The sequence below is a fragment of the Streptomyces sp. NPDC023157 genome, from assembly GCF_055560575.1.
Genome location: NZ_JBVHIL010000006.1, coordinates 167,848 through 221,732 on the forward strand (window position 1 = coordinate 167,848; position 53,885 = coordinate 221,732).

At 73.0% G+C, this 53,885-nt stretch carries 56 protein-coding genes and 3 pseudogenes (2 of these 59 only partly in view); 30 read left to right on the forward strand and 29 right to left on the reverse strand.

The features are described from left to right. Positions 1-636, forward strand: a pseudogene (locus ACZ3ZE_RS22735) (chitosanase) (its annotated part extends 60 nt beyond the left edge of the window); the annotation flags it as partial. Between the two features lie 369 nt (positions 637-1,005). Continuing rightward, positions 1,006-1,302: pseudogene (locus tag ACZ3ZE_RS22740) on the forward strand (restriction endonuclease); the annotation flags it as partial. Positions 1,303-1,319: 17 nt separating this feature from the next. Here the strand turns inward: ACZ3ZE_RS22740 and ACZ3ZE_RS22745 are convergent. Then, complete coding sequence (locus ACZ3ZE_RS22745) at positions 1,320-1,874, reverse strand: GNAT family N-acetyltransferase (RefSeq protein ID WP_361172881.1); 555 nt, start codon at positions 1,872-1,874, stop codon at positions 1,320-1,322. A gap of 48 nt (positions 1,875-1,922) precedes the next feature. Between ACZ3ZE_RS22745 and ACZ3ZE_RS22750 the strand changes: the two genes are divergently transcribed. After that, positions 1,923-2,540, forward strand: a complete 618-nt coding sequence (locus ACZ3ZE_RS22750; protein WP_363290669.1) for a TetR/AcrR family transcriptional regulator — start codon at positions 1,923-1,925, stop codon at positions 2,538-2,540. Positions 2,541-2,576: 36 nt separating this feature from the next. On the opposite strand, the gene ACZ3ZE_RS22755 is transcribed toward ACZ3ZE_RS22750, so the two are convergent. Then, on the reverse strand, positions 2,577-3,248 hold the full coding sequence (locus tag ACZ3ZE_RS22755; RefSeq protein WP_467260408.1) for an NAD(P)/FAD-dependent oxidoreductase: 672 nt from the start codon (positions 3,246-3,248) through the stop codon (positions 2,577-2,579). A gap of 259 nt (positions 3,249-3,507) precedes the next feature. On the opposite strand from ACZ3ZE_RS22755, the gene ACZ3ZE_RS22760 reads away from it, so the two are divergent. Further along, entirely contained in the window at positions 3,508-4,356 is an 849-nt protein-coding gene (locus ACZ3ZE_RS22760; protein WP_467260718.1) for a SigB/SigF/SigG family RNA polymerase sigma factor, read from the forward strand. 44 nt (positions 4,357-4,400) lie between these two features. Here ACZ3ZE_RS22760 and ehuA read toward each other — a convergent pair whose 3' ends face one another. The 8 genes from ehuA to ectA all read right to left on the reverse strand — a co-directional run bounded on the left by ehuA (position 4,401) and on the right by ectA (position 11,008). Continuing rightward, positions 4,401-5,189 carry an ectoine/hydroxyectoine ABC transporter ATP-binding protein EhuA gene (gene ehuA / locus ACZ3ZE_RS22765; RefSeq protein ID WP_467260410.1) on the reverse strand — a complete coding sequence of 263 codons (789 nt, stop codon included), beginning with the start codon at positions 5,187-5,189 and terminating at the stop codon, positions 4,401-4,403. Beyond that, positions 5,179-5,814 carry an ectoine/hydroxyectoine ABC transporter permease subunit EhuD gene (ehuD, locus tag ACZ3ZE_RS22770; RefSeq protein ID WP_361172551.1) on the reverse strand — a complete coding sequence of 212 codons (636 nt, stop codon included), beginning with the start codon at positions 5,812-5,814 and terminating at the stop codon, positions 5,179-5,181. The genes ehuA and ehuD overlap by 11 nt, the downstream gene beginning before the upstream one ends. Next, the gene (ehuC, locus tag ACZ3ZE_RS22775) at positions 5,814-6,560 is read right to left on the reverse strand and encodes an ectoine/hydroxyectoine ABC transporter permease subunit EhuC (RefSeq protein ID WP_442304509.1); all 747 of its coding nucleotides are present in this window, start codon (positions 6,558-6,560) and stop codon (positions 5,814-5,816) included. The genes ehuD and ehuC overlap by 1 nt, the downstream gene beginning before the upstream one ends. Positions 6,561-6,573: 13 nt before the next feature. After that, positions 6,574-7,497, reverse strand: coding sequence for an ectoine/hydroxyectoine ABC transporter substrate-binding protein EhuB (gene ehuB / locus ACZ3ZE_RS22780; protein ID WP_361172557.1), 924 nt, complete (start codon positions 7,495-7,497; stop codon positions 6,574-6,576). Positions 7,498-7,571: 74 nt separating this feature from the next. Then, on the reverse strand, positions 7,572-8,471 hold the full coding sequence (gene thpD / locus ACZ3ZE_RS22785) for an ectoine hydroxylase (RefSeq protein ID WP_361172560.1): 900 nt from the start codon (positions 8,469-8,471) through the stop codon (positions 7,572-7,574). Positions 8,472-8,530: 59 nt separating this feature from the next. After that, a complete protein-coding gene (locus tag ACZ3ZE_RS22790) occupies positions 8,531-8,935 on the reverse strand; it encodes an ectoine synthase (RefSeq protein WP_363290664.1) in 405 nt (134 codons plus the stop codon). Positions 8,936-9,024: 89 nt separating this feature from the next. Beyond that, entirely contained in the window at positions 9,025-10,314 is a 1,290-nt protein-coding gene (gene ectB / locus ACZ3ZE_RS22795) for a diaminobutyrate--2-oxoglutarate transaminase (RefSeq protein ID WP_467260413.1), read from the reverse strand. Between the two features lie 166 nt (positions 10,315-10,480). Then, a complete protein-coding gene (gene ectA / locus ACZ3ZE_RS22800; protein ID WP_361172569.1) occupies positions 10,481-11,008 on the reverse strand; it encodes a diaminobutyrate acetyltransferase in 528 nt (175 codons plus the stop codon). A gap of 536 nt (positions 11,009-11,544) precedes the next feature. On the opposite strand from ectA, the gene ACZ3ZE_RS22805 reads away from it, so the two are divergent. After that, complete coding sequence (locus ACZ3ZE_RS22805) at positions 11,545-12,018, forward strand: hypothetical protein (RefSeq protein ID WP_467260415.1); 474 nt, start codon at positions 11,545-11,547, stop codon at positions 12,016-12,018. Between the two features lie 97 nt (positions 12,019-12,115). Here ACZ3ZE_RS22805 and ACZ3ZE_RS22810 read toward each other — a convergent pair whose 3' ends face one another. After that, positions 12,116-12,709, reverse strand: a complete 594-nt coding sequence (locus ACZ3ZE_RS22810) for a CGNR zinc finger domain-containing protein (protein ID WP_467260418.1) — start codon at positions 12,707-12,709, stop codon at positions 12,116-12,118. 66 nt (positions 12,710-12,775) lie between these two features. Here ACZ3ZE_RS22810 and ACZ3ZE_RS22815 point away from each other — a divergent pair, with 66 nt between their 5' ends. After that, complete coding sequence (locus ACZ3ZE_RS22815; RefSeq protein WP_361628709.1) at positions 12,776-14,008, forward strand: MFS transporter; 1,233 nt, start codon at positions 12,776-12,778, stop codon at positions 14,006-14,008. 58 nt (positions 14,009-14,066) lie between these two features. Here ACZ3ZE_RS22815 and ACZ3ZE_RS22820 read toward each other — a convergent pair whose 3' ends face one another. The 5 genes from ACZ3ZE_RS22820 to ACZ3ZE_RS22840 all read right to left on the reverse strand — a co-directional run bounded on the left by ACZ3ZE_RS22820 (position 14,067) and on the right by ACZ3ZE_RS22840 (position 17,059). After that, positions 14,067-14,525, reverse strand: a complete 459-nt coding sequence (locus ACZ3ZE_RS22820) for a GNAT family N-acetyltransferase (protein WP_361172581.1) — start codon at positions 14,523-14,525, stop codon at positions 14,067-14,069. Positions 14,526-14,801: 276 nt separating this feature from the next. Then, the gene (locus ACZ3ZE_RS22825) at positions 14,802-15,218 is read right to left on the reverse strand and encodes an SRPBCC family protein (protein ID WP_361172584.1); all 417 of its coding nucleotides are present in this window, start codon (positions 15,216-15,218) and stop codon (positions 14,802-14,804) included. Further along, the gene (locus tag ACZ3ZE_RS22830) at positions 15,215-15,529 is read right to left on the reverse strand and encodes an ArsR/SmtB family transcription factor (protein WP_361172587.1); all 315 of its coding nucleotides are present in this window, start codon (positions 15,527-15,529) and stop codon (positions 15,215-15,217) included. Before ACZ3ZE_RS22830 ends, ACZ3ZE_RS22825 begins: the two co-directional genes overlap by 4 nt. Before the next feature lie 133 nt (positions 15,530-15,662). Next, entirely contained in the window at positions 15,663-15,854 is a 192-nt protein-coding gene (locus tag ACZ3ZE_RS22835; protein ID WP_361172590.1) for a ferredoxin, read from the reverse strand. A gap of 14 nt (positions 15,855-15,868) precedes the next feature. After that, positions 15,869-17,059, reverse strand: a complete 1,191-nt coding sequence (locus ACZ3ZE_RS22840) for a cytochrome P450 (protein WP_361172593.1) — start codon at positions 17,057-17,059, stop codon at positions 15,869-15,871. A 472-nt stretch (positions 17,060-17,531) separates the two neighbouring features. Here ACZ3ZE_RS22840 and ACZ3ZE_RS22845 point away from each other — a divergent pair, with 472 nt between their 5' ends. Then, entirely contained in the window at positions 17,532-17,909 is a 378-nt protein-coding gene (locus ACZ3ZE_RS22845) for a VOC family protein (protein ID WP_361628718.1), read from the forward strand. 31 nt (positions 17,910-17,940) lie between these two features. Here ACZ3ZE_RS22845 and ACZ3ZE_RS22850 read toward each other — a convergent pair whose 3' ends face one another. Next, a complete protein-coding gene (locus ACZ3ZE_RS22850) occupies positions 17,941-18,489 on the reverse strand; it encodes an HAAS signaling domain-containing protein (protein WP_467260421.1) in 549 nt (182 codons plus the stop codon). A gap of 270 nt (positions 18,490-18,759) precedes the next feature. Between ACZ3ZE_RS22850 and ACZ3ZE_RS22855 the strand changes: the two genes are divergently transcribed. Beyond that, positions 18,760-19,935, forward strand: coding sequence for a hypothetical protein (locus ACZ3ZE_RS22855; protein WP_361172602.1), 1,176 nt, complete (start codon positions 18,760-18,762; stop codon positions 19,933-19,935). Between the two features lie 54 nt (positions 19,936-19,989). Here ACZ3ZE_RS22855 and ACZ3ZE_RS22860 read toward each other — a convergent pair whose 3' ends face one another. After that, on the reverse strand, positions 19,990-20,502 hold the full coding sequence (locus tag ACZ3ZE_RS22860) for an antibiotic biosynthesis monooxygenase (RefSeq protein WP_467260424.1): 513 nt from the start codon (positions 20,500-20,502) through the stop codon (positions 19,990-19,992). Positions 20,503-20,528: 26 nt separating this feature from the next. Between ACZ3ZE_RS22860 and ACZ3ZE_RS22865 the strand changes: the two genes are divergently transcribed. After that, a complete protein-coding gene (locus ACZ3ZE_RS22865) occupies positions 20,529-22,067 on the forward strand; it encodes an alpha/beta hydrolase fold domain-containing protein (RefSeq protein ID WP_467260426.1) in 1,539 nt (512 codons plus the stop codon). Then, positions 22,064-22,978, forward strand: a complete 915-nt coding sequence (locus ACZ3ZE_RS22870) for a M56 family metallopeptidase (RefSeq protein WP_361628727.1) — start codon at positions 22,064-22,066, stop codon at positions 22,976-22,978. The genes ACZ3ZE_RS22865 and ACZ3ZE_RS22870 overlap by 4 nt, the downstream gene beginning before the upstream one ends. 36 nt (positions 22,979-23,014) lie before the next feature. Here ACZ3ZE_RS22870 and ACZ3ZE_RS22875 read toward each other — a convergent pair whose 3' ends face one another. Continuing rightward, entirely contained in the window at positions 23,015-24,052 is a 1,038-nt protein-coding gene (locus ACZ3ZE_RS22875) for a C40 family peptidase (protein ID WP_361172614.1), read from the reverse strand. A gap of 739 nt (positions 24,053-24,791) precedes the next feature. On the opposite strand from ACZ3ZE_RS22875, the gene ACZ3ZE_RS22880 reads away from it, so the two are divergent. Beyond that, a complete protein-coding gene (locus ACZ3ZE_RS22880; protein ID WP_467260428.1) occupies positions 24,792-26,363 on the forward strand; it encodes a multicopper oxidase family protein in 1,572 nt (523 codons plus the stop codon). A 1-nt stretch (position 26,364) separates the two neighbouring features. On the opposite strand, the gene ACZ3ZE_RS22885 is transcribed toward ACZ3ZE_RS22880, so the two are convergent. Continuing rightward, positions 26,365-27,687, reverse strand: coding sequence for an MFS transporter (locus ACZ3ZE_RS22885; RefSeq protein WP_442304709.1), 1,323 nt, complete (start codon positions 27,685-27,687; stop codon positions 26,365-26,367). A 210-nt stretch (positions 27,688-27,897) separates the two neighbouring features. Here ACZ3ZE_RS22885 and ACZ3ZE_RS22890 point away from each other — a divergent pair, with 210 nt between their 5' ends. From ACZ3ZE_RS22890 to ACZ3ZE_RS22915, 6 genes are all read left to right on the forward strand, one after another. Then, on the forward strand, positions 27,898-29,286 hold the full coding sequence (locus ACZ3ZE_RS22890) for an MBL fold metallo-hydrolase (RefSeq protein ID WP_467260431.1): 1,389 nt from the start codon (positions 27,898-27,900) through the stop codon (positions 29,284-29,286). A gap of 153 nt (positions 29,287-29,439) precedes the next feature. Next, entirely contained in the window at positions 29,440-30,045 is a 606-nt protein-coding gene (locus ACZ3ZE_RS22895) for a rhodanese-like domain-containing protein (RefSeq protein ID WP_467260434.1), read from the forward strand. Then, complete coding sequence (locus tag ACZ3ZE_RS22900; protein ID WP_361172629.1) at positions 30,042-30,884, forward strand: sulfite exporter TauE/SafE family protein; 843 nt, start codon at positions 30,042-30,044, stop codon at positions 30,882-30,884. Before ACZ3ZE_RS22895 ends, ACZ3ZE_RS22900 begins: the two co-directional genes overlap by 4 nt. Before the next feature lie 50 nt (positions 30,885-30,934). Then, positions 30,935-31,201, forward strand: a complete 267-nt coding sequence (locus ACZ3ZE_RS22905; protein WP_132916395.1) for a metal-sensitive transcriptional regulator — start codon at positions 30,935-30,937, stop codon at positions 31,199-31,201. A 317-nt stretch (positions 31,202-31,518) separates the two neighbouring features. After that, entirely contained in the window at positions 31,519-32,823 is a 1,305-nt protein-coding gene (locus tag ACZ3ZE_RS22910) for a threonine/serine exporter family protein (protein ID WP_361631039.1), read from the forward strand. Positions 32,824-32,988: 165 nt separating this feature from the next. Further along, positions 32,989-33,435 (forward strand): DUF7144 family membrane protein, encoded by a 447-nt coding sequence (locus ACZ3ZE_RS22915; protein WP_361172636.1) that lies wholly within the window; start codon positions 32,989-32,991, stop codon positions 33,433-33,435. Between the two features lie 90 nt (positions 33,436-33,525). Here ACZ3ZE_RS22915 and ACZ3ZE_RS22920 read toward each other — a convergent pair whose 3' ends face one another. Both ACZ3ZE_RS22920 and ACZ3ZE_RS22925 read right to left on the reverse strand, forming a co-directional pair. Further along, on the reverse strand, positions 33,526-34,164 hold the full coding sequence (locus ACZ3ZE_RS22920) for a response regulator transcription factor (protein ID WP_361631051.1): 639 nt from the start codon (positions 34,162-34,164) through the stop codon (positions 33,526-33,528). Between the two features lie 8 nt (positions 34,165-34,172). Next, positions 34,173-35,411, reverse strand: coding sequence for a sensor histidine kinase (locus ACZ3ZE_RS22925; RefSeq protein WP_361172639.1), 1,239 nt, complete (start codon positions 35,409-35,411; stop codon positions 34,173-34,175). 174 nt (positions 35,412-35,585) lie between these two features. Here ACZ3ZE_RS22925 and ACZ3ZE_RS22930 point away from each other — a divergent pair, with 174 nt between their 5' ends. From ACZ3ZE_RS22930 to ACZ3ZE_RS22940, 3 genes are all read left to right on the forward strand, one after another. Next, a complete protein-coding gene (locus ACZ3ZE_RS22930) occupies positions 35,586-36,194 on the forward strand; it encodes a hypothetical protein (RefSeq protein WP_467260437.1) in 609 nt (202 codons plus the stop codon). An 84-nt stretch (positions 36,195-36,278) separates the two neighbouring features. Beyond that, on the forward strand, positions 36,279-36,863 hold the full coding sequence (gene thpR, locus ACZ3ZE_RS22935) for an RNA 2',3'-cyclic phosphodiesterase (RefSeq protein ID WP_361172645.1): 585 nt from the start codon (positions 36,279-36,281) through the stop codon (positions 36,861-36,863). A gap of 65 nt (positions 36,864-36,928) precedes the next feature. After that, positions 36,929-37,678 (forward strand): class I SAM-dependent methyltransferase, encoded by a 750-nt coding sequence (locus ACZ3ZE_RS22940; protein ID WP_442304714.1) that lies wholly within the window; start codon positions 36,929-36,931, stop codon positions 37,676-37,678. Positions 37,679-37,690: 12 nt separating this feature from the next. Here the strand turns inward: ACZ3ZE_RS22940 and ACZ3ZE_RS22945 are convergent, their stop codons facing one another. Beyond that, positions 37,691-38,716 (reverse strand): GNAT family N-acetyltransferase, encoded by a 1,026-nt coding sequence (locus ACZ3ZE_RS22945; RefSeq protein WP_467260439.1) that lies wholly within the window; start codon positions 38,714-38,716, stop codon positions 37,691-37,693. Between ACZ3ZE_RS22945 and ACZ3ZE_RS22950 the strand changes: the two genes are divergently transcribed. The 3 genes from ACZ3ZE_RS22950 to ACZ3ZE_RS22960 all read left to right on the forward strand — a co-directional run bounded on the left by ACZ3ZE_RS22950 (position 38,694) and on the right by ACZ3ZE_RS22960 (position 41,529). Beyond that, a complete protein-coding gene (locus ACZ3ZE_RS22950) occupies positions 38,694-39,062 on the forward strand; it encodes a hypothetical protein (RefSeq protein WP_361172651.1) in 369 nt (122 codons plus the stop codon). The two genes, ACZ3ZE_RS22945 and ACZ3ZE_RS22950, sit on opposite strands and share 23 nt — an antisense overlap. Positions 39,063-39,315: 253 nt before the next feature. Further along, on the forward strand, positions 39,316-40,476 hold the full coding sequence (locus tag ACZ3ZE_RS22955) for a pentapeptide repeat-containing protein (protein ID WP_467260721.1): 1,161 nt from the start codon (positions 39,316-39,318) through the stop codon (positions 40,474-40,476). 231 nt (positions 40,477-40,707) lie between these two features. Beyond that, on the forward strand, positions 40,708-41,529 hold the full coding sequence (locus tag ACZ3ZE_RS22960; RefSeq protein ID WP_363290650.1) for a crotonase/enoyl-CoA hydratase family protein: 822 nt from the start codon (positions 40,708-40,710) through the stop codon (positions 41,527-41,529). A gap of 27 nt (positions 41,530-41,556) precedes the next feature. Here ACZ3ZE_RS22960 and ACZ3ZE_RS22965 read toward each other — a convergent pair whose 3' ends face one another. Continuing rightward, positions 41,557-42,102: a GNAT family N-acetyltransferase gene (locus ACZ3ZE_RS22965; protein ID WP_361627975.1), complete on the reverse strand. Its 546-nt coding sequence runs from the start codon at positions 42,100-42,102 to the stop codon at positions 41,557-41,559. Between the two features lie 164 nt (positions 42,103-42,266). Between ACZ3ZE_RS22965 and ACZ3ZE_RS22970 the strand changes: the two genes are divergently transcribed. The 3 genes from ACZ3ZE_RS22970 to ACZ3ZE_RS22980 all read left to right on the forward strand — a co-directional run bounded on the left by ACZ3ZE_RS22970 (position 42,267) and on the right by ACZ3ZE_RS22980 (position 44,460). Continuing rightward, complete coding sequence (locus ACZ3ZE_RS22970) at positions 42,267-42,821, forward strand: NUDIX domain-containing protein (protein WP_363290649.1); 555 nt, start codon at positions 42,267-42,269, stop codon at positions 42,819-42,821. Between the two features lie 122 nt (positions 42,822-42,943). Next, a complete protein-coding gene (locus tag ACZ3ZE_RS22975; RefSeq protein ID WP_467260442.1) occupies positions 42,944-43,747 on the forward strand; it encodes a pentapeptide repeat-containing protein in 804 nt (267 codons plus the stop codon). 176 nt (positions 43,748-43,923) lie between these two features. Continuing rightward, a complete protein-coding gene (locus ACZ3ZE_RS22980) occupies positions 43,924-44,460 on the forward strand; it encodes a hypothetical protein (RefSeq protein WP_361172664.1) in 537 nt (178 codons plus the stop codon). Positions 44,461-44,511: 51 nt separating this feature from the next. On the opposite strand, the gene ACZ3ZE_RS22985 is transcribed toward ACZ3ZE_RS22980, so the two are convergent. Next, complete coding sequence (locus ACZ3ZE_RS22985; RefSeq protein ID WP_361172667.1) at positions 44,512-45,180, reverse strand: GbsR/MarR family transcriptional regulator; 669 nt, start codon at positions 45,178-45,180, stop codon at positions 44,512-44,514. Positions 45,181-45,377: 197 nt separating this feature from the next. Between ACZ3ZE_RS22985 and ACZ3ZE_RS22990 the strand changes: the two genes are divergently transcribed. Both ACZ3ZE_RS22990 and ACZ3ZE_RS22995 read left to right on the forward strand, forming a co-directional pair. Beyond that, positions 45,378-46,568 (forward strand): cytochrome P450, encoded by a 1,191-nt coding sequence (locus tag ACZ3ZE_RS22990; protein ID WP_467260445.1) that lies wholly within the window; start codon positions 45,378-45,380, stop codon positions 46,566-46,568. A 316-nt stretch (positions 46,569-46,884) separates the two neighbouring features. Further along, the gene (locus ACZ3ZE_RS22995; RefSeq protein ID WP_467260448.1) at positions 46,885-47,508 is read left to right on the forward strand and encodes a HutD/Ves family protein; all 624 of its coding nucleotides are present in this window, start codon (positions 46,885-46,887) and stop codon (positions 47,506-47,508) included. A 6-nt stretch (positions 47,509-47,514) separates the two neighbouring features. Here the strand turns inward: ACZ3ZE_RS22995 and ACZ3ZE_RS23000 are convergent, their stop codons facing one another. Together ACZ3ZE_RS23000 and ACZ3ZE_RS23005 are read right to left on the reverse strand one after the other, a co-directional pair. Continuing rightward, on the reverse strand, positions 47,515-48,966 hold the full coding sequence (locus ACZ3ZE_RS23000; RefSeq protein WP_361627960.1) for a purine-cytosine permease family protein: 1,452 nt from the start codon (positions 48,964-48,966) through the stop codon (positions 47,515-47,517). Positions 48,967-49,089: 123 nt separating this feature from the next. After that, complete coding sequence (locus ACZ3ZE_RS23005; RefSeq protein WP_361172679.1) at positions 49,090-49,494, reverse strand: ArsR/SmtB family transcription factor; 405 nt, start codon at positions 49,492-49,494, stop codon at positions 49,090-49,092. Positions 49,495-49,561: 67 nt separating this feature from the next. On the opposite strand from ACZ3ZE_RS23005, the pseudogene ACZ3ZE_RS23010 reads away from it, so the two are divergent. Further along, positions 49,562-51,334: pseudogene (locus tag ACZ3ZE_RS23010) on the forward strand (heavy metal translocating P-type ATPase); the annotation flags it as partial. A 104-nt stretch (positions 51,335-51,438) separates the two neighbouring features. Here the strand turns inward: ACZ3ZE_RS23010 and ACZ3ZE_RS23015 are convergent. Both ACZ3ZE_RS23015 and ACZ3ZE_RS23020 read right to left on the reverse strand, forming a co-directional pair. Next, positions 51,439-52,041, reverse strand: a complete 603-nt coding sequence (locus ACZ3ZE_RS23015; RefSeq protein ID WP_467260451.1) for an HAAS signaling domain-containing protein — start codon at positions 52,039-52,041, stop codon at positions 51,439-51,441. Beyond that, positions 52,038-52,412, reverse strand: coding sequence for a PadR family transcriptional regulator (locus ACZ3ZE_RS23020; protein ID WP_361172685.1), 375 nt, complete (start codon positions 52,410-52,412; stop codon positions 52,038-52,040). The genes ACZ3ZE_RS23015 and ACZ3ZE_RS23020 overlap by 4 nt, the downstream gene beginning before the upstream one ends. Before the next feature lie 371 nt (positions 52,413-52,783). Here ACZ3ZE_RS23020 and ACZ3ZE_RS23025 point away from each other — a divergent pair, with 371 nt between their 5' ends. Beyond that, positions 52,784-53,885, forward strand: the 5' portion of a protein-coding gene (locus ACZ3ZE_RS23025) for an AraC family transcriptional regulator ligand-binding domain-containing protein (protein WP_361172688.1). The gene runs 2 nt beyond the window's last position; only the first 1,102 of its 1,104 coding nucleotides appear in the window; its start codon is at positions 52,784-52,786; its stop codon straddles the right edge of the window (only 1 of its three bases is visible, at position 53,885).

The window sequence follows — 53,885 nt, forward strand, 5'->3', positions numbered from 1 at the left end:
TCCTCCCTCGACTGGCGCGCCCAGTTCTCCTACATCGAGGACATCGGCGACGGGCGCGGCTACACCGCCGGCATCATCGGCTTCTGCTCCGGCACCGGCGACATGCTCGACCTGGTCGAGCGCTACACGGCCAAGAAGCCGTCCAACCCGCTCGCCCCCTACCTGAACGCCCTGCGCGCCGTGAACGGGACCGACTCCCACCAGGGGCTCGACCCCGGCTTCCCGAACGCCTGGCGCCAGGCCGCCCAGGACGCGGTGTTCCAGCAGACCCAGGAGGAGGAGCGCGACCGCGTCTACTTCAACCCGGCGGTCTCCCAGGCCAAGCAGGACGGCCTGCGGGCCCTCGGCCAGTTCGCCTACTACGACGCCGCCGTGATGCACGGCGAGGACGGCTTCCGCAGCATCCGCTCGGTCGCCCTCTCCCGCGCCCTCCCGCCCTCCAAGGGCGGCGACGAGCGCGCGTACCTGAACGCCTTCCTCGACGCCCGCGAGGAGGAGATGCGCCGGGAGGAGGCGCACAGCGACACCACCCGGGTCAGCACGGCCCAGCGCCGCTTCCTCAACGAGGGCAACTTCGAACTCAACACGCCGCTCTACTGGAGCGTCTACGGCGAGGCCTTCTCACTCACCAGCTGACGTCCGCTCCACGCGCGTACGGGGCCGCTCCCGCGAGCGGCCCCGTGTGACGAGGGCCGGATCGTGACCACCCGGTCCCGCCCGGGCGGGCGTCGGTCTCGTGCCCGGACCCGGTCCCGTCGGCCCGCCCGGCGCGGCACGGCCGCCCGTCGGCCGAGGAGGGCCGCCGGCTGGGAGCGGGCCGGGCTGTTCCTTCTGCTCCTGGCGGTGGTGTGGACGCTCGTCGCCGGTGCCCTGCGGTGGCTGGCCGCTCATCCCTGGACGCTGATCGTGCTCCTGCTCGCCGCCGCGACGGCCGGTGGGGCTTGGGTGTATCGGAGGAGGGAGACGGCACGGCGGAACAGGGTGCGGGATCAGGGGCTGCGGTTCGTGCTGCCGCAGATCGATGCCCTGCACCACCGGCAGTTCGAGGCACCCGTACGGGATCTCATGCGCCGCGACGGCTGTCCCCGGACGATCCGGGTCGGCGGCGCCGGGGACAACGGCGCCGATGTGAAGGCCACCGACCCCTTCGGCCGGCTGTGGGTCATCCAGTGCAAGCACCGCAGGGCCGGTCTGGCCGGCGCCGCGGTCGGGGCGCCGGACCTGCACGTCCTCAACGGCACCGGGCGCCCCGTCCAGCACGGCGACGTCGTGGTCTTGGTCACCAACGGCCGGTTCACGAGCAAGGCCCTCGCCCGTTCCTACAGCCCCCGACGCGCCCGCCACTCCGGCGCGAGCACCGCCCACACCTGCTTGTCGTGCCGCGTGCCGCCGTACGCCCAGGTTTCGCGGTTCACGCCCTCCAGCGTCATGCCGAGGCGCTTCGCGACCGCCGCGCTGCGGGCGTTGTCGGCGCGGCAGTGCCATTCCGCGCGGTGGGCGCCGCGCTCGACGAGGGCCCAGTCCAGGAGGATCTCGCAGGCCGGGGTGATCAGGCCCTTGCCCTCGGCGGCGGGCTCCAGCCAGCAGCCGACCTCGCACAGCTCCGTCGCGGTCGAGAAGTCGGTGAACATCACGCCGCCGACCAGCGTGCCGTCGAGCCAGATGCCGAACAGGCGCGCGCCGTCCCCGGCCTGGCGCTCGGCGTAGCGGCGCAGGGTGGCCCGCGCGCCCTCGACGTCGGAGGAGAGGAACCCCGCCCCGACCCACGGCCGGATGTGCTCGCGCGCCCGGTCCATGTGGGCGGCGAACTCCTCGGCGTGCCGGAGCTCGAGCGGACGGAGCGTGGCGCCGTCCCGCAGCGGGAGGGAGAACATGGTGACCCCATTCACACAACAAGCGTTACGGTTATGTACCGTAGCAGCATGCCACGCACCAAGGGGGACCATGAAGCCCGCCGACGCGACGTCTCGGAGGCCGTCTGGCGCGTCCTCGCCGCGCACGGGTTCCGGGGCCTGACCATGCGCGCCGTCGCCGCCGAGCTCGGCGCCACCACGGGCCTGCTCACCCACTACTTCCCGGCCAAGCGCGACCTGGTCGTGCACGCCCTCGACCTCCTGGACGAGCGGACCGCCGCCCGCCCCCGGCGCGCCTCCGGCCAGGGTCTGTCCGCCTTGCGGAGCGCCCTGCTCGACATCCTGCCGCTGACCGCCGAGGCCACTGCGAGCAACCGTATCTGGGTCTCCTCCTGGGACACGGCCCTCGCCGACCCGGCCCTCACCGAGGACTACGCCGGGAAGTACGGCCGCAGCCGCGTCCGGCTGGCCGAACGGGTCGCCGCGGCGCAGGACCTCGGCGAACTGCCGCCCGGCGACCCGGGGAGCATCGCCGCGGGCGCCCAGTCCTTCGCCCTCGGCCTGGTGGTGCAGGCGCTGTTCGCCCCCGCGGAGTTCACCCCCGAGCATCAGGTCGAGCTGCTCGACGCCTACCTCGGCGCGCTCGCGGCACCCCGTGACACGACGTCGGCCGCGCCCCTCCCGTAACGGGGAGGGCGCGGCCCGGGGCGTACGCGAACGCGGTCAGCTTCCGCCCGGCGAGGTCGTGAAGGCCGTGGCCAGTACCTTCGCCGCCACAACGGGATGGAACAGCACCGCCGGTGACGCGGTCATGTTGACGACCCGTACGAACCGCGACCACACGGCCGCGTCCCGCACCGCCACCCGGAACAGCCGGCTGTTGTACCAGTGCGCGAACCGGGCGCCCGCCGGCTGCTGACGCGGGTTCCACATCAGGTCCGAGTTGGTCGACAGCGTCCAGGGGGTGAGCAGCATCCGGCCGACCCGCCTTTGGAAGTCGCGCGCGGCCCTGTCGAGCGTCCGGCCCGAGGTGCGCCGCCGGGCCAGCATCCGGCCGAGCAGGTCGGCCTCCATCGCGGCCACGGTGAGCCCCTGCCCGTACACCGGGTTGAAGACGCAGACCGCGTCGCCCATCGCGAGGAGCCGGTCGGGCCAGTCCTTGACCAGGTGGTACGGCCGCCAGCGGTTGTCGACGTTGGTGTAGCGGTACGTGGCTTCCTGGACGCTGGACCGGCCCGAGGCGTCGACCACCAGATCGGCCGCCGGCTCCGCACCCTCGCCCGCGTCCCCGCCCGTACCCCCGGTGTCACCCCCGCGGTACGACACCCCGGGAGCGCCGCAGGGTTCGAGCAGGACGACCTCGTCGAAGAAGTCCGCCAGGACCCGTGCGGCCACCACCCCGCCTAACTCCCGCCGACGACCGCCGCCTTGCCCCGCCGCTGATGCTTCGTCATCGCTCCAGCATGGTCACGGAGCGCCACCCGCCTCTACGGCACGCGCACCCTGGCGACCAGCGCACGGGAGCACTACCGGCGCGCGCGAACGGGGCGTGTGCCCTCGCCGAGTCCGGGTAGGCGCACCCCGAACAAGCACCGGCAGGCGAACGTTCCGCGAGCGACAGGAGGTTGTCCCCGTGCGCACCGAGGTGGCCAAGGTGACGACGACGTACGTGGGGAGCGAGGCGGGTGAGCTGCCCCTGCTGGAGACCCCGCACGAGGTCGCGCCCCAGGACGCTCGTGCCCTGTCGAAGATGTTCCTTCGGGAACTGGCCGTGCGGGAGGAGGGCACGGAGGGGCACCAGTACGCCCGCAACACCCTGATCGAGATGAACACGTCGCTGGTCCGGTACGCCGCCGGGCGGTTCAGGGCCCGCGGTGACGAGATGGAGGACATCGTCCAGGTCGGGACCATCGGCCTGATCAAGGCGATCGACCGTTTCGACCTGACGCGCGAGGTGGAGTTCGCGACCTTCGCCGTGCCGTACATCGTCGGCGAGATCAAGCGTTTCTTCCGTGACACCACCTGGGCGGTGCACGTCCCGCGCCGGCTCCAGGAGGCGCGGGTCGAACTCGCCAAGGCGAACGAGGAGCTCGGCTCGCGGCTCGGCAGGTCACCGCGCGTCTCGGAGCTCGCGGAGACGATGGAGCTGTCGGAGGAGGAGGTGATCGAGGCCCAGATCGCCTCGAACGGCTACCACTCCGCCTCCCTCGACGCCGTGCTCGACGGCGCCGACGCGGATGCGGACGCCTCCCTCGCCGACTTCCTCGGCGAGGAGGACCCGGCCCTGGAACTCTTCGAGGACTTCCACACGCTCGCCCCGCTCATGGAACTCCTCGACGAGCGCGAACGGCTCATCCTGCACCTCCGGTTCGTGGAGGAGCTGACCCAGGCCGAGATCGGCAAGCGGGTCGGCGTCTCCCAGATGCACGTCTCCAGGCTGCTGGCCCGCTCGCTGAACCGCCTGCGCGCGGGCATGCTCGCCGACGGCTCCGGCGAGGGCTGAGCACCCCGGCCGGGACCCGACCGGCCGGGATGCTCAGGGGCGCGTCATCGCACCGTGCGGAGGAACGCCCTCGTCCGGTCGTGCGCGGGCGCGTCGAGGAGTTCGTCGGCGCGCCCCGACTCCACGACCCGTCCCCGGTCGAACATCAGGATCCGGTCCGACACGTCCCGCGCGAACCCCATCTCGTGCGTCACGCACAGCAGGGTGATGTCGCTGCCGTGCGCGACGTCCCGCAGCACGTCGAGCACTTCCGCCACCAGCTCGGGGTCGAGCGCCGACGTCACCTCGTCGAGGAGCAGGATCCCGGGCCGCATCGCGAGCGCGCGGGCGATCGCCACCCGCTGCTGCTGGCCGCCGGAGAGACGGGTGGGCCGCGCGCCGGCCCGGTCGGCGAGACCGACCAGGTCCAGCAGGTCCCGGGCCCGCTTCTCCGCCTCCTCCCTGCTCTCGCCCAGCACGTGCACGGGCGCCTCGACGATGTTCTCCAGCACGGTCATGTGGGGAAAGAGGTTGAACTGCTGGAACACCATGCCGATTCCGCGCCGCCGCTCCGTCAGCCGGCGCTCGCTCGCGGGCACCAGCGGGCCGTCCGGCCCGCCCGGCATGTGGGAGTAGGGCTCGCCGTCCACGTAGATGATTCCGTCGGTCACCCGCTCCAGCGTCATGAGCAGCCGCAGGATCGTCGTCTTGCCCGAGCCGCTCGGCCCGATCAGCGTCACGCGTTCGCCGCGCCCGACCGTCAGGTCGAGCCCGTCGAGCACGGTGTGCTCCCCGTACCGTTTCGTCACCCGGTCGAAGCGGACCGCGTCGGGGACGGATGTCTCAGCGGGCAAGGCGTGCCTCCAGTCGGCGTACCAGCAGGGACGTGGGCCAGCTCGCGAGCAGGAACACCGCGGCGGCCAGGGTGAGGCTCTCCAGATAGGCGAAGTGGGTGCTGCCGAAGGTGTTCGCCTCGTGCACCATCTCGTGCACCGTGATCACCGACAGCAGAGGCGTCTCCTTGAACATGGAGACGGCGTAGTTGCCCAGCGGCGGCAGCACCTTGCGCACCGCCTGCGGCAGCACGACCGCGCGCCACACCCGCCGGCGCGGCAGCGAGAGCGCCGTGCACGCCTCCCACTGGCTCTTCGGTACGGCGTCGATGCCCGTCCGGTACACCTCGGAGAGATACGTCGCGTAGTGGACGCCCAGGACCAGGACGCCGAGCGTGAGCGCGTCCAGGGCGGGCACCAGCACCCAGGCCGCGAAGAGCTGCACCAGCAGCGGTGTCGAGCGGACGAACGCGGCCGCCCCGCTCACCGGCAGGGCCAGCCACCGGGGTCCGGCGCGCTGGACCAGGGCGAGGACGAGCCCGAGGACCGCCGCCACGGCGAACCCGAGCACGGTCGCGGCCAGCGTGACGCCGAAGCCCTTCAGCACGGCGGGCAGTGCGGCCCATGCCGCTTCCCCGTCCCACATCACGCACCCCCGCCCTGCCCGAGCCGGGCCTTCGCGGCCCGCTCCAGCGCGTTCATCAGCAGGCTCAGGACCATCGCCAGAGCCCCGTACACCACGAGGAGCAGCAGGTACGCCGCCGCCGTGTCGCCCGTCGCGGACCGCAGCTGGTCGATCTCGAAGGTCAGATCCGGCACCGTCACCAGGGAGAGCAGCGGCGTCGCCTTGAGCAGCTGGACGAGCAGGTTCTTGAACGGGGCGACCATCAACGCGTGCGCCTGCGGCAGGATGACGCGGCGCAGCCGCAGCCCCGGCCCCATGCCCAGCGCGACGGCCGCCTCGCTCTGCGCGCGGGGCACCGCCGCGATCGCCCCGCGCACCACCTCGGCGCCGTACGCCCCGTAGTTGAGTCCCAGCGCGAGGACGGCGCAGGCCAGGGGCTCCAGGCGGAAGCCGAGGATGGGCAGCGCGAAGAACAGCCAGAACAACTGCACGTACAGCGAGGTGCCGCGGAAGAACTCGACGACGACCCGCGCCCCGCCGCGTACGGGCCACCGGGCGGAGCGCGACAGCAGCCCGAGCGCGTAGGCGAGGACGAGGGCGGCCGCCGCCCCCAGCACCGTCGCCTCCACGGTGACGAGGAGCCCCTCGCCGAGCCGGGGCAGCGCCTGCCGGACCTCCGGTAGGAAGTCCGTGGCGAAGCGCTCGGGGAGGCCGTCGGCCGACGGCTCGCCGAGGCCGGTGGCGAGCCGGGTCGGGAACTCGGTCATGCCGGCCACCCGCTCAGGCCGCGCACAGGTCGGCGGTGCGCAGGGAACGGGGCGGGACCTCGCGCTCGGTGAAGCCGTAGCGGCCGATGAGCTCCACATAGCGGGCCGGGGCACCGGTGATCTTCGCGAGCTCGCGGTCGAAGGCGTCCCGCAGCCCCTTAGCCCCCGGCCGGAACACGGCGCCGCCCGCGCTGAACTGCCGTACGCCGTCGATCTCCGGGAAGAACGGGGCGGCCACCTCCACGGCGGCGTGCCGGTTGGTCCGCGCGAGCCAGCGCAGCGAGATGCCGGTGAGCGCGAAGGCGTCGATCCGGTCCGCGAGCAGCGCGTCCAGACCGTCCTGCTGCTTGGCCAGCGTCTTCACGGCCCCGTCGGGAACGCCCGCCGCCTTGGCGTACGAGGCCTCCACCGCGGCGGACAGCACGCCCACCGTGGCGCCCTTCGCCGCGCAGGACGCGAAGTCGGTCAGCCCCTTGGGGTTGCCCTCGCGGACCAGCAGCGCGGTGGGGGAGACGAACTCCGGCTCCGAGAAGATCACCTTGGCGCACCGCTCGGGAGTGATCGACATGCCCGCGCTGACCACGTCGAACCGGTCGGCGAGCAGCCCGGGTATCAGCGTGCCGAACTCCGTGAGCGTCGGCCGCAGTTCCGGTACGCCCAGCGACGTGAAGATCTCCCGGTGCAGTGTCGGGGCCTCGCCGGCGAGCTCGTCGCCGTCGCGGAACCCGTACGGTGCCTCGCCGGCGAACCCCACCCGGACGAAGCCCCGTTCGCGGAGCCGGGCCAGGAGCTCGGCGTCGTCCTTCGGTGCCCCCGTCCCGGCCTGGGTGCGGCTGCAGCCCGTCACGGCGAGGCCGGCCGCCACGGAGAGTGCGGCGCCGAGCCGTACGGATCTGGTGAGAAAGCCGCGGCGGTCGAGCGGAGCGGGACTGGGCATGACCGTCCTCTTCATCGATGGGGGAGGGTGAGGGGGGAAGCGACGAGGGCGTGAGGGCGCGAGGGCCCGGGGGATCAGCCGACGGGGGTGAGCTCCCGCGCGGCGATGAAGGAGGGTCGCCGGACCGGAGCGGCGAACGGGGCCTCCGGCGCGTTCTCGACGCTGTTGAACACCAGGAACACGTTGCTGCGCGGATACGGGGTGATGTTGTCGCCCGAGCCGTGCAGCGCGTTGCAGTCGAACCAGGTCGCCGATCCGGCCGGGCCGGTGAAGTGACGGATGCCGCAGGCGTCGGCGAAGGTGGTGAGGGCGGCGTGGGACGGCGTCCCGGCGTCCTGCATCCGCAGCGACTGCTTGTAGTTGTCGCGGGGCGTCTCGCCCGCGCAGCCCAGGAAGGTCCGGTGCGAACCCGGCATGATCATGAGGCTGCCGTTGGTGGTGTGGTTCGGGGTGAGCGCGATCGAGACCGAGACGGTCCGCATGCGCGGCAGGCCGTCCTCGGCGTGCCAGGTCTCGAAGTCGGAGTGCCAGTAGAAGCCACTGGCGCCGAAGCCGGGCTTGACGTTGACCCGCGACTGGTGGACGTACACGTCGGAGCCGAGGATCTGGCGGGCGCGCCCCACGACTCGCGGATCGGCGGCCAGCCGGGCGAAGACCGGACTGATCCGGTGCACCTCGAAGACGGAGCGGATCTCCTGCGAGCGGGGTTCGACGACGGCCCGCTCGTCCTGCCGTACCTCCGGGTCGGCGAGGAGCCGGTCCAGCTCGGCGCGGAGGTCCACGACCTCGTCCGGGGCGACGAGTTCGTCGACCGTGGCGAAGCCGTCGCGCTCGAAGTCCTCCAGTTCGCGGGCCCAGAAGGGACCGGGCGTGCCGGGGGAGGACCAGACGACGGGGTCCTTGCGGCCGATCAGCACCTCCTCGGGGCCGCGGGTGGGGTAGAGGTCGACGGGACGGGTGGGTGCGGAGGTCATGAGGGCGGGTGCCTTCCTTTCTCTGCTGTTCTTACGGGGGTGTGGGCCGGCCTGCCGGCTCAGTCCTGGCCGGGCTCGGTGAGGAGCGGGTAGACGCCGTTCGCGTCGTGGTCCTCGCGGCCGGTGACCGGCGGGTTGAAGACGCAGAGGCAGCGGAAGTCCTGCTTGACCTTGAGGGAGTGCCGCTCGTGGCCGTCGAGCAGGTACATGGTTCCGGGCAGGATCGTGTACGTGCGGCCCGTCTCGTGGTCGGTGAGCTCGGCCTCGCCGGCGGTGCAGACCACGGCCTCGACGTGGTTCGCGTACCACATGGAGGTCTCGGTCCCCGCGTACAGCACCGTCTCGTGGAGGGAGAACCCGACGCGCTCGCGGGCGAGGACGATGCGCCGGCTCTCCCAGGTGCCGGACGCGGCCCTCACATGCCGCTCGGTGCCGTCGAGCTCGTCGAAGGTACGGACGATCATCGGTCGCCTTTCGCTGGGGGAGGGGGAGTGGTCGGAGAGGGAGTGTTCGGAGGAGGGAGTGTCCGGAGAGGGGGGAGTGTCCGGAGGGGTCAGACGGTGCGGCGGTCGGCGGCGTGCCGTACGGAACGGGCCAGGATGCCGAGGCCCTCGTCGAGCTCGTCGTCGGTCGCGGTCAGCGGCGGCAGCAGCTTGACCACCTCGCCGCGGGGACCCGAGGTCTCCAGGAGCAGCCCCAGTTCGAAGGCCCGCCGGCACACCGCGTCGGCGCGCGCTCCGTCGGCGAACTCGAGCCCCCACACGAGGCCGCGCCCCCGGGCGGCGAGCGCCGTCCGCCCGTCGTCCCCGCACAGGTCGAGCAGGGCGTGCTCGACGCGACCGGCCCGGGCCAGGGTGCGGTCGCGCAGTCCGGTGTCGCCCCAGTACGCGTCGAGGGCGGCGGTGGCGGTCACGAAGGCGGGGTTGTTGCCGCGGAACGTGCCGTTGTGCTCGCCCGGCTGCCACAGGTCCAGCTCGTCGCGGAAGAGGCAGAGCGCCATGGGCAGGCCGTAGCCGCTGATGGACTTGGAGAGGGTGACGATGTCGGGGGTGATGCCGGCCTCCTCGAAGGAGAAGAAGTCGCCGGTGCGGCCGCAGCCCATCTGGATGTCGTCGACGATCAGCAGCATGTCGCGGCGACGGCACAGGTCGGCCAGCTTGCGCAGCCACTCGGCCCGCGCCACGTTGATCCCGCCCTCGCCCTGCACCGTCTCGACGATCACCGCCGCCGGGTGGTCGAGGCCGGAACCGGGGTCCTCCAGGAGCCGCTCGAACCAGAGGAAGTCCGGCACCTGACCGCCGAGGTAGTGGTCGAACGGCATCTGGGTGGCGTGGTTCAGGGGCACGCCCGCCCCGGCCCGCTTGGCGGCGTTGCCGGTGAGCGCGAGCGAGCCGAGCGACATCCCGTGGAAGGCGTTGGTGAACGCCACGACCCCTTCGCGGCCGGTGACCTTCCGGGCCAGCTTCAGGGCGGCCTCCACGGCGTTCGTGCCGGTGGGCCCGGGGAACATCACCTTGTAGGGGAGGGCGCGGGGTTCCAGGACCGTCGTACGGAAGGTCTCCAGGAAGGCGCGTTTGGCGGTCGTCGACATGTCGAGGGAGTGGGTGACCCCGTCGGCGGCGAGGTAGTCGAGGAGCGCCCGCTTGAGGACCGGGTTGTTGTGGCCGTAGTTCAGCGCGCCGGCCCCGGCGAAGAAGTCCAGGAAGGGCCGCCCGTGCTCGTCGTACAACCGGCTCCCCTGGGCCCGCTCGAAGACCACGGGCCAGGCGCGGCAGTAGCTGCGTACCTCGGATTCGACGGTCTCGAAGACGGACGGGGCGGCGATCTCGGTGAGGGTGGTCACGGTTCTCCCGTAGGTGGGTGGAGCGGAGGGCGTACGGAGGGGTGGGTGCGGCGGGGTGGGTGCGGGCCGCACCGCCCGACGTCATGGCGTCGCGGCGTGAGGGCCCCGGTGCCCCGGGCGTCAGTTCCCCGGGCGTGGGTGGCCCCGGGCGTCGATGCGCCCGGCGTCAGTGCGCCGGCAGGGCGATGCGGTAGAGCACTTCGGGTTCGTGGGTCGCGTCGGCGGGCGGGAATGCGGCAGGCGGGAACAGCACCTCTCGGGTCACGACCGCGCCGTGGCGACGCGCGTACGAACGGAAGAGCCGGTCGGAGGCCACGTTCCCCGGAGTGACGGTCGCCTCGACCAGGCTCAGCCGGTGCTCCGCCGCCACGCGGGCGGACAGGGCGTCGAGCAGTGCTCCGGCTACCCCGGATCCGCGGTGTGAATCGTCGACGGCGACCTGCCAGACGAAGAGGGTGCGCGGTGCCTCCGGCCGCAGGTACCCGGTGACGAAGCCGACCGGCCGCCCGGACGCGTCGCGGGCGACGGCGGTGGTGTCGGCGAAGTCCCGGCACCACAGGAGATAGCTGTAGGGCGAGTTCAGGTCGAGTTCCCCCGTGCCACGGGCGATGCGCCAGAGCTCGGCACCGTCGGCCACCTCGGCACGTCCGATGGAGAGGTCCTTGATCGGGGTTGTCACGTGGGCAGTGGTCATGGGCGCCGAAGCTACCGAGTTGATCAGCGAACTGCCTCGACCGGAGGGGTTGTGCGGGGCGGTTGCGCGTGATAGTTGCGCGACGGGTCCCGGTCGCGCGAATTCGCGTCAAGCGCCCGGCAAAAGCCCCACGAAAGGGATCGAAGTGCCCGTTTATAACGGCTGGGTAACGGCTCTTCGGTGTCCGTGCGGGCCCTGCTCAAGGTGTGGGAACATCCCGCGTTTCGGGTTTGGCGGCGGTGGACCGGGTGAGACGTACGGGTTCGGCGGACGGCCCGTCGTCGCCCGCGGCGCCTCGTCGCACCTCGCCGGCACTCGGCCGACCGGGCCATTCCGGGGCCTTTGACCCGGCCCCGGATGTGAACCTCCGCCGCCTTCGGGGTAAAACCATGACCAACACCCCTCTCATTCGAACGGACACGCGCGCGTTGAGCATGCTTCCCGGATCACGTGTCCCAGGCAGAACCTGGACCATCCGACTCACCGGCAACGCGGACCACTCCGCCACGGTCACCTGTACGACGGAGGGCTGCCGCATGCCCGCGAGGTCCAAGGACGTCGCGGCCCTGCGCGCCTTCGCCCGCGAGCACGCCCGCGCTCACGCCCGTCTCGCCGCCCCGCGCCCGAACGCCGCCTGCGCCTGCGGGGCGAGCGGCTGCCGCCACCACACGGCGCGTGCCACGTGCACGGGGACGACGCTGCTCGTCCTGATCCACAACCCGATCGTCGCCGAGGTCTGGACCCTCGCCGAGATCTGCCAGGCCTGCGCGCCCCACATCACGCACGCCACCGTCCTCGCGGGCGGCCGGACCGTGGCCGCCCAGCCGGGCCCCGCCGCCGCGCGGACCGCCCCCGACGTCCCCGGCGCCCCCGCGGGCCCGCCGCCGGTGGCCGTCGGCTTCTCGTCGCCGGGCGCCGCCGGGGGCGAGACCCCGGACCAGCCCTCGGCCCGCCGCCGCACCGGCCGCGGCAAGCCGCGCGGCAACCGATCGGGCCGCGGCCCGTTCTGACGGGCGCTCCCGCCCGGAGTACCGTCCGGGCCCAGAGCCTGGGCCCGGTCTCCGGGCCCGGGCATGGCGCGGCCGGCGTCGCCGGCCGCCCCTCACCTCATCCCGCCGCGCCCTTGCGAGCCCGGAAGGCCGCGGCCTTGGTGCGGTTCTGGCAGGCGGTCGAGCAGAACTGACGGGCCGCGTTGCGCGAGGTGTCGACGTAGACGCGGTCGCAGCGGCCGGCCCGGCAGACGCCGAGCCGGCCGGCGAGGCTGCCGCCCACCGCCAGCGCGAGCGCCGTGGCGCAGCTCGCGGTGCTGCCCACGGCGAAGGTCTCGTCGGCGCCGTGGAAGTGCAGCTGCCAGGGCTCGCCCTCGCGCCGGTCCAGGTGCGGCCGCGCGCCGCTGAGCCCCAGCAGGCCGTTCACCGTGGTGGCGGCCGTGTCCAGGTCGCCGTCCTGCACGGCCTCGAAGACCGCGCGCATCCGCCCCGCCGCCGCGACCAGGTACTCCGCCTCCGCCACGTCCATGGTGCGCGGGAGCGAGGACGCGGCGCGCGGCACCGCCGCTTCGACGGCGGCCGGCAGGTCGGCTCCGCGCGGTGCCGGGTAGGCGCGACCGTGCGCCTCGCCGTCGGTCAACGTGTTCACGAGCGCCACCGCCTGATCCAGCAGCACCGCCACGTGACTGTCGAACATCACTTGACCAGTCACCCCTTCGATGGTCTGATACGTGACTGACATTACTTGATTCGACGGTTACGCGAGGGGGTGTCGGCGATGCCGAGGGTCGTGTGGTTACTGGTGATCGCGCGGGCGATCAACAAACTGGGGGCCTTCTCCCTGCCGTTCCTGACGGTGCTGATCAGCAGCGACTTCGGTGCGAGCGTCACCACGGCCGGGCTGCTCTCGGCCGCGTTCGGCCTCGCGACGATCCCCTCGCGGCTGGCCGGCGGCCGACTCGCGGGAATCCTCGGGCGCCGCCGCACCATCGTGCTCGGCCTCACCGGCTGCGCCGTCGCGCAGGTGGCGATCGCCGCCGCCGACTCCCTGGTCCAGGTCGCGTTCTTCGCGATCCTCCTCGGGCTCGCCTTCGAACTGTACGAGCCCCCGAGCCAGGCGATGATCGCCGACGCCGTCGGCCCCGCCGACCGGGTCCGCGCGTTCAGCCTGCTCAACGCCGCGCTGGCCGTCGCCGGCACCGGCGCCGGTCTGATCGCCGCGGCCGTGGGTCGCTGGGACCTGCGCTGGCTCTTCGTCGTCGACGCGCTCACATGCCTCGCCTGCGCCCTCGCCCTGCGCCTCGTCCTGCCCGCCGACCACCCGGGCCGCCGCCCGGCCGCCGACGGCGACGCCGAGGACCGTGGCGCGCCCGTCCACCCCTGGCGGGACCGGGCGCTGTGGGCCATGTTCGGATGCGGCACCGTCTTCGCGCTCGTGGCCATGCAGGTCGTGATGGGCCTGCCGCTGACCCTCGCCCGCCGCGGCCTCGAACCCGCCGACGCGGGGCTGCTGTTCACGGCCTCGGCCGTCATCGTCGTGGCCGCCCAGCCCGCCCTGCGGCTGCGCCGGATCGCCGCGCTCTCCGACACCGCGGCCCTGGCCCTCGGCTACGCGCTGATGACGGTGGGCCTGACCGGGTACGCCCTCGCCTCGTCCCTGCCCGCGTTCCTGATCGGCACGGGGCTGTGGAGCCTGGGCGAAGCGTTCGTCCTGGGACGGGTGTTCGGCGTCGTGGCGGCGCTGGCCCCGCCCGGCGGCTCGGACCGCTACCTCGCCGCGTACGGCATCAGCTGGGGCATCGCCACGACCGCCGCCCCGATCACCGCCACCCAGCTCCTCGACCGCTTCGGCGCGACGGCCCTGTGGGCCTGCACGGCGGCCCTGTGTCTCGTCCTCGCCGCCGCGCAACCGCTGCTGGTCGCACCCCTGATCGGACGGCCGCGCCCGGACGGGCCGGAACCGGAGGCCGACCCCGCCGCGCGCCGCCCCAAGCCCGCCCGCGCGGACTGAGAGCGGGGTGCGGGCCGGAGTGCGGGCTGGGGCCGCCGCCCAGGCGGTGTACAGGGTGTCAGGCGCCGGGCGTCATGTCGTACGTGACCCACATCGTGCGGGTCGCCACCTGGTCGTACTTCGCGCGGGCCCGGTGGTTGTCGTCGGCGGTGATCCAGCGCACGACGCTCCAGCCGCGCTCGGCGGCGATCTCCCGCAGCGCCTCCAGGAGCCGGTCGGCGGCACCGGATCCACGGCTCTCCGGGGCGACGAACAGGTCGTCCAGGAAGCACCCCGTGGTCGCCGAGAGCGGGCGCGCGAAGGGCCGGTAGTGGGCGAGGCCGATGAGTCGCCCGTCGAAGTCCTCGGCGACCAGGGCGTTCACCTCGTGTCCGGCGTCGTGGATCCACGCCCAGACCCGCTCGGCGGCCTCCTCGGTCTGCTCGACCCGGTAGAACTCGGCGTAGCCGCGGTAGAGGGCTCGCCACTGCGCGAAGTCCTCGGCGGTTACGGCACGGACCTTGATGTCGGTCGACATGGACTCACACTCTCTCGCTCTTGCAGGTGCTGCGGGTGCTGCGATGGATCGGTGGTGCGGCGCATCGGTGGTGCGGTGCCGCGATGGACCGGCGGTGCGGCGCATCGGTGGCGCGGTGCCGCGGCCCATCGTGGGTGCGGAGACCGCGGGTGCCGCACAGAGTCGATCATGCTGGCCCGGCGGCACCGCCACCCTTGACGTGGTGGCCAAAGAGGCGCCCGCCGTGCGCCTCGATGGACAGGTGGCGCCGGTGGAGGGCGCGCCCGGGCGACCGTGTCAGGCCGCTTCCCCCAGTGCCGCGTCCAGCCGCTCCAGGACGTGCGGCCAGCCGCGGCCCATGCCCTCGTACGCCTGCCGGCCCATCGGGGAGTCGAGGTCGAACCCGCTGTGCGTGAGGAAGAGGCGCGTGCCCGTGCCCTCCGGCTCCAGGCGCCAGGTGAGGGTGGTGTCGAGCGTGCCCTCGGCGAAGCGGTAGGCGAGCAGTCGTTCGTCCTCGACGGCCGTGACCTCGCAGGGCTGGCTGCCGAAGGACCCCATGTCCAGGGTGAAACGATGGCCGACGAGCGGCTTGACATCTCCGGCGGCCCACCAGCGGGCGTGCAGCTCCGGGTCGGTCAGAGCGCGCCAGACCGCGGCCGGGGGGTGGGGCAGGAACCGGGCGCAGTGGATCGTGTCGCGGGCGGGTTCGGTCATCTCGGGTTCTCCTCGTCCAGAAGGTCGGCCAGGGCGTCCATGCGCTGGTTCCAGTAGTGCTCGAACGGGTGCAGCCACCGGCTCACCTCGGCCAGCGGCGCCGGCTGGAGGTGGTAGAAGCGGTGCCGCCCCCGCGGCTCCTCGCGCAGGAGGCCGGCGGTCTTGAGCACCGAGAGGTGCTCGGAGACCGCCGGCCTCCCGAGTTCGAACATCGCGGCCAGCTCGCCCGTGGAGCGAGGCCCTTCACGCAGGCTTTCGAGCAGTCTGCGGCGTACCGGGTTGGCCAGCACGCCGAACACGTCGGTCGGCATGCCGCCACGATAGGTCGGAAAATTCCGACGCGTCAATCTTTCCCGACGTGTTTGAGGGGTGTCCGTGGGTGTCCGTGACCGCGGGGCCGGGTGCCGGCCCGACCTCGGCCCGCTACCCGGCCCCGCCCCGGCCCTACTCCTCGACCGTGATCGCCTGTACGGGACACGCGCGGGCGGCCTCGCGGACCAGCGGCCCCTCGGCGTCGTCCGCGCGGCCGGGGACGACGGTGCCGAATCCGTCGTCGTCCTGGGTGAAGAAGTCCGGGGATGTCATGGCGCACTGTCCGGCGCCGATACAGATGTCCCCGTCGATCGAGATGCGCATCCGTGCGGGTCCTTTCACCATGTGACGGGGAGTTCGAGCATGCCCTGGATCGTGTCGCCCGGCTTGAAGGGGATCTCCTCGGCGGGCACGGCCAGCCGGAGTCCCGGCAGCCGCCGCAGCAGCGTTCCGAGTGCGATCTCCATCTCCGCGCGGGCCAGGTTCTGCCCCAGGCACTGGTGGATGCCGAAACCGAACGCCACGTGGTGGCGTGCCGGGCGGGCCCAGTCCAGGGTGTCGGCGTCGGCGTAGGCGGTGGCGTCCCGGTTGATGACGGAGGTGGAGAACACCACCCCCTCGCCCGCGCGGATCACCGCCCCGTCGATCTCCACGTCCTCGCGCGCGACCCGCAGCAGTCCGTCCGCGATCGACAGGAACCGCAGCAGCTCCTCCACGGCCGCCGGTACGAGCCCGGGGTCGGCTTGCAGCTCGGCCAGCCGCTCGGGGTGGCGCAGCAGGGTGAACGTCCCGAGCGAGATCATGTTGGCGGTGGTCTCGTGCCCCGCGACCAGCAGGATCGTGGCCAGCTGCACCAGTTCCTGAAGGTCCGGCCCGCCGTCCCGGAGCTGCCGGGCCACCAGGTCGTCGAGCACCCCCTCGCCGGGCTTGTCCCGCTTCCGCTCGATCAGATCGCCGAGGTAGCCCTCCAGTTGGGCGAGCGCGTCCTCGGTGTCCGCACCCGTCGGGCCGCGCAGCAGCCGCCGGGACTGCGCCTCGAAGAATTCGTGGTCCTCGTACGGCACGCCCAGCAGGTCGCAGATCACGATCGACGGCACCGGCAGCGCGAACGCGCTCACCAGCTCGGCCGGCGGGCCCGCCGCCTCCATCGCGTCCAGGAGCCCGTCCACGGTCGACTGGATGCGCGGGCGCAGCCGTTCGGCGCGCTTGAGCGTGAAACTGGGGATCAGCATCCGGCGCTGGGTGTTGTGCTCGGGGTCGTCCCAGCCGAGCAGCGCGGCCCGCCGCGACCGGCGCAGGGTCGCGGCCCGTTCGGTCGGCAGGGGGAAATCCGGCCGGGTGGAGTCGGTGGACAGGCGCGGGTCGGAGAGCAGCGCACGGGCGGTCGCATGTCCGGTGACGGCCCACACCGAGCGCCCGTCCCAGAGTGTCACCCGCGACAGCGGGCGCTCCTCGCGCAGCGGCTCGTAGGCGGTCGGCGGGTGGTAGGGGCAGGTTCGGTCCTGGGGGAACGCAACGGCTTCCGTCATGGGGGGCCTCGCAAAGGCGAATCGGTGGCTCTGACGTGGGTTGCCGTCTCCACTACATGCCTTAGGCACCTATCTGGTCTACGCATAGTTCGGCCAATCCACCGGAAGGGGGGCGTCCATTCGGCGTCCACTCAGCGTCCACCCGGCGCCGGGCATGCGAAGGGCCCGGCCTCGTACACGGGGGAGGTACGGGGCCGGGCCTGAGAACACAGTACCGCCGAAACTCACTTTCGTGGTGCGATGGCGGCAAATCGCCCCCGGCCTTCCGAAATCCGACGCCAGGCGCGCCGCCCTCGCTCTGGGCGCCCTGCCCTGTTCCGGTCCGGTCCGGTCTCGTGGCGCTGACGTCCCATACCGCAGCCGCCCGGGCCGCCGCGCTCCTCACCGGAGGGGCAACTACCCGTGAGGGCCGCGTCCTCGCCCCGCTCCTAGGGTGGGCGGGCGAGCAACCACCGACCGACCAGGAGGCGCCATGGCCCCGCTCATGAAGCTGAGCGCGATCACCCTCGACTGCCCGGACCCGCAGGCCCTGGCGGCCTTCTACCAGGAGGTCACCGGGCTCGAACCCGACCCGAGGTCGGACGCCGAGTTCGCGAGCCTCCTCCCGGAGGGCGGACCGCTGCTCGGCTTCCAGCGGGTCGACGCCTACCGGGCCCCGACCTGGCCCGACCCGATCGTCCCCCAGCAGCTGCACCTCTGCTTCGACGTCGCCGACCTGGAGGAGGCCGAGGCGCGCCTGCTGGAGCTGGGGGCGGGAAGGCCGGACCGGCAGCCGAACGAGGAGAGATGGCGGGTGTTGACCGACCCGGCCGGACACCCTTTCTGCGTCATCGCGGCCAACCCCCGCTGAACGGAGGCGGATCGGCCCGGCGCCGTACGGCTCAGCGTCGGGCCGCCCGGCTCAGCGTGGTGGCGCCGGCGACCGGCACGGCCAGCGAGAGCGCCGCGATCACCAGCAGCTCCGTCGGCCCGATCCGGGACCCGGCCAGGGCCAGGGAGCCGAAGACCACGACGATCGGGACGGCCGCGCAGGTGGCCGTCCCGATCACCTTCTGGCGGGTGCTCCACTGCGGGGAGCCCCACAGCAGCACCAGACCGGCGAGCAGGGCCACCGCCCCGACGAACGCGTTGAACAGCACCAGCAGTCCGGCCACGGCGAGCAGCACCACCGTGAGGCGGGTCCGCCCGGGGCGGCGGACCGCCGACGCGGCGAGCGGCTCCTCGGCCAGCGCGGAGGCGGCGACGGTACGCGGGTCGCCCAGGTCGTCCAGGGCCCGGCGGACCTGGGCGTCCGTCTCGGTGCCACTGACCTCGATGTGCTCGCGGAGGTCGGCGAGCAGCTCGGCCCGGCGCTCGGCGGGGAGTGCGGAGGTCTCGCGGGCGACGGCGTCGAGATACGCGGTCACCAGCGGGTGGTCGATGGCGTTCATGCGGATTCCCCCTGTGGGTCGTTGAGAAGCCCGTCCCTGAGCAGCGGGGGGACGCAGTGCTCCCGCACTCCCTTACGGGGCCGGCTGGGAACCCTGCCTCCCGCCTCGTTCTTTGCTTCACCAGGAACCATGCAATGCAAGATAGTGCGGCCGTGCGTCTCCCCGCAAGGCGGCTCCACCCCGCCACGCGGCGTTCCCGGGCACCGGCACCCCGTACCCTCCACTGATCGGACGCATCGAGAGATGCGCGGCGACAACGGGGGACAGCACATGACATACCGGCGTGCGGCGATACCGGCACTGCTCGGAGGACTCCTGCTCACCGCACTCCTGTGGTGGGCGGGCGCCAGCGCGGACGCGCTCCACCTGCCGGGCAGCGGCAGCGTGCTCGGCGGGCAGACGGCCGCCGAACTCGAACGCTGGCTCGCCCCTTGGGCGTACGACCCGCCGACCGCCCTCCCCCTGGGCACCGAGACGTCCGGCGGAACCGGCGACGCGGCCGTCACCGACAGCGGCCACTACCTCGCGCTCTACACCACCGCCCTGCAGATCCGCTTCTGCGCGCTCTTCGCCTTCTTCGTGCCCGGGGCGATGCTCCTGATCCGCCGGCTCCCGCCGGTGCACGGCCGCACGCCCGCCACCCTGCTCACGCTCTGGGCCTGGGCCATGGTGGCCGGCACCCTCGCGGTCGGCGTCTCCACGCCGTGGCTGATCGCCTCCATGGGCCGCGGCAGCTACCGCTTCCTGCCACAGCTCGCGGGCGGCATCGCCGCCGGCCGCCAGATGCTCGTGGTGACCGGCCTCGTCGTGGCCGCGGTGACCGCGCTCGTCGCCCGAATCGCGGCCAAGGGCGCCGGACCCCTCCCGCGCACACCCGTCCCCGCCCGCGCCTCCCGCCGGGCCGCCACCGCCGGAACGGCCGTGATCGCGGTGTCGCTGCTGCTCCTCTCGTACGAGAAGGTCGCCGCCGCCATCCAGACGGCCCCGTCGCCCGGCGGGCTGCTCGACGAACCGGGCGACCTCCTGCGCCAGTGGCTGCTGCTCGGCGCCTGGTCGACCCCGGCCGGCACGGCGCTCGGCGACTGGCTCCTCTACCGCGCCGTCGACGTGCTGGTGCTCGCCCTCGTGTGGACGGCACTGCGACTGCTGCCCGGACTGCTCACCCGGGTCACCGTCCCGGCGATGGCGGCCGGCGCCGTGAGCGCGACCGTGCTCGGCCTGCTGGTGAGCCAGCTGCTGCGGATCGCCCTGGACACCACCGGCCTGCGGTACGGGCTCCTCTACGTCTCCGGGAACCTCGGCAACGGCGTACCGGCCGCCCTGACGTGGGGCGTCCTGGCGGGAACGGTGGCGACCCTGACGCTGAGGGCCGCCAGGGGAGGGGAGGAGACCACGGAGCCCCTGGCGCCCGAGGCGAGCGCGACGAGCGGGGCCGAGCGCGCCTGACGTGCACGGTTACGGGTACGGGAACCAGCGCGGCCATCCGCTATCGGCTTGCGGCTATCTGCCGAGCCACCCCCGCAGCAGCCTGCTGACCGTCGGCATCGTCACGTACGTCATCAGGACGTTGAAGACGCAGGCGGTCAGGACGGTGCTCAGGGCCAGGGGCAGCCCGGTGAGCCGGGGGACGAGGAAGTAGGCGCCGAGCAGGGAGACCGGGTAGATCGCGAGGGTCGCGCTGATCGCCATCTTCCACCGGGGCGGAGCCGGACGCGTCGAGCCGGGCTTGGCGAACCAGGTCTCCATGCCGGTGAGTTTCCGGCGCGCGATCTCGGTGTGGTGGTGCCCCTCGCAGTGGGCGAACCAGGCCGCCAGTTCCGGCGACTCCTGCCACACCCGGCAGGCTTCCGCGTCCCGGAACCGGTGGACGAGGAACCAGGGGGCGTCCCCACCGGACGAACGGAAGAGCCCGTAGCCGAGATGCCCGGGAAACGCGGCGGCGCTGTCGAGAATGCCCTTCGCCCACTCCTCGAACGCGGCCTCGTAGCCGGGCTCGACCCCCGGGTTCGCCACCGGGAAGGCCCCGGGATACTGGCCTCATGACCGGCACCCACCGCCCCACACCGGCATCCCCGCCCCCGCTCGACCCCGAACTGCGCGTGGCGCTGGGCGCCTTGGGGGAGGAGGCACGGGAGCCGTACACGCCGGAGAACCTCGCGGCCCGGCAGGAGCGGGACGCGCTGGCACGGCCCCGCCCGACTGTCGAGCAGCTCCGGGCCGACGGGCGCTTCGAGGTGGCGGAGCTGCGGGTGCCGGGGGCGCCCGGCGGCCCGGAGGTCACGCTGGTGAGCGCCCGCCCGGCCGGCACCGACGGCCCGCTGCCGCTGCTGTACTACCTGCACGGCGGCGGCATGATCATGGGCAACGCGTGGTCCGTCGTCCCGCAGCTGCTCCGCGCGTGGGCGCTCCCGCTGGGACTGGCCGTGATCTCGGTCGAGTACCGCCTGGCCCCGCGCACGCGCTACCCGGGACCGCTGGAGGACTGCTACGCCGGGCTCGTCTGGGCGGCCGGGAACGCCGCCGCCCTCGGCATCGACCCGGACCGCATCGTCATCGGCGGCAAGAGCGCCGGCGGCGGACTCGCCGCCGCGCTCGCCCTGCTCACCCGCGACCGCGGGGGACCCGCGCCGATCGGGCAACTGCTCCTGAGCCCGATGCTCGACGACCGCGGCGACACGTTCTCCAGCCACCAGATGGCCGGCGTCGACACCTGGGACCGGAGCTCCAACGCGACCGCGTGGCAGGCGCTGCTGGGCGACCGGTACGGCACCCCGGACCTGCCGCCCCACGCGGCACCCGCGCGCGCGACCGACCTGTCCGGCCTGCCGCCGGCGTACGTCGAGGTCGGCTCCGCCGAGACGTTCCGCGACGAGGGCGTGGCCTACGCCGACGCGATCTGGCGCTCCGGCGGCCAGGCCGAACTCCACGTCTGGCCCGGCGCCTTCCACGGCTTCGACACCGTGGCCCCCGGCGCCGCCCTCAGCCAGGACGCGCGCGACGCCCGCACCCGCTGGCTGCGCCGGGTCCTTCAGCGCGCGGGTCCTGCTGCCGGCGTCCTGACGTGTGGACCTGCCCCGCCACCCCGGGAGCGCGCGCGAGTACCGGCGCCGGTCCCAGGGGCGGTCGCGCCCGGGGCCCGCCCGACCCGCGGCTACGATGGGAGCCACCGCGGCCCTACGGTGCGGCCGCCGGTGGCGAAGGGAGCGGGCGTGCGTCAGTTGGGCGAGCTGGAGGCGGAGATCATGGACCGCCTGTGGTCCTGGGGCCGCCCCGCCACCGCGCGCGAGGTCCTCAACGACCTGAACAAGCAGCGGCCCCTCGCGTACAGCACCGTCAAGACCGTCGCCGACATCCTCTACGGCAAGGGCATGCTGACCCGCGAGAAGGACGGCCGCGCCTGGCTCTACGAGCCGACGTGCTCCCGGCAGCAGTACACCGCCACCCGCATGCAGGACGCCCTGGAGGGCAGCCCCGACACCGCCGGAGTGATGGCCAGCTTCGTCGAGCAGATCTCACCGAGCGAGGTGGAGGCCCTGCGCGCCGCTCTGCGCGCCGCCAAGCGCCGGAGCGAGTCGTGATCACCGCCGCCGTGCTCGCCGGGTACGCCGTGCTCGTCGGCGCCGCCGCCCCCCACGTCCTGGCCCGGGCCCGCTGGCCGCACCGCGCGCCCGTCCTCGCCGTCGCGGTCTGGCTGCTGCTGATGGTCACCTTCGTCGTCTCGGCCGCACTCGCCGTCTACCACCTGGTGATGACGGAGCAGCACGTCCACGACGGTCTGATCGGCCTGCTCAGCGCCTGCGGACTCGCCGAGAACACTCCGGCGGGTGCCACGGCGGCCCCGACGTTCCGCGACACCGCCGTCCTCCTCGCCCCGGCCGGAGTCGTCCTCCTCCCCGTCTTCTGGCTGCTCCGCACGGCCTGGACGGCACGGGCCGAACGGCGCCGTCAGCTCGAAACGCTCCGGCTGATCGGCCGGTCCTCGACGACGTACGGGGCGACGATCGTCGAGCACCCCGTCGCCGCGGTGTACTGCCTCCCCGCCCGGCCGGCCCGCGTCGTCGTCACCCGCGGTGCCCTCGACGCCCTGGACGACGAGCAGGTGCGCGCCGCCCTCGCGCACGAACGCGCCCACATCGACGGCCGCCACCACCTGATCCAGATGGTCCTGCGCGCCTTCGCCCGGGCGTTCCCGCGACTGCCGCTCGCCCGGCACGGCCAGGAGCAGACGCTGCTCCTCCTGGAGATGGCCGCGGACGACCGCGCCCTGCGCCTGCACTCGCGGGACGCCCTCGCGACGGCCCTGTGCGAGGTGGCGGCCGGGCGCGTGCCCCGGGCCGCCCTCGGAATGGGCGGCCCCAGCGCGCTGATCCGGCTGCGCCGGGTCCTCACCCCGCAGCCCAGACCGCACGGCGCGACCCGGCTCGGCGTCGCGCTCGCGGCGGCCGGCGCCCCACTGTTCCCGATGCTCCTCGGCTGCGGACCCTTCTGACCCGTGCCCGTCCGCGGGCCCGCGGACGGGCACGGGTCAGAGCCGGACGCCCCACATGAACGGCATCCCGCTGCGCGCGATCGACTCGTAACGGACCTGCGCCCCGGGCTTGGGGGCGTGCAGGATCTGCCCGTTGCCCGCGTAGAAGCCCACATGGCTCAGGTCGGTCCGCATGATGATGAGGTCGCCGGGCCGCAGGTCGCCGAGCGAGTTGATCCGGGTGCCCACGTTCGCCTGCGCCTGTGAGGTACGGGGGATGGTCACGTTCGCCTGCCGGAACGCCCACGACGTCAGCCCCGAGCAGTCGAAGGACCCCGGACCGCTCGCCCCCCACACGTACGGCAACCCGACCCGGCTCTGGGCCGCGGCGAACGCGGCGGCGGCGCGCGAGGACGCGCTCGACTCGTTGCCGAGGTCCGCGCGGGCGCCCGCCCGGTTGGCACGGTCCTCCGCCTGGGTGATCCGCGCCCGCTCCTCGGCGGACAGGGTGTTCAGCAGCTTCCGCGCCTTCTCCAGCTTGCCCTGCACCTCCGCCTTCTTGCGGCGCTGCTCACCACGGGTGGCCTCCAGCTCGGCCAGCTTCCGCGCGGCCTCCGTGCGCTGCTGCTGGAGCTCCCGGCGCTGCGCCTCGAAGAGTTGGAGGGCGTTCACGTCCCGTTCGCCGAGGCGCTGCTGCAGACTCGCGCGCTCAAGGAAGGTGTCGGGATCGGCGGAGAGCATCAGCTGCATCGACGGATCGAGCCCGCCGCCCCGGTACTGCGCGGCGGCCAGCGAACCGACCCGGTCGCGCAGCCTGTTGAGCTCGCCCTGCTTGCGGGCGGTGGCGTCCTGGAGGGTGCCCACCTGCTTCTGCAGGGCGTCGGCCTTCTCCTTGGCGCCGTTGAATTTCTCCGTCGCCTGCGTGGCCGCCTCGTAGAGCCGGTCGATCTCGGCCTGCACGCCCTTCTTCCTGGGGTCGGGCGCGGGGTCGGCCCAGGCGGTCTGCGCGGAGAGCGCCACGGCCGCCGCCGCGGTCGTCGTGAGCACACCCGCGTAGCGGGGGCGTGAGGGCTTGGGACGGCGGTGGGACGCCACGATGGGCCAGCTCCTTCTTCCTCGGGAGGGCTCCTCCGGCCGGGGCCGGGGCACGGGCCCGGCAGGCGACCGGAGGAGCGCTCGAATGCTAAGCAACTTAGCTGATGAGTGACAAGTGCCGGTGATCCGGTGTCCGTCGGCCTGTGAGAGGTGGAGGGCGCCAAATACTTTCTGACGCTGCCTTTACGGGACGGGGCGCTAGCCTGAAAGGAGTGTGAAACCACTTAGTAGGTTGGTTGCGGACATGTACACCGAGAGCGGGGGGAGGGTCAGTGATTCCGGTCGGATCGCGGGGGCGTCATGGCGCCCGTCGGGTGCTCGGCGCCTTGGCCCTGTTCTTCGCCGCCTTCGCCGTTCTCGTCCACCATGAGGCCGCGACAGCTCCTGCTCCGGCCGTCCGCGCCATGACCCATGCCGGGGCGGCGGCCGGTCACGCGCAGACGTCCGCTCCCGCCATGGGTGCCTGTTCCGCGCCCGGCATGGGGCACTGCGTGGCCCCGGTCGTCGACTCGCCCACGGGCGCCGCCAGGGCCCTCGGAGGCGTCGGCCGGAGCGCTCACCCACCCCTCGGTACGGGCGGGCGACCCGTACCCGACTCCATACCCGGGCGCCCGCCCGACCTGCTGACCCTCTCTCAGCTGCGCATATAGGCCGCCACGCCGCCACACCGCGGCGCCACCCGGCGCTGCGTACGTGCGGCTCCACAGGCCCGATCGCATCTGAGACAAGGACTCCACGCATGCATCCCGTCCACCGCCGTTCCGTCCTCCTCGCCGGACTCGGCGCCGCCGGCGCGGGCGCGCTCACCGCCTGTTCCGGATCCCCCTCCACCCCGAGCGGCGCCCCGTCGCTCGTCAGCGCCTCCGGGCCCGAGGTCACCAGGGTCGAGAAGGCCCGCGCCGGGAGCGGTGCGGAGCGGAAACACACCCTCACGGCGGCGTCGGCCGTGGTCGACCTGGGCGCCGGCATCACCGCGCGGACCTGGGCCTACGACGGGCGCGTCCCCGGCAAGGAGCTCAGGATCTCCGCGGGCGACACCCTCGTCGCCGAACTCTCCAACCAGCTGCCGGACCGCACCACCACCTCGGTCCACTGGCACGGGATCGCCCTGCGCAGCGACATGGACGGAGTGCCGCCCGCCACGCAGGCCCCCGTCCGGCCGGGCTCCACCTTCACGTACCGCTTCATCGCCCCCGACCCCGGTACGTACTTCTTCCACCCGCACGTCGGCGTCCAGCTCGACCGTGGTCTGTACGCCCCGCTGATCGTGGAGGACCCCAGGGAGCCCCTGGGGTACGACGCGGAGTGGGTCGTCGTCCTCGACGACTGGCTCGACGGTGTCACCGGCACCCCGGACCAGGCCTTCGCGGAGGTCGCCCAGGGGATGGGCGGCCACGACATGGGTGACATGCCGTCCATGGACATGGGTGGCGGTTCCGCCTCCCCGTCTCCCTCCGGCGCCGGTACGGCGATGCCGTTCATGCTGATGGGCGCCCGCAGCGACCTGCTCGGCGGCGACGCGGGCGATGTCGCGTACCCGCACCACCTCGTCAACGGGCGTGTTCCCGCCGACCCGGACGTCCACCGCGGCAAGCCGGGCCAGAAGGTGCGCCTGCGCATCGTCAACGCCGGTGCCGACACCGCGTACCGGGTGGCCCTCGGCGGCCACCGGATGACGGTCACGCACACCGACGGGTTCCCCGTGCGGCACGAGGAGGTCGACGCGCTCCTCGTCGCCATGGGGGAGCGGTACGACGTCCTCGTCACCCTCGGCGACGGCGTCTTCCCGCTCGTCGCCCTGGCGGAGGGCAAGAACGCCACCGGTAGGGCCCTGGTGCGGACAGGTTCGGGTGCCGTGCCGGCCCCGACCGCGCGCCCGAAGGAGCTGGACGGACGGCTCGTGACGGCCGACCGGCTGCGCGCCGCCGACGCGGTACGCCTGGAGGCGGCGAAGCCGGACATCGTCCACCGGGTCGAGCTGAGCGGCGGCATGGCGAGGTACGACTGGGCCCTGAACGGCAGGCGCTTCGACATGAAGGACCAGACGGCGAACCCCCTGCTGGTCGAGGAAGGGCGCCGCGTCCGCCTGGAGTTCGTCAACGGCACCGACATGTGGCACCCCATGCACCTGCACGGGCACACCTACCGGCTCGGTGCCGAGGGCCCCCGCAAGGACACCGCCATCGTCCTGCCGGGGAGGACCCTGTCCGTGGACTTCGACGCGGACAACCCCGGCCGGTGGATGCTCCACTGCCACAACGCGTACCACGGCGAGGCCGGGATGATGGCGCTCGTCGCCTACCGCGCCTGACTCAGGGGCCGCCGGGTGCCGGAGCCGTGCCGGAGGTCTTCTCCCGGCCGGTCATCCAGCGCCCGGCGAGCAGGCCGGAGGCCGCGGTCAGGGCGGCGGCCGTCAGGACCGTCGCGTCCAGGCCGATCGCGTCGGCGAGGACACCCGCGAGGAGGGCGCCGCCCGCGTAGCCGATGTCGCGCCAGAAGCGGTACGTGCCGAGCGCGTTCGCCCGCCATGAGGGGTGGGCGCGGTCGGAGACGGCGGCGATGAGCGCGGGGTAGACCAGCGCGGTACCGATGCCGAGGCCCACGGCGGAGAGGAGTCCGGCGAGCAGCGGGCGGTCGAGGAGTGCGAGCGCGACGAGGAGGCCGCCGGCCTGGATCAGCATGCCCGTGACGACGAGGGGTTTGCGTCCGATCCGGTCGGCCAGGTGGCCGGCCGGGATCTGCCCGAAGCCCCACAGGAGCGGGTAGAGCCCCTTGATCAGACCGATCGCGGCGATGCCGAGCCCGTGGTCGGCGAAGAGCAACGGGAAGACGCCCCAGGTCAGGCCGTCGTTGAGGTTGTTCACCAGGCCCGCCTGGCTCGCACCGCGCAGCGAGTGGTCCCGCCAGGAGGTACGGGCGAAGACGCTCGCGAAGGAGGTCTTCCCCGTTTCCCCCGGCGGCGAGGGGTGCCGGGCGAGTTCGAGCGCCAGATGGGCGGTGGTGTCCTTGGCCAGGAGGGAGAGCCCGAGGCCCGCCGCGACGAAGACGACACCGATGAGCTCGGGGGCGGGGCGGAGCCCGTACTGGGTGGCCAGGTAGCCGGTGAGCAGGGCGGACGCGCCGACGGCGACATAGCCGGCGGCCTCGTTCAGGCCGGTGGCCAGGCCCCGGCGGGCCGGGCCCACCAGGTCGATCTTCATGTTGACCGTCATCGACCAGGTCAGGCCCTGGTTCACGCCGAGGAGCACGTTCGCGGCCACGATCCACCACCACGACGGCGCCCACGCCAGCACGAAGGGCACCGGCAAACCCGCCAGCCATCCGGCGAGCAGCAGCTGCCTGCGCCGGAAGCGGGCGGTGAGGGCGCCGGCGGCGAGGTTGGTGAGCGCCTTGGTCAGGCCGAAGGCCACGATGAACGAGAAGACGGCCAGGTTGCTGGTGAGCCCGAACACCTCCGCGCCGATCAGCGGGACCGTGGTGCGCTCCAGGCCGACGAGCGCGCCGACCGCCACGGTGACGACGACGAGAAGGCCGAACTGCGCCCGGTTCTCCCGCAGCCCCAGCCGCACCGTGCCGCCCGTGGAGGGGGCCTCCGCCACGGGTGGGGGCTCGGCCGCCTCCGTCCGCTGAGTCATCGCGATCCACCGTCCTGTTCGTGTTTCAGCTGGCCAACATACCCCCATGGGTATTTTTCCGATGTGATCCAGGATACCTAGGGGGGTATTTGACTCGGGCCGGTCCGCCTGTTTACGGTCGGAGGCATCGATACCCAGGGGGGTATAGAAACCCGGCGCGTCCGCCCCTTCCGTTCCGACCGGACGCGCGTCCCCGATGGAGGAATCGGCGTGTTCTTCGCCCAGTACTACCTCGACTGCCTCTCCCAGGCGTCGTACATGATCGCCGACGAGACGACCGGACAGGCCGTGGTCGTCGACCCCCGCCGCGACGTCTCCGAATACCTCGCCGACGCCACCGCGCACGGGTTCACCGTCGTCGGCGTGATCAACACCCACTTCCACGCCGACTTCGTCGCCGGCCACCTGGAGCTCGCCGACAGCACCGGCGCCTGGATCGGCTACGGCAGCGGCGCCGAGACCGAGTACCCCATCCGCAAGCTGGCCGAGGGCGAGCGCATCGGGCTCGGCGACGTCACCCTGGAGATCCTGGCGACACCCGGCCACACCCCCGAGTCGATCAGCGTCCTCGTGTACGAGCAGGCCGCCGACACCGTGCCGTACGGCGTGCTCACCGGCGACGCGCTGTTCATCGGCGACGTCGGCCGCCCCGACCTGCTCGCCTCCGTCGGGGTGACCGCCGAAGAACTCGGCGCCATGCTCCACGACAGCGTCCAGAACAAGCTGATGGCCCTCCCTGACGAGGTGCGGGTCTTCCCCGCCCACGGTGCCGGCTCCGCCTGCGGCAAGAACCTCTCCACGGAGAAGTCCTCCACCATCGGCGAGCAGCGCGCCACCAACTACGCCTGCGCCCCGATGGGCCGCGAGGAGTTCGTCGCGCTCGTCACCGCCGGACAGTCCGCCGCGCCCGGCTACTTCGCCTACGACGCCGAACTCAACCGCAAGGACCGCCTCCTGTACGACGCGACGTCGGTCCCGCGGCCGCTGTCCGCACCCGACTTCGCCGCACTGCGCCGCTCCGGCGCGGTCGTGGTCGATGCCCGCTCCCCGCAGGAGTTCGCCAACGGACACCTGCGCGGCGCCGTCAACGTGCCCGCCGAAGGCCGGTTCGCCGAACAGGCCGGCACCGTCCTCGACCCGGCCGACGAACTGATCGTCATGGCGCCGGAGAACCGCGAGGAGGAGGTCGTCACCCGCCTCGCCCGCATCGGCTTCGACCACGTCGTCGGCTACCTGCGCAACCCCGAGGACGCCCTCGCGGCCCTCACCGACGACGTCACCCCCGCGAGCCGCCTGACCGCCGCCCGCCTCCGCGCCGCACTGGCGGGCGAGGCGCCCCCGCTCGTCGTCGACGTGCGCACCTGCGGGGAGCGGAGCGCCCACGGCCTCATCGACGGCGCCCTGCACATCCCGCTGAGCGAACTGCCCGCGCGCACGGACGAACTCCCCACCGACCGGCCCCTGGTCCTGCACTGCGCCGGCGGCCACCGCTCGTCGATCGCGGCGAGCCTCCTGCGCCACCGCGGCTTCGACGACGTCTCCGACATCCTCGGCGGCTACACCGCCTGGGCTCTGGCGTCCGAGCGCGCCGAGGCCTGACGGGCCCGCCCGCCGGGCCCCTGACGGCAGGCCCCCGCCCGCCGGGGCCTGCCCGCTTTCCGCCCCCGTCAGTCACGGGGCCTTGGGGTCCCGCACGCCCCCACGAATACCCCCCTGGGTATTCACCCTTCTCTGTACAGGAGCCACGCCCACATGACCGAGAACTCCCCCTCCCCCTCCCCCTCCTCTTCCTCGACCTCGTCGATCACCCCCGCCGTCCTGCACGCGCTCGTCCGTGAAGGGCGTGCGCCACGGCTGCTCGACGTGCGGACCCCCGGCGAGTTCCGGACCGTTCACATACCGGGCTCGTACAACGTGCCCCTCGCCACCCTGCGCGAGCACCGTGCCGAGCTGCTGTCCCACCTGGACGAGGAGGTCGTGCTCGTCTGCCGCTCCGGCGCCCGCGCCACCCAGGCCGAGAAGGCCCTCGCCGAGGCGGGCCTGCCCAACCTCCGGGTCCTCGCAGGCGGCATGAACGCCTGGGAGGCGGCCGGGGCACCCGCGAACCGGGGCCCCGAGCGGTGGGACATGGAGCGCCAGGTCCGGCTCGTCGCGGGCTCCATGGTGCTCCTCACCGGTGTCGTCGGCGTGTTCGTGCCCGGCGCGCACCTGATCGGCACCGCGGTCGGTGCCGGTCTGACGTACGCGGCCGTCAGCAACACCTGCGCCATGGGCGTCCTGCTCTCCAAGCTGCCCTACAACCGGGGGCCGCGCACCGACATCCGCACCGTCATCGCGGAACTGCGGAACACTCCGTGACCGCCCTCGTCGTCGTGGCGTCCCTGTTCGTCGGCGTCACCCTCGGCGTCCTCGGCGGCGGCGGCTCGATCCTGACCGTGCCCATCCTGGTCTACCTGGCGGGGCAGGGAACGAAGGAGGCCATCGCCACGTCGCTCTTCGTCGTCGGTGTCACCAGCCTCGCCGCGCTCGTGCCCCACGCCCGCGCCCGCCGGGTGCGCTGGAAGGCGGGTCTCCTGTTCGGCGCGTTCAGCATGGTGGGCGCGTACGGGGGCGGCCGGCTCGCCGCGTACGTCCCCGGTACGGCGCTCCTCATCGCGTTCGCCCTGATGATGCTCGCCACCGCGGTCGCCATGCTCCGCACGTCGCGGCGCGGCGCCGAGCCGAAGCCTCGGCGCCGGGACCTGCCCCTCAAGCACATCGCGGTCGAGGGCCTGGTCGTCGGCGCGGTCACGGGCCTGGTCGGCTCCGGCGGCGGGTTCCTCGTCGTCCCGGCGCTCGCGCTCCTCGCCGGACTGCCCATGGGCATCGCCGTCGGCACCTCGCTGCTGGTCATCGCGATGAACTCCTTCGCCGGCCTCGCCGGGCACCTCTCGGGCGTGGGGATCGACTGGGGCCTCGCCCTGACGGTGACCGCGGTGGCGGTGGTGGGCAGTGTCATCGGCGGGCGCTTCGCGGGCCGCATCCCGCAGGACTCCCTGCGCCGGGCCTTCGGCTGGTTCGTCGTGGTGATGGGCGTCTTCGTCCTCACCCAGCAGCTCGGTACCGGCCTGTGGGGCCACCCGGCGACCTGGGGCGTGCTGGGCGCGGTGCTGCTGGCCGTGACCGTCGCCCGGGTGCGGGCGAAAAGCAGTGGTTGATACCCCTAGGGGTATCCTGATGGGTGGGGGTGAGAGTGGAGGAGGACTCCGTGCAGGTGGAAGAAGGGGCCGTGCGCCCCGTCCTGAACCGATTGCGCCGCGCCCAGGGGCAGCTCGCCGCCGTCATCGCGATGATCGAGGCCGGCCGCGACTGCAAGGACGTGGTCACCCAGCTCGCCGCCGTCTCCCGGGCCCTCGACCGGGCCGGGTTCAAGATCGTGGCGAGCGGGATGCGGCAATGCCTCGCCGAGAGCGCCGCCGACGCCCCGCCCATGTCGGAGGAGGAACTCGAGAAGCTCTTCCTCGCCCTGGCCTGACCGCCGCTCCGGCGTGAGAGCGCGCGCCGTCGCCCGAACTCCCCGGCCATCGCGGCACCCGCCGACGAACCCGGCGACAGCCTGACCGCTGCCCCCGGATGCCGAACGCGTGCATCCGGGGGACGCTGGTCACCGGCGTCGCCGAAGGTCGGAGGGAGCTCGGCGTGGAAGAGTCAGGGCCGCCCGGGGAGCCGTCCGGCGGGGCGGGGGAGCGGAGGCCCGGGGACCCGGGGAAGCGGCTACCCGAAGGCCCGGGGGAGCGGCCGCCCGAGGATCCGCCCGGCGGGGCAGGCGAGCGGCCATCTGGACAGGTGTCCATGCCGCCCGCGCACGAGCCGCAGGGGCCCGCCGTCGCGGCGGCCCCGGCCCCGATCGACGACCTCACCGCCTTCCTGGTCCGTCTCACCGGCCTCCTGCTGCGTTCCTCCGGCGAAGGCGCCCACCTCATCGGCGTCGCCGTCACCGACTCCGCCCGAGGCCTGGGCGGCGACGCCGCGCTGCTGCTCGTACCGGAGGCCGCCACCCTCACCGTGGTGGCCGCCGACGGCCGGACCCGGACCGCGACCGTGCACGGCTTCCCCGAGGTGTTCCGCCTCGACCGGACGGCGGCCCTGAAACCGCTCCTCGCCGACGTACGGGAGGGCCGCGCCGACGTGACGGAAGCCGGGCGTCGCCTGGCCCGGATCGAGACGGCCCCGGCCCCGTACCCGTGGTGGCTGAAGTTCCTCGGCATCGTGCTCTTCTCGCTCGGGTTCGCCCCGCTGATGCAGCCCACCTGGTACGAGCTGGGCACCACCGCGGTCCTCGCGTCGATCGCCGCCGCCCTCGCCGTCGCCGCGGACCGGGTGCCCCGGCTCGCCCGGGTGCTCCCGCTGGTCGTCTCGACCACGGTCTCGGTCGTCACGATCGAGCTCTTCGCCGGGGATCCGGCCCGCGGCGGACCCGTACTCCTGATGCTCCCCGCGCTCTTCTTCTTCGTGCCCGGCGACTACCTGAGCGCCGCCACCGCCGAACTCGCCGCCGGGCTCGTCACCACGGGCGCGATCCGCCTGGTGTACGCCGTCTTCCTCCTGGTGCAGCTCTACGTCGGCGTCCTGCTCGGCGTGTACGTCACCGGCACCTCCACCCGCGCCCTGTTCGACATCGCCGCCGCGTCCGACCTGCCCCGCTGGGCCCTGTTCCTCGCCTGGATCGTCTTCACGGCCGGCACCGTCCTCGCCTTCGCCGTCCCCCGCCGCTTCTTCCGGCCCCTGCTGCTCCTCGTGTACGTGACGGTGGGCGTGCAGTCGCTGGCCACCAAACTGGTCGGCGAGGTCGCGGGCACGTTCCTCGCCGCCGTGGTGCTGGCCGCCGCGGCCACGGTCCTGTCCCGGGGGCCGCGCCGACCGCCCCGCCTGATCCTCGTCCTGCCCGGCTTCTTCACGCTCACCGTCGGTTCGCTGGGCATGCGCGGCCTGACCACCCTGGCCGGCGGCTACGTGGTGGAAGGCTTCACGGACCTGCTGAAACTGGTCGTGATCGTCACCGCGATCGCGGTCGGCATGGTCGTGGGCGCCACGCTCGTGCCCGAGAGCGCCCCGCGCCGTGGCGCCGCCGCACCGGGCGCCCGTACCACGGCATGACGGTGCCCCTCCGGCCCGCGACGCACGATCACACGCGCCCACGATCACCTGTTCGGCGGATTCCATGTGGTTGCGCGGCGGCGTCCCGAGGAGGCTCGAAGCAGCGCGTACCGCTCGTCCTCCGGGGGAGCGCACGGGGCAGGAGCAGCAGAAGGGAACACGGGCATGAGTCAGCAGACAGCGCGGCCGTCAGGGACACCCCGGGGCGGACGGGACACCGGCGGCTGGGTGGCCGGCGGGGTGACGTTCGCGGCGGTGCTGATGCTGTGCAGCGGCATCCTCGGGGTGCTGGAGGGCATCTCCGCCGTGGCCGAGAACGACGTGTACACCCGCATCGGCTCGTACGTGTACGAGCTGAGCCTCACGAGCTGGGGCTGGATCCACATCGTCCTCGGCGCGCTCGTCGCCGCCACCGGCGCCGGCCTCCTGAAGGGCGCGACCTGGGCACGCTTCACCGGCCTGCTCCTCGTCTCGCTGAGCCTGCTCGCCCAGTTCCTGTTCCTGCCGTACGCGCCGTTCTGGTCGATCCTCGTGATGGCGATCGACGTGTTCGTGATCTGGGCCCTGGCGAGCAGCCTCGACGACCCGGGCAGCGGCACCGCGCCACGCTGAGCCCCGAACCCGGCAGACGTCGGCCGCCCGGGAGCGCGTCCCCGGGCGGCCGACGCGTGCGCTTCTTCGCGGCAGACGGGCGGAGCGCTGTCAGCCCGCCACGCCCAGGAAGCGCAGGACGGCCAGTACGCGGCGGTGGTCGGCGTCCACGCGGGGGAGGTCCAGTTTCGCGAGGATGCTGTTGATGTGCTTGGCGACGGCGCTCTCGCTGACGACGAGCTGGGCGGCGATGCCCGCGTTCGAGCGGCCCTCGGCCATCAGGGCGAGGACGTCGCGTTCGCGGGCCGTCAGGCGTTCCAGCGGGTCGCTCGGCCTGCGGACCAGCAGCTGCGCCACGACCTGCGGGTCGAGCGCGGTGCCGCCGTCGGCGACCCGGCGCAGCGCGTCCACGAACTCCTCCACGTCCGCGACCCGTTGCTTCAGGAGATAGCCGACCCCGCTCGTGTTGGTCGCGAGCAGTTCGGCCGCGTAGCGCTCCTCCACGTACTGGGAGAGCATCAGGACGGCGGTCTCCGGCCGTTCCCGCCGGATGGACAGGGCGGCCCGCACCCCCTCGTCCGTGAACCCGGGCGGCATCCGGACGTCCACGACCGCGAGCTCGGGCCGGTGTTCCTCGACGGCGGCCAGCAGCCCCTGCGCGTCCCCGGCCTCGGCCGCCACCTCGAAGCCCGCCATCTCCACCACCTTGACCAGTCCGATCCGCAGCAGCACGGAATCCTCGGCGATCACGGCACGCCTCACGTCGGGCACGGCAACTCCACGCTCATCATGGTCGGTCCCCCTACGGGACTGCTCATCCGGAATGTCCCGTCCACGGACCGCACGCGCTGGGCGAGCCCCCGCAGACCGCTTCCCCTGGACGGATCGGCCCCGCCCACACCGTCGTCGGCGATCACCACGCGCAGTATCCCGCCCAGCCGCGTGACGGTCACGTCCGCCCTGGTCGCCTCGCGCGCGTGCTTGGCGACGTTGGTCAGCGCCTCGGAGACCACGAAGTAGGCGACCGCCTCGACGGGGGAGGCGGATCGTTCGGGAGGAGGCGTCCCCTGGCGGGGAGGCAGGTCGACGCGCAGCCGTACCGGCAGCGGCGAGCGGGCCGCGAGTCCGGACAGGGCCGCGTCGAGCCCCAGTTCGTCGAGGACCGCCGGATGCAGCCCGCGCACCAGGTTGCTGAGCTCCTCGATCGCGTCCTTCGCCTCCTGGTGGGCCGCCTCGATCACGGCCCGCGCCTCGGGCGGCAGGTCCTTCAGCGTCGCCTTCGCGATCCCCAGGTTGAGCGCGAGCGACACCAGCCGCTGCTGGGCGCCGTCGTGCAGGTCCCGCTCGATCCGGCGCCGTTCCGCGTCCGCCGCGTCGACGGCCCCCGCCCGGCTCTCGGTGAGGTCGGCGACCCGCCGCGCCAGGTCCTCGCTCCCGTCGGGGCCCAGCAGCCGGGGCCCGAGGTGCGTCTCCATCCGTACGAGCGCCGGGGAGAGGGCGGGCACGAGAGCGAGCGCGCCGAGCCCGGCCAGCGTGATGTAGAACGCCTGGACGCTGTACCCGCGGTGCTCGATCCGCCACTCGAAAGGCACCGCCCAGATCCACACGTACACCGTGGCCGCGGCCAGCCCGGCCACCAGCAGCGCGATCAGCAGCGCTTCGAGCGCGCCGAGGAGCAGGCCCGTGAAGCAGTGGTAGCCGGCCTGCCGCAGCGGCCGCCGCCGTCCCGGGCGCGGGATGTCGATGCCGAGCAGCCGCCGGAACCGCCAGATCTGGGCCACCGTCAGCGCCGGCACGGCGAGGACCGCGAGCACGACGGCGACCCCCAGGACCACCGGCGCCTGGGCGTCGCCGCCGTTGATCACCTCCCACAGAAGACCGGAGGCGAGGAACAGCAGGAACCCCATGAGGAGATGGAGCGGTATCCCCAGGGTGAGGAAGGACGTGTCTCGGGCCACGCGGGTGAGCGCGCGCCGCGTCCGGGGCGGGACCTTCATGATCCAACCGTACGGGGCGCCCTCCGCCGGCCGGTATGCAGCTGGTGTCCGGACCGGGGGTATAGCCAGTGCCACCCCAAGTCGGACACCGGTGTTACTGACCGGAGCGGGGCCGCGGAGGAGTGTTGATCACGAGCCCGGACACCGGGTCCGCAACCCCGAAAGGCACCCGCCATGGCCCTGATCGCCGCCCACCCCTTGACCGCCTCTGCGGGCCGCCGCACCGGCGGGTGGACCGCCGACCGTACGGCCGACCGCGCGGGCGGTGGCGTCGCGGTCCGGACCGGCGGGGCTCGGAACGACCCGAAGCCGGTCGGCCGCTCCCGGCGCCGCCAGGGCCGCGTCCTGCTCGGCGCGGGCCTGGTCCTGCTGCCCTGGCTCGGCTACCTCGCCGGCACCCTGCCGCCGGTCGAGGCGGCGGCCTGGGTCACGCTCGACGCCCTGGAGGCCGCGGCCCTCCTGACGGCCGGGAGTCGCCTCCTCACCGGCGACGCCCGCCACCGCGCCCCTGCGGCGGCGGCCGCCACCCTCCTCGTCGCCGACGCCTGCATCGACCTCGCGACCGCCGCCCCCGGACCCGAGCTGATCACGGCGATCGCCATGGCAGCCCTCGCGGAACTTCCGCTGGCCGCCCTCTGCGCGGCGCTGGCCGCGGGCGGACGAGGAGCGGGGGAGAGGAGCCCCCGGGAGCGCCGGGAGCGCCGGGAGCGCCGGGAGTGCCGGGACGCGCGGGGTGCCGATCAGGCGCCCGCGGCCACGTCCGTCAGCCAGGCGTCCCAATAACAGGTGGAGCAGCCGGGCGGCTCCCGCGCTTCCCGACGAGGCCCGGGGTGACTGGGGCGGGTCCGGCAAGGTACGAAGGCTCCTGTGAAAGAAGAGACCCCTGAGGCGACCGTCCGCGTGTTCATCGCGCTCGCCCCGCCCGACGACGCGAAGGACGAGCTGGAGCGGGAGCTGCTGCCCGCCTACGCGGCGTACCCCCGGATGCGGTGGAACCGCATCGAGGACTGGCACATCACCCTCGCCTTCCTCGGCGAGCTCCCCGTCTCCGCCGTGCCGCCCCTGCGGCGCCCCCTCGCGGAACTCGCCGCCTCCCGAGGGCCGTTGAGGCTCGCGCTGCACGGCGGCGGTCACTTCGACGAGCGGGTCCTGTGGAGCGGCATCGACGGCGACCTCGACGGGCTGCACCGTCTCGCGGCGGACGTCCGGGCCTTGGTGAACGACTGCGGCATCCCCTACGAGGGCCGCCCCCTGCGCCCCCACCTGACCCTCGCCCGGGCCCGCCGCGACGACCTGTCGAGCGTGGTCGAGACGGCCGCCGCCCTCGCCGGATTCCGGGGCCGCACCTGGCACACCGAACGCCTCCACCTCGTCGGCAGCAACGTCGGCCGCGGCCCCGGACCCATCCGCTACCGGGACATCGAGGCCTGGGAGCTGGGCGGCGGAGACTGACGCCCGGACCTGATCCGCCGGGCACGGGCCCGCCCCGAGGATCATGTGACTACTAGGCTGCGGCCATGGACCGAGCAGCCGACATGTCCGACCACTCCGTCAACGACTACGACCGCTTCGCGGAGGCGTACGCCGCGGAGAACGAGCACAGCCTCGTGAACGCGTACTACGAGCGGCCCGCGATGACGGCCCTGGCCGGAGACGTGGCCGGCCGTCGGATCCTTGACGCCGGGTGCGGCTCGGGCCCGCTGACCGCCGCCCTGCGCGACCGTGGCGCGGCCGTCACCGGTGTCGACGCCAGCGCCGGGATGCTGGCGCTGGCCAGGCGGCGGCTCGGAGCGGACGCGGCGCTGCACGTGGCCGATCTGCGCGACCCGCTGCCGTTCGCGGACGGCGCGTTCGACGACGTCGTCGCGTCGCTGGTGCTGCACTACCTGGAGGACTGGGGTCCGACGCTCGCCGAGTTCCGGCGCGTGCTCCGGCCCGGCGGCCGGCTGATCGCGTCGGTGGACCATCCGTTCGTCGCCTACACGATCCGGGAACCCCGGCCCGACTACTTCGCCACCACCAGCTACACCTTCGACTGGCTGCTCGGCGGGCAGCCCGCCCCCATGAGGTTCTGGCGCAAGCCGCTGCACGCGATGACGGACGCCTTCACGGCCGCCGGTTTCCGCGTGACCGGCATCAGCGAGCCGCAGCCCGACCCGGCCGCCCGCGACCTGTTCCCCGACGCCTTCCAGGCCCTCGCCGCCGGCCCCTGCTTCCTGTTCTTCGTCGTGGAAGCGCTCCAGCCGACCGGGGGCTCGGACGGCTGAGGTGGCACCCGGTCAGAACCAGTGCAGGCAGTGCGGCGGGCGCTCGGCGCGGAAGAGGGCGTCGGCGAGGGCGGCCGCCGCCGGGTGGTGGGCCCGGATGTGTCCGGTGCGGACGAGGTTGCTCGGGCGGTGCAGCCAGTCGGTCTCGCCGCTCAGCGTGCCCGCGCGGAAGTCCGCGAGCTGCCAGCGCAGCGGGTGCTCGGGCGGGAGGTGCTTGAACACGACCTGGGCGACCAGGTCATGGCCCAGCAGGAAGCGGGCCAGGGCCGTGAAGGCGGCGTCGTCGGTGGCGATGGTCTCGTCCACCGTCAGGGTGTCGGGCTCGCCGATCGAATAGCTCGCGTACCCGTCCGGGACACCGTCGGCGTCCCGGTGGACGGCGACGTAACGCGGCGCCCGGGAGACCGGCAGCTGCCCCGCGCCCATGGCCCACCAGCGGGGCGGCCGGGACAACGCGCCGGGCTGCGCACGGCGGTAGCGGTCGTAGACCCCTTCGAGGATCTCCCCGCACTCGGCACGGCGCAGGACCTCGACCGAGCCGGCGCGTGCTCCCTCCGCCGGGGCGCCGTCCGCCGCGCTCGCCCGCAGCGGGGCGAAGGCCGCCTGGTGGCGCCGCACCGTCAGGCGCCGCGTGTACGTCGCCGGTCCGTAGCCGAACCGGCCGTGGATCGCGGCCTCCGAGGCCAGCAGCACGGAGAGGAACTCTCCGCCCGCCCGCAGCTCGGTGAGCTGATGCCGCATCATCGCGCTGAGCACACCCTGGCGCCGGTGCGAGGGAACGACGCCGACGGCGGTCACCCCGGCGGCGGGCGCGAGAGATCCGCCGGGCAGGGTGAGTTCGAAGGCGTACGTACCGGCGGTGCCGACGGGCCGCCCGTCCGCCGCCCGGGCGAGCAGACACCGTTCCCGCTCCAACGCCGCCCACCAGACGCCGCCATCGTCCTCGGCCGGGGTTTCAGGGAAGCGCCCGAACGCGGCGTGGAGCGTGTCGACGAAGACGGCGTGGTCCTGGTCGGTGGTGGAACGGACACTCGGCATCCTGAACGCCCTGCACGCCTCCGCCGCCGGCGACCCCACCCGCCTCGACGCGCTGGTCGCCGAGTTCTCCGCTCCGTCCGACGAGCCCCCGGCTGACTCCAGCTCCGGGCTGCACGCCGCCAGGCTCTGCGCGGACTCCCGCTGGCCCTGGGGCGACGCCTCCGCCCCGCCCGACGGACGGCGGAAGGCGCTGGACCGGGCCGTCCGGCGCATCGACCCGGCGACGGTGTGGCCGTTCGAACGCCGCACGGCGGGCGAGCAGGGCATCCCGCAGACCTGCCTGCCCTGGCCCGCCTCCCGCGCCGACCGCCCGTCCCCCGGCCGCACCCTGACCATGCTGCGGTAGGCGGTCCGCACCGCTGACCTGGCCGGGGAACTCGTTGGCCAGGCCCCGGTACGTCGACCTCGGCCTTGACCCTGGGGTGCCGGTGGAACTGCTCGGCGATGCCCTCGGTGCCGCACGGCGGTTGGGTCGTGGACCGGCCGCACGGGCCAGGAAAGCCTCACAACTCAGGCAACCCGTAAGGCCGTTCTCATGTCACGGGCCACTGGCACCCACTCTTGTTCGTCTTCTGAGCGGAGCCTAGGCTCCCATGCCCATGGAGATGGGGGAACCAGACCGCGGGCGGCGGCCGTGGCGCACCGGGCTGGTCAGACGTCGTATAGCCGCAGGACTGCTGGCCGGGGCGGGGCTGGTCGTTCTGGGCTCGGTGTTCGTCGTACTGCCGGGGGTGGTGGTCGACCACGATCTCGCCGGGGCGAGCGTCTCCGCGCAGGATCGGCTCACCGCGGTGAACGCTGTCCGTACGACCCTTCTGCAGGTGGTCGGCGGCCTGGTCGTGCTCTTCGGCGCGTACGCCACCTGGCGGCAACTGCGGGTGAGCCAGGACGGTTTGCGCGCCACCCAGGAGGGCTACGTCACCGACCGATTCAGCCGGGCCGTCGACCAGCTGGGCAGCGACAAGCCGGATGTGCGCATCGGCGGGTTGCACGCGCTGTGGCGGATCGCTGAGCACTCCGCCCGCGACCGGGAGGCCATCATCTCCATCCAGGCCGCGTATCTGCGTACACACCTGCCCTGGCCACCCGCCGGGCCCGAATCACCGGCGGCAGACGTGCCCATCAACGACATCGCACCCCTGGAGACCCGCGCCGCCGACGCCCAGGTGGCGCTGACCGCGCTCGGCGTGCTGTGCCAGCACCGGGAGCAGCCCTGGGTCAATCTCAGCATCACCGACTTGCGCCGGGCCGACTGCGACGGACTGTGGTTCCCCGAGGTCAACTTCGACCGCGCTTCCATGGAGGCGGCGGGCCTGTACCACGCCAATCTGACCCAGGCGTCCCTGGTCTCGGTCAACCTGCGGCACGCCGACCTCACGACTGCGATTCTCCGCCGGACTCGCTGCGTTCTGGCCGACCTACGGGCCGCGAAGCTGGTCGAAACCGACTTGCGTGACGCCGACTTCACCGACGCCGACCTGCGCGAGGCAAACCTGCGTAAGGCCGACGCCCACGGCGCGGTCTTCCACCGCGCCGACCTCCGCATGGCCGACTTGCGCGGCACCGACCTGAGCACCGCCCACCTTGTTGAAGCACGCCTGACCGGCGCCCTGGCCAGTGAGCGCACCCGCTGGCCCGCCGACTTCGACCACACGGCCGCCGGAGTCGTCGACACCGATGACCCCGGACCCGAGCCCTCGCCCCTACTCCAGCCACCCGGGATCACGCGGCAGGCACCGCCGCTGAGGTCCACTCCCTGACCAGGACGCGCCGGTCAAGACTGCGGCGACCGTGATCCGCCCGACCGGCGTCACTCCTCCTCAGCGGCGTCCTGATCGCGCAGAGCTCCAGGCCGCCAGGCAGATCCGGAAGCTGATGTCGCTCTCAAGGTCGTTAGCCGTCCGGGCTGTCGGTGCGGTCGAGTGTGGTGTGGGGACAGGGTTTCGCCCAGGGGAGTGGCCGACGCCGGGGCGTCGCGCGAGAATGCCGCCATGACCGACACCCCGGCGCCGCCCGCAGACCCGAACCCCGCCGGCCCCGCCGACGCCGCCGTCCGTACCGAACGGAACGGCCCGGTGACGACCATCGTGCTGTCACGGCCCGCCGCCCGCAACGCCGTAGACGGACCGACAGCACGTCAACTCGCCGACGCCTTCCGCGCGTTCGAAGAAGACGACGACACCTCGGTGGCCGTGCTGTGGGGTGAGGGAGGAACGTTCTGCGCGGGCGCCGACCTCAAGGCCATCGGTACGGAGCGGGGCAACCGGGTGACGCCCGACGGCGACGGCCCGATGGGCCCGACCCGGATGGAGCTGTCCAAGCCCGTCATCGCGGCCGTCGCCGGCCACGCCGTGGCGGGCGGCCTCGAACTCGCCCTGTGGTGCGACCTCCGCGTCGTCGAGGAGGACGCGGTCCTCGGCGTCTTCTGCCGCCGATGGGGGGTCCCGCTGATCGACGGGGGCACGGTCCGGCTGCCCCGGCTGATCGGCGAGAGCCGCGCCATGGACCTGATCCTGACCGGCCGCCCGGTCCCCGCCTCCGAGGCGTACGAGATCGGGCTCGCCAACCGTCTCGTGCCCCCGGGCCACGCGCGCGGCGCAGCGGAGGAACTCGCCCGGGAGATCGCCGGGTTCCCCCAACTGTGCCTGCGCCACGACCGGCTGTCCGTACGGGATCAGCACGGGCTGCCCGAGGCCGAGGCGCTGGCGGCGGAGCTGCGCCACGGCATGGTGCCGCTGTCCGCCGGCGAGACCCTCTCGGGCGCCGCGCGCTTCACCTCCGGGGCGGGACGGCACGGGTCCTTCGGCGACTGAACGGCCGGGCCGAAGGACCGGACCGGCCTACGCCGTCGCGCCGCCCGGCTTCCACTCGTGGGCGAGGAGTCCGAGCAGCACCTCGTCCAGGATCTCGCCGATCACATAGGCCGAGGAACGCAGCACGCCCTCGCGGACGAAGCCGTTGCGCTCGGCGGCGCGGAGCATCGCGGTGTTGTCCGCCAACGTCTCGATCTGCAGTCGCCGCAGGCCGCGCACGGCGAAGCCGTAGTGGCAGAGCGTCGCGACGACATCGGTCCCGTACCCCTTGCCGCGGAAGGACGGCCGCAGGCCGATACCGATGTGCGCGAGCCGGTTGTGGGTGTCGATGCTCCACAGCTCCGCGCTGCCGACGAGCGTGCCGCCGTCCAGCTCCACCACCGAGAACGGGACCTCCCGCTCGTTCGTGTCGTCCACCACGAACCGCGGATTCTTCGACCCGGGCGCGATCGGCCGCCACGGGCGGCTGTCGGCCCGCGAGGAGTTGACCACGTCGTCGTGGAGCTCGGCCCGCAGGATCGGGAGGTCCTCGTCATGTCGGGCCCGCAGCCCGATTCTGTCGCCTCGCAGCATGCCGGATTCCTATCCGACCGCGCCGGACGGCGGCAATCGAATATCGTGCGTGCGGCGTGCGGCGTGCGGGGCCGACCGCAGGCGGTCGACGCCAGGGTGCAGTCGACTTCCAGCCAGAGCGTTCCCATGTACTCCGCTGGAGAGGGGACCCGGATACTCCCCCCATGGCGAACACCGAGGCACAGCCCCAGCCCCAGCCCCAACCCCAGCCCTTCAGCAAGCTGAAGATCCGCGTCGCAGCCCTGGTCTACTGCGGCGACGACGTCGCGCTGCTCCGCCGTGACCGCCCCGACTCCGTGCACTACACGCCCATCGGCGGCAACGTCGAACCCGGCGAGGACCTCCGGGCGGCCCTGGCCCGTGAGCTGTACGAGGAACTGGGCCTGGACGTGGCCCAGGCCGACGGCGGCGAACTGGTCTGGATGGTCGACCAGCGCGTCAGCCGCCCCGGCCCCACCCCGCCCCCGCGCAAGCTGCACCTGATCCACCGGCTCCGCGTCACCCCGGACGTCCGTTCCACGCTCGCCACCGAGGAGTACGACGAACAGCCGGATGGCAGCCACGAGACCGGCCACATCGAGTGGATCGACCACCGCGAGACCCACGACCTGCCGATCTTCCCCCCTCTGGGCCCCCACCTGGCACGCCTCGGCCCCCACACTCCCGTCACCGACGCCGCCCTCCCCGCCGTCACCGACGCCAACTACCGATGGGTATAGGTCCGACCCGGCGAAGCCCCGGCTTGCACAGGCGTCGAGTCGGCCTACCCGGCGCTGCGCCGCACCCGCGTATGGGTTGAAATGCATACGTGGGCACCTCATCCACCGTCAGGACCGCAGCCATGCGCCGGATGGAACGCGCCGCGCACCGGCGGGCGGCGGCGCGGCGACGCCGTAGGCGCCTGCGCCTGTCCGACGGGCACGCCGGGGGCGGGCGGGCGGAGCGGCAGCGGATCTGGCCCGGGCTGCTGGTGGCCGCCCTCCCCGGGCTCGCCGCCGTGGCCGTGGTGCTGGCGGCCTACGTCCGGGCCCACGCCCGCCTGCCCGTCTCCGGCGGCGGGTCCCGGGGCGCGAACGCCGATGTCCCCGAGCCCTTGTCCGTGGACCTCCAGGCAGCCGTGACCGTACTGGCCAACCGGCCCGTCGACAGCAGCGACACCACACGGCTGCAACTGCGATACGTCAGGCTGCGGGGCCTGGCGGATATGGGCGACCTGGACCGTGCCCGGGAGGACCTCCACGAGGTTCACTTCGACGGCGCCACCCTGCGGAGCCCCGTATACCGGGCCAATCTTCTGCGGGTCGATCTCACGGGGGCCGATCTGCGGGGAGCGAATCTCGCCGCGGCCAGGCTGTTCGGCGTGGACCTGCACGCGGTGCGGCTCGGCGACGTGAAGGCCCCGGACGCGTTCCTCAGCGACGCCGATCTGCGGGGTGTGGACCTCCGCGGCGCGAACCTGCACAGGGCCTACCTCGACCGGGCGGACCTACGAGGCGCCGATCTGCGCGGTGCCGACCTGTCGGAGGCGGACCTGAGCGGTGCCCGTCTCGCAGGGGCCAGGAGAGAGGGCGCCAACATGACCGGGGCGAAGCTCACCGGCGTCGACCTGGATCCCGAGGACCGGGTGCCCCCGCGCGGACGCTGACCGCTCGCTCGGCTCGGCAAGGGGGGCCGGAGGGAAGGACTCCTGACCGTTGTCGAGGGCCTGGTCCCCGTCCCCTTACGGGTGGTCTTCCGGGAATCCCCGGCCCCACGCCCCGCTCGCCGTTCTACGGTGCGGGCAACGCCGCGCTGCCGTCCGCGGTCACGGAGGAGGATCCTGTGTCATCGCCCTGCGACCCGAAGAACGCTCCCGCCGGTGATGTGGGCGGCGCGCTCATGGTGATCGACTCCCGCCTCAAGTCCGTCTACGAGGACAGAGCCGAACCCGATCCCGAACAGCAGCGGCTGATCCGGCAGTTCACCGCGTCGCTGGGCCCGAGCGAGGTCCACGACCTGCTGGACGGCACCTGCACGGTCATCTTCATGTTCATGAAGTGGCTGCGGCAGGCCCACGAGGAGCACGACAAGGACGTCATCGAGTACGTGGTGCCCGGCGTCGTGTCCGCGATGCGCTCGATGCCGAGGAGCGTCCGCCCGGAGGCGATCCCCACCATGGCCGGCCTGGTCATCGCGGCCGGCACCGGACTGAGCCCCAGCCTCTGGCGCAAGCAGTACGGGGAGTGGACCAGCGAGGAGATGAACCCGCTGGAGGCCACCGCGTTCCTCCTCGCGGAGCACATCAACCGCATCACCGACGACCGGGAGTTCGCCATCCGCCTGATCGCCGACGCACTGTCCCGCGTGGACCAGGGCTGACGGGTCCCCGAGGGAGGCGCCCCAAGCCGTCCCCGCCCTCAGGCCGGGTCGTCACGACAGCAGCGTGCGCCAGTGGTCGGCCGACTTCATCGTGTCCTGGACGACCTGTCGGAGGAAGGTTCCCCCTCGGGCGAGCCGCTGGGCGGCGGGGCTGTCGTGGCCGAGGGTGTCTGCCGCCGTGATCGCGGCCTGGGCCACTTCGAGGGTCTGGCGTGAGCTGATCAGGATCGAGTGGTACCAGGCGTCGTCGTCGATCACGTACACGTCGCGCCGGCGCTGTGGGTCGCGCTCGCGGCGCGCGTATCCGTTCTGGACCAGGAAGTTGACGGCGACGGAGACGGATGCGGGGCTGAGCCGCAGTCTGCGGGTGAGTTCGGCCGCCGTGCGTCTGCCGTCCTCCGACATCAGCAGGTCGATGTGGACGCGGGCCGTCGTCCTCGGCATACCCGACCTGACGGCCAGTTCGACGATCTCCTCGTCGAGGGTGTCGGCCGCGGGGCGGTCCGCCGCGTCGGGGCGCGGGGGTGGCGGTGTGCTGCGGCGCGCCCGTTGCGCCGTCACCTCGTGGGCGTGCTGCGGCCGGTAGCCGCCGGGGCCGCCGTTGCGGGTGACCTCGCGGCTGATCGTCGACGTCGGCCGGCCGAGTCGCCTGGCGATCTCGGCGTACGAGAGTCCGCCGGTCAGTCCGGCCGCGATCCGGTGGCGTTCCTGCTGGGTCAACCGTCCTCCTGGCATACGCGCAGTATTGCCTTCGCTGCTCCTCATTGCAACGATGCGTTGCATTCGAGCGCAGCGTCATTGCATCAATTTGGCATCTCTCACCTGCGATAACGTATTCAATTGATTGACCGGAGTATGAACGCAACGTAGCGTTCGAGATGTGTCAAACGCTTGATGTCGCGAGATGAGGAATGGTCATGAGCGAGTCCCTCCACACCGTCCCGGCCCTGCCGACGGAGCGTCCGGCCGGCTGTCCCTTCGACCCGCCCTCGGAGCTGACCGAGGCCCGCCGGCACGGGCCCATCAGCCGTTTCACCCACCCCGGCGGCAAGCCCGGCTGGATGATCACCGGCCACGAGCTGGTCCGGTCGGTCCTGGCCGACCCGCGCTTCAGCTCGCGCAAAGACCTCCTGAACGTCGTCGACTTCGAGATCCCTCCCGCGCCGCCCGGCGAGTTCCTGCTCACGGACGACCCCGAGCACAGCCGCTACCGCAAGCCGCTGGTCGGCAAGTTCACCGCGCGACGGATGCGGCTGCTCACCGAGCGCGTCGAGCAGATCACCAGCGACTGCCTGGACGCCATGGAGCGCGGCGGCCCGTCGGCCGATCTGGTCACCGCCTTCGCCAAGCCCATCCCCACCATGGTCATATGCGAGCTGCTGGGCGTGCCGTACGAGGACCGCGCCTCCTTCCAGGAGCAGATCGACACGTTCATGAACGGCGAGACCAGCGACGAGGAGCTCATCGCCGCGTACACCGCGACCCAGGAGTACCTGGCGGAACTCGTCGTCGCCAAGCGCGCCGCCCCCACCGACGACGTGCTCAGCGAGCTCACCGACAGCGACCTCAGCGACGAGGAGCTGAAGGGCATCAGCCTCATCCTGCTCGCCGCGGGCTTCGACACCACGGCCAACATGCTCTCCCTCGGCACCTTCGCGCTCCTCCAGAACCCGGCCCAACTGGCCGAACTCCGCGCCGACCCCTCGCTCGTCGACGGCGCGGTGGAGGAGCTGCTGCGGTACCTGAGCGTGGCCAAGTCCTTCATGAGGACGGCGCTCGAAGACGTCGAGCTGGGCGGCCAGACCATCGAGGCCGGGACCACGGTCGTCCTCTCGTACCACACCGCCAACCGCGACCCCGAGCGCTACACCGACCCCCACGTCCTCGACCTGGGCCGGGACGCCGGCGGACACCTGGCGTTCGGCCACGGCGTCCACCTGTGCCTGGGCGCGCAGTTGGCCCGTGTCGAGATGCGCGTCGCGTTCTCCGCACTCCTCCAGCGCTTCCCCACGCTGCGCCTCGCCGTACCGGCCGAGGAGGTCGCCCTGCGGCCGGAGACGGCGGACATCTACGGGGTGAAGAGCCTCCCGGTCACCTGGGACGCGTGACCCCCGGGCCGCGGGCCGCGGGCCCCGGGCCCCCGGGCCCCCGGGCCCCCGGACCCCATTGCTCCCCCGGAACCCCTAACTTCCAGCGCCCCGGCACGAGTCCACGTACGGCACGTCGGGCAGCAGCCCCCGCCACTCCGCCCGCGACAACCCCGCCCCGCCGACCCGGCGGCAGACCGCCTCCGCCGTACGGTCCGGGGCCGGGCGTGGCACGTCGCCGGCGGAACCACCGGGTGCGACGGGCGCCCTGGAGCGCCCCGCCTAGACTTCGTCGGTGATCCGCCCCGTACCGCCAGCAGGCCAGGAGCCACCCGAAATGGACCCCACGGACCGCACCGCTCACACCGCCGACTCCTTCTTCGATGTCGAGAAACTGACCGCCGGCCGATGGCGCAACGGGGGCGGTGCGACGAGGGAGATCGTCGTGCGGCCTTCGGGCGCCGAGGAGTTCGGGTGGCGGGCGAGCGTCGCCGACATCGACGCGGACGGGCCCTTCTCGGCGTTCCCGGGTGTCGACCGGACGCTGACGCTGCTGGCGGGCGACGGGGTGCGTCTGGTCTGTCCGGGGGAGTTCGACCGGCTGCTGACGCGGGCGGGGGAGCCGTTCGCGTTCTCGGGTGACCTCGCGCTGGACGCCGAGCTGCCCGGTGGGCCGTGCCGGGTGCTCAACCTCATGGTGCGGAGGGGGCGTTGGGCGGCCCGGGTGGAGCGGGTCACCGGTCCGGTCGTGCCGGGCCCGGGGCACGCGGGCCTGCTGTACGTCCTGGGGGGACGCTGGCGGACGGGGGACGCCGGCGGGCAGGTGCTGACGCCCGGCCAGGGCCAGTGGTGGGACGGGGCGGACGAGGGCGGCCGGCCGCGCGAAGCGACCGCAGCGCTGCCGGAGCCGCTCTCGCCCGACGCCGTCGCCCTGTGGGCGGATGTCGCCCCGGCGGGCTGACCGGGTTCAGCCGACCCGCGCCGCCCCCGCCCGGTCGCCGCTCCCGGCCACGGCCGGGTGGATCGTCCGGGCGGGCGGGTTGGCGGTACGGCGTGCCCAGGCCCCGTACAGGGCCGCGGTGACCGCGAGTCCGACGATCCAGGAGATGTCGGCGCCGCCCAGCTTCTCGGTGAGGGCGCCGGTGTACAGCTTGGTGGCGAGGAACGGGATCTGTGCGGCGATACCGACGGCGTAGCAGGTCAGCGCGGTGAGGTTCCAGCGCCCGTAGCGGCCTGCGGGGTCGTACAGGGCGGGGATGTCGACGCGTTCGCGGGAGATCAGGTAGTAGTCGACCAGGTTGATCGCGCTCCACGGGGTGAAGACCATCAGGATCAGGAGCACGAAGTTCTTGAAGTGGGTGAGGAAGTCGGCGCTCGCGGCGAGCGCGATCACCACCGACAGGGCGGTGAAGCCGATGATGTACGCGGCACGGGCGGCGGCGGAGACGCGGGAGCGGCCGTCGAAGGCGGTGACCGTGGTCAGGATCGACATGAAACCGCCGTACGCGTTGAGGCAGTTGACGGTGAGCTTGCCGACGACGACCACGAGGTAGATGAGGAGCGCGAGCACCGCCGGACCCGCGAGGCGGCCGAGGAAGCCCACCTGGTCGGGCAGGAACGCGTCGCCCGCGACGGCGGCGGTGAGCGCGCCGAGGGTCATGGCCCACTGGGAGCCGATGACGGATCCGGCGAAGGTGGACCAGAAGGTGGCGCGGGTGCTGGTGTCGCGCGGCAGATAGCGCGAGTAGTCGGCGACGTACGGGCCGAAGGTCAGCTGCCAGCCGGCGCCCAGGCCCACGGCGAGCAGGAACGTCGCCGGGTCGAAGCCCTTGATGCCGAGGTGCGCGCCGACGTCGTACTGCGTGAACAGCCGCACCAGCAGGTAGCCGAGGCCGAGCACGCCGACGACGGTGGCGATGCGCCCGGCGAGGTGGATGAACCGGTAGCCGGCGACGGCGACCACGGCGGTCAGCGCGCCGAAGAGGAGGATGCCGACATCCGTGTTCTCGATGTGCAGCAACTCGGACACCGCCTGGCCGGCGAGCACACTGCCGGTCGCGGCGAACCCGAGGTACATCAGGATCACCAGCAGCAACGGCAGCACGGCGCCGTAGACACCGAACTGCGCCCGGCTGGACACCATCTGCGGCACCCCGAGCCGCGGCCCCTGCGCGGAGTGCAGCGCCATGACGATGCCGCCGAGCACGTTGCCGATCAGCAGCGCGGGTATCGCCCACAGCGCGTCGGCCCCGAAGACGACCGACAGGGCGCCGTCGACGATCGCGGTGATCTGCATGTTGGCGCCGAACCACAACGTGAACTGACTGCGCGGCGTGCCGTGCCGCTCGGCGTCCGGGATGACCTCGATGGTCCGCCGCTCCATCGCGATTCGTTCCCCGGAGGCATGCTCGACCGGCATGGTGATGTCCCCTTCCCGCAGCGATCCCGACGCATCGCGAAGCGGCGCCAGGGTTGACTCAGGTGGTGCTGCGCCGAATCTGGCATAGGGGTGAACAGACATCAAGACTCTGAATGGAATCCTTCACCGACGGTCGGTGGTCGCGGTCGCCGTCGCTGTCTCAAGTCGCCCGGCCGGGACGTCGCGGAAGCCGAGGCGGAGGTGTTCGACGTGGTAGAGGGCCTGATCGAGGAGTTCGGCGACGTGGTTGTCGTAGAGCGCGTAGATGATCGACCGGCCGCGCCGCTCGCCGGTGACCAGGCCGAGGTTGCGGAGCAGGCGGAGCTGGTGGGAGCAGGCGGAGGCCTCCATGCCGACGGCGTCGGCGAGGTCGCCGACGGAGCAGGGGCCTTCCTGGAGGCGGGCCAGGATGTGCAGCCGCGAGGGCGTGGCCAGGGCCTGGAGGGTGGCGGCGACGTCGGATGCGCCGACGGCGTCGAGCCGTTCGCGGGTGGTGGCGTTGCTGCGGCTGTCTGTTCCGTGGCCCATGCCCCCATCATACGGATGACATATGAAGACCTATTCATGTGTTCCTGTATGGTGAAACCCTTGCTCCGGCTGGGAGCCGGGATGGGAAGGCCTGAAGGCCCTCAAGGACAAGACCCTGGACGTGGATCTGCTCATGGGCGTCGCGGCGCTCGGCGCCGCCGCGATCGGTCAGGTCCTCGACGGCGCCCTGCTGATCGTCATCTTCGCCACCTCCGGCGCCCTGGAAGCCGTCGCCACCGCCCGCACCGCCGACTCCGTACGCGGCCTGCTCGACCTCGCGCCGGCCACCGCGACCCGCCTTCTGCCCGACGGTACGGAGGAGACGGTCGACGCCCGGACCGTCGCCGTCGGGGACACCGTCCTCGTGCGCCCCGGAGACCGGGTGGGCGCCGACGGACGGGTGACCCGCGGCACGAGCGACGTCGACCAGGCCACCATCACCGGCGAATCGCTGCCCGTGGCCAAACGGGTGGGCGACGAGGTGTTCGCCGGCACCGTGAACGGCACGGGCGCCCTGCGCGTACGGGTGGAGCGCGACCCGGCGGACTCGGTGATCGCCCGCATCGTGAAAATGGTCGAGGAAGCCTCCGAGACCAAGGCCCCCACACAACTGTTCATCGAGAAGGTCGAACAGCGGTACTCGATCGGCATGGTCCTCGCGACGCTCGCCGTCTTCGCGATCCCGCTCGCGTGCGGTGACGACCTCCGCTCGGTGCTGCTGCGGGCCATGACCTTCATGATCGTCGCCTCGCCGTGCGCGGTGGTGCTCTCCACCATGCCCCCGCTGCTCTCCGCGATCGCCAACGCCGGCCGCCGCGGCGTGCTGGCCAAGTCGGCCGTCGTCATGGAACGCCTCGGCGAGATCGACACCGTCGCACTGGACAAGACCGGCACCCTGACGGAAGGCACCCCACGGGTCACCGACATCCGTCCCCTGCCCGGCACCGCCCTCGACGAAGCCGCCCTCCTCGCCCTGGCCGCGTCCGCCGAGCACCCCAGCGAACACCCCCTGGCCCGCGCCGTCGTCGACGCCGCCCGCGAACGCGGCCTGCCCCTGTCTGAGGCCGCGGACTTCTCCTCGGTCCCCGGCGAAGGCGTCACGGCCACCGTGGCCGGTCACACGGTCCGGGTCGGGTCGCCCTCCCGGCTCATGACCGGCGCCGGCGCCGTACAGGCCGAGCACCCCCACCAGGAGGTGGTGGCCGAGCTGGAAGACTCCGGGCGGACCGCCGTCGCCGTCGTACGGGACGGTGTCGTCGTCGGCGTGCTGGGGATCGCCGACCGGCTACGGCCCGACGCCCGAGCCACCGTCGCCGCGCTCACCGAGCTGACCGGTCGCACCCCCGTCCTCCTCTCCGGCGACAACGAACGCGCCGCACGGCACCTGGCCGCCGAAGTGCGCATCACCGACGTACGTGCGGGGCTCCTGCCCCAGGACAAGGCCGCGGCCGTCAAGGAGTGGGAGACCGAAGGCCGCCGGGCGCTCGTCGTCGGCGACGGCGTCAACGACGCCCCCGCGCTGGCCGCCGCCCACTGCGGCATCGCGATGGGCAGGGCGGGCTCCGACCTCGCGCTGCCGCCCGCCGACGCCATCGTCGTCCGCGACGAACTCGCCACCATCCCCGCCGTCGTCCGGCTCTCCCGCACCGCGCGCCGCCTGGTGATCCAGAACCTGGCCATCGCCGGGACCTGCCTCATCGTCCTCGTCGCCTGGGACCTCCTCGGGACGCTCCCGCTGCCCCTCGGCGTCGCCGGACACGAAGGCTCCACGGTCATCGTCGGCCTCAACGGCCTGCGCCTGCTGCGCGAGGCCGCCTGGCCCGCACGTGCTTTGCCGTAGCAGCCGGCCGTGGCTACCGCACGTACCAGGGCGCCACCCGCGGCGAGCCCACCGCCCGAGGCGGTGGATCCGCGCCCCGGCACCCGCCGAGTCGAGGGCCGACGTCAGGCGCGACGGACCCTCCAGAGCCAGGCCGCCGTGCCGGCCATCACGGCGAGCATCCCGAGGTTGGCGAGAAGGGTCGGGGTGCCGGCCGCGGGGCCGCCGTCGGACAGGTTCGAGGTGGCGATGACGACGCTCGGCAGGACGGCGGTGAGCAGTGCGCCGGTGGTCTTCTGGACGCCGGTCCAGTGCACGGAGGTGCACAGCAGCACGGCGCCGACGATACGGAACAGGACGCCGAACAGCGGGCCGGGCAGGTCGGGGAAGACCATGACGAAGGGCAGGGAGAGGGTGAGCATCAGGAGCGGCACCAGGGGGTGCACCTTGCCGCGCCGAGCGGACGGCGCTTCCGCACCACTGCCCGCCGGGACCCCGGCGGCGGCCCTGCCGCCCGCCTCGGACAGTGCCGTCGCCGCGATCGTACGGGGGTCCCCGAGCGCCGCCAGGACCGTACCGATCGCGGCGTCGGGGCGCTCGGCGCGCGTCACCTCGATGTGCTCGGCGAGGTCGGCCAGGAGTTCCTGGCGCCGGTCGGCGGGGAGCGTGGAGGCCTCGCGCTCGACGGCGGCGAGGTAGTCGCGTACGGGGTCGGCAGAGGTCTTCATGCGGAGTCTCCGGTGGGGTCGTGCGGGGTGGCGAGGAAGGCGTCGACGGCGTCGCGGAAGCCGGGCCAGACGCGGGTGAACTCGTCGAGCGCGGCGCGGCCGCTGTCGGTGAGCGCGTAGTAGCGGCGGGGCGGCCCGGACTCGGACTCCTGCCAGGTGGTGCTGACCAGGTCGTCGCGGCGGAGCCGGGAGAGCAGCGGATAGACCGTGCCCTGACCGGTGGCGAGGGCGCCGGACTCCTCCAGGGCACGCAGGAGTTCGACGCCGTAGCGGGGGCGGTCCCGCATCAGGGCGAGGACGCAGTACTCCAGGACACCCTTGCGCAGCTGGGCGGCTGCCCGGGCCTGCTTGGTCGAATCACCTGGTTCCATGCAATGCAAGATACCTGGTGGGGCAAGGGGATGGGAGAGGGGGGGTGTGGATGTCCCGCCAGGTCCTGGTCGCGGTGTCCCGGAACCGTACCGGCCTCGACGAGGCGTCCCACGCCACCGTGCCGTCCGCGTTCGCCCGCCTGACCGCCAACCGGTTCGATCCTCGCTCCGCCCCGTCGAGAAGCGCCTCGCGCGGTAGCCTCCCGGGTGACCAGGAAGATCACCGGACGCTCCGCGGGAGAGCAAGGGATGACGCCTTTGAGGTGCACGCGACACAGCCGAGGGTCGAACGGGCCCGCGGGGGGAGACGGCGCGCCGGCGTGCGGCGCCCAAGCGCCGAGCCCGCGCCGTGCGAACGGGCGGCGGGCCGCATGAACGACCTGGTGGCGCCCGCCGGCACCTGCCTCCCCGCGCCTCTCCCGGCATCGCACACCCACCCCGGCACGAAGCCCGCGTTCTTCACCCGGCTGATGCTGCACAGCGCCTCGCTCCTGGGCATCCGGGAGAGCGCGGGCGCCGATCTCCTGGGTCTGGCGCCGGAGCACCTGACCGGTGACCGGTACCGCACACCGTCCGCCACGAACGGGCGCATCTGGGAGCTGATGACGACCAAGGCCCCCTGGGCTGACGTCGCCGCGGTCATGACGCGGGAGTCGTCGCTCGGACAACTGGGGCCATGGGACTACCTCATCACCTCGGCGGCGACACCCCTCGAAGGAATCCAGGACGCCGCCCACTACCTGGCCGCCGCCGGTGACGTCCGGAGCCACACCCTGCTCGTCGACGACGACGGAGAGGAGGTCACCATCAGCCACGTGAACGACGCGGACCTGACCTACGAAGCCGCCAACGCCGTCCGGGCGTACATACTCGGCGTGGTCTGGCGACGCCTGAGCGAGGCGCGCCAGTCGCCGATCGCCCCGGTCCGCGTCGCCCTGGCCGCAGAGGCCCCGCAGCGCCACGACAGACTCGCCGAACTCTTCGGCACCCGCGCCGTCGACTTCGAGCAGCAGGTCAGCTCGCTCACGTTCCGAACCGTCGACCTGAGGGTGCCGAGCCCGTACGCCCAGCCGGGACTCACGGCCGTCCTCCGCCACAACACCGAACTCAGCCTCGCCCACGCCATCCCGCTGCACAACTGGCTGGATCTCTTCCGTACCGTCCTCAAAAGCGCCGTCGAGGGCGACGGTCACGACATCACCCTCGTCGCGACGGCGAGACGGATGACACTCAGCAGCCGCACCCTCCAACGCCGCCTCGAAGAACACGACACGACCTGGCGGACCGAACTCGAGACCGCCCGGTGCGCACACATCACCCGTCTGCTCGCCACCACCGACCAGACCACCGGCTCCCTGGCCACCCGCATCGGCTACGCCGACTCCCGGACCCTGCGCCGCGCCGTCACCCGCTGGACCGGCCACACCCCCAGCGAACTCCGCCGGAACCTCTCAGCCGGCACCACCGGGACGT

What these genes read in the sequence shown, in the direction of transcription:
- ACZ3ZE_RS23005 (WP_361172679.1), bottom strand. Translation starts at nt 49,494, where the DNA reads ATGGGCCACGGAACAGACAGCCGCAGCAACGCCACCACCCGCGAACGG.
- ehuD (WP_361172551.1), bottom strand. Translation starts at nt 5,814, where the DNA reads ATGTGGGACGGGGAAGCGGCATGGGCCGCACTGCCCGCCGTGCTGAAG.
- ACZ3ZE_RS22955 (WP_467260721.1), top strand. Translation starts at nt 39,316, where the DNA reads ATGGAGATGGGGGAACCAGACCGCGGGCGGCGGCCGTGGCGCACCGGG.
- ACZ3ZE_RS23015 (WP_467260451.1), bottom strand. Translation starts at nt 52,041, where the DNA reads ATGAAGACCTCTGCCGACCCCGTACGCGACTACCTCGCCGCCGTCGAG.
- ACZ3ZE_RS22960 (WP_363290650.1), top strand. Translation starts at nt 40,708, where the DNA reads ATGACCGACACCCCGGCGCCGCCCGCAGACCCGAACCCCGCCGGCCCC.
- ehuB (WP_361172557.1), bottom strand. Translation starts at nt 7,497, where the DNA reads ATGCCCAGTCCCGCTCCGCTCGACCGCCGCGGCTTTCTCACCAGATCC.
- ACZ3ZE_RS22945 (WP_467260439.1), bottom strand. Translation starts at nt 38,716, where the DNA reads ATGCCGAGTGTCCGTTCCACCACCGACCAGGACCACGCCGTCTTCGTC.
- ACZ3ZE_RS22805 (WP_467260415.1), top strand. Translation starts at nt 11,545, where the DNA reads ATGCCCGCGAGGTCCAAGGACGTCGCGGCCCTGCGCGCCTTCGCCCGC.
- ACZ3ZE_RS23000 (WP_361627960.1), bottom strand. Translation starts at nt 48,966, where the DNA reads ATGCCGGTCGAGCATGCCTCCGGGGAACGAATCGCGATGGAGCGGCGG.
- ACZ3ZE_RS22880 (WP_467260428.1), top strand. Translation starts at nt 24,792, where the DNA reads ATGCATCCCGTCCACCGCCGTTCCGTCCTCCTCGCCGGACTCGGCGCC.
- ACZ3ZE_RS22835 (WP_361172590.1), bottom strand. Translation starts at nt 15,854, where the DNA reads ATGCGCATCTCGATCGACGGGGACATCTGTATCGGCGCCGGACAGTGC.
- ACZ3ZE_RS22940 (WP_442304714.1), top strand. Translation starts at nt 36,929, where the DNA reads ATGGACCGAGCAGCCGACATGTCCGACCACTCCGTCAACGACTACGAC.
- ACZ3ZE_RS23020 (WP_361172685.1), bottom strand. Translation starts at nt 52,412, where the DNA reads ATGGAACCAGGTGATTCGACCAAGCAGGCCCGGGCAGCCGCCCAGCTG.
- ACZ3ZE_RS22885 (WP_442304709.1), bottom strand. Translation starts at nt 27,687, where the DNA reads ATGACTCAGCGGACGGAGGCGGCCGAGCCCCCACCCGTGGCGGAGGCC.
- ACZ3ZE_RS22815 (WP_361628709.1), top strand. Translation starts at nt 12,776, where the DNA reads ATGCCGAGGGTCGTGTGGTTACTGGTGATCGCGCGGGCGATCAACAAA.
- ACZ3ZE_RS22910 (WP_361631039.1), top strand. Translation starts at nt 31,519, where the DNA reads ATGCCGCCCGCGCACGAGCCGCAGGGGCCCGCCGTCGCGGCGGCCCCG.
- ACZ3ZE_RS22850 (WP_467260421.1), bottom strand. Translation starts at nt 18,489, where the DNA reads ATGAACGCCATCGACCACCCGCTGGTGACCGCGTATCTCGACGCCGTC.
- ehuC (WP_442304509.1), bottom strand. Translation starts at nt 6,560, where the DNA reads ATGACCGAGTTCCCGACCCGGCTCGCCACCGGCCTCGGCGAGCCGTCG.
- ACZ3ZE_RS22745 (WP_361172881.1), bottom strand. Translation starts at nt 1,874, where the DNA reads ATGTTCTCCCTCCCGCTGCGGGACGGCGCCACGCTCCGTCCGCTCGAG.
- ACZ3ZE_RS22975 (WP_467260442.1), top strand. Translation starts at nt 42,944, where the DNA reads ATGCGCCGGATGGAACGCGCCGCGCACCGGCGGGCGGCGGCGCGGCGA.
- ACZ3ZE_RS22855 (WP_361172602.1), top strand. Translation starts at nt 18,760, where the DNA reads ATGACATACCGGCGTGCGGCGATACCGGCACTGCTCGGAGGACTCCTG.
- ACZ3ZE_RS22830 (WP_361172587.1), bottom strand. Translation starts at nt 15,529, where the DNA reads ATGCCGACCGACGTGTTCGGCGTGCTGGCCAACCCGGTACGCCGCAGA.
- ACZ3ZE_RS22965 (WP_361627975.1), bottom strand. Translation starts at nt 42,102, where the DNA reads ATGCTGCGAGGCGACAGAATCGGGCTGCGGGCCCGACATGACGAGGAC.
- ACZ3ZE_RS22840 (WP_361172593.1), bottom strand. Translation starts at nt 17,059, where the DNA reads ATGACGGAAGCCGTTGCGTTCCCCCAGGACCGAACCTGCCCCTACCAC.
- ACZ3ZE_RS22915 (WP_361172636.1), top strand. Translation starts at nt 32,989, where the DNA reads ATGAGTCAGCAGACAGCGCGGCCGTCAGGGACACCCCGGGGCGGACGG.
- ACZ3ZE_RS22925 (WP_361172639.1), bottom strand. Translation starts at nt 35,411, where the DNA reads ATGAAGGTCCCGCCCCGGACGCGGCGCGCGCTCACCCGCGTGGCCCGA.
- ACZ3ZE_RS22845 (WP_361628718.1), top strand. Translation starts at nt 17,532, where the DNA reads ATGGCCCCGCTCATGAAGCTGAGCGCGATCACCCTCGACTGCCCGGAC.
- ACZ3ZE_RS22930 (WP_467260437.1), top strand. Translation starts at nt 35,586, where the DNA reads ATGGCCCTGATCGCCGCCCACCCCTTGACCGCCTCTGCGGGCCGCCGC.
- ACZ3ZE_RS22895 (WP_467260434.1), top strand. Translation starts at nt 29,440, where the DNA reads ATGACCGAGAACTCCCCCTCCCCCTCCCCCTCCTCTTCCTCGACCTCG.
- ACZ3ZE_RS22990 (WP_467260445.1), top strand. Translation starts at nt 45,378, where the DNA reads ATGAGCGAGTCCCTCCACACCGTCCCGGCCCTGCCGACGGAGCGTCCG.
- ACZ3ZE_RS22995 (WP_467260448.1), top strand. Translation starts at nt 46,885, where the DNA reads ATGGACCCCACGGACCGCACCGCTCACACCGCCGACTCCTTCTTCGAT.
- ACZ3ZE_RS22865 (WP_467260426.1), top strand. Translation starts at nt 20,529, where the DNA reads ATGACCGGCACCCACCGCCCCACACCGGCATCCCCGCCCCCGCTCGAC.
- ACZ3ZE_RS22820 (WP_361172581.1), bottom strand. Translation starts at nt 14,525, where the DNA reads ATGTCGACCGACATCAAGGTCCGTGCCGTAACCGCCGAGGACTTCGCG.
- ectA (WP_361172569.1), bottom strand. Translation starts at nt 11,008, where the DNA reads ATGACCACTGCCCACGTGACAACCCCGATCAAGGACCTCTCCATCGGA.
- ACZ3ZE_RS22825 (WP_361172584.1), bottom strand. Translation starts at nt 15,218, where the DNA reads ATGACCGAACCCGCCCGCGACACGATCCACTGCGCCCGGTTCCTGCCC.
- ACZ3ZE_RS22750 (WP_363290669.1), top strand. Translation starts at nt 1,923, where the DNA reads ATGCCACGCACCAAGGGGGACCATGAAGCCCGCCGACGCGACGTCTCG.
- ACZ3ZE_RS22790 (WP_363290664.1), bottom strand. Translation starts at nt 8,935, where the DNA reads ATGATCGTCCGTACCTTCGACGAGCTCGACGGCACCGAGCGGCATGTG.
- thpD (WP_361172560.1), bottom strand. Translation starts at nt 8,471, where the DNA reads ATGACCTCCGCACCCACCCGTCCCGTCGACCTCTACCCCACCCGCGGC.
- ACZ3ZE_RS22970 (WP_363290649.1), top strand. Translation starts at nt 42,267, where the DNA reads ATGGCGAACACCGAGGCACAGCCCCAGCCCCAGCCCCAACCCCAGCCC.